Source organism: Cohnella sp. GCM10020058, from assembly GCF_042683485.1.
In the GTDB taxonomy this organism is placed as follows: domain Bacteria; phylum Bacillota; class Bacilli; order Paenibacillales; family Paenibacillaceae; genus Cohnella.
The window spans coordinates 1-48,863 of sequence record NZ_JBHUJV010000022.1; the positions used below are offsets into that span (position 1 = coordinate 1).

At 50.6% G+C, this 48,863-nt stretch carries 29 protein-coding genes and 1 rRNA gene; 25 read left to right on the top strand and 5 right to left on the bottom strand.

Features of this window, described 5'->3' with window-relative positions; all coding sequences use genetic code 11:
* The first annotated feature begins 201 nt into the window (after positions 1–201).
* Both rrf and ACFSR7_RS33065 read left to right on the top strand, forming a co-directional pair.
* Positions 202–318, top strand: a 5S ribosomal RNA gene (gene rrf, locus ACFSR7_RS33060).
* A gap of 112 nt (positions 319–430) precedes the next feature.
* Positions 431–721 (top strand): hypothetical protein, encoded by a 291-nt coding sequence (locus ACFSR7_RS33065; RefSeq protein ID WP_378168913.1) that lies wholly within the window; start codon positions 431–433, stop codon positions 719–721.
* A 303-nt stretch (positions 722–1,024) separates the two neighbouring features.
* On the opposite strand, the gene ACFSR7_RS33070 is transcribed toward ACFSR7_RS33065, so the two are convergent.
* Positions 1,025–1,531, bottom strand: coding sequence for a discoidin domain-containing protein (locus tag ACFSR7_RS33070; RefSeq protein ID WP_378168914.1), 507 nt, complete (start codon positions 1,529–1,531; stop codon positions 1,025–1,027).
* Positions 1,532–1,989: 458 nt separating this feature from the next.
* Here ACFSR7_RS33070 and ACFSR7_RS33075 point away from each other — a divergent pair, with 458 nt between their 5' ends.
* Positions 1,990–2,814 carry a hypothetical protein gene (locus tag ACFSR7_RS33075; protein WP_378168915.1) on the top strand — a complete coding sequence of 275 codons (825 nt, stop codon included), beginning with the start codon at positions 1,990–1,992 and terminating at the stop codon, positions 2,812–2,814.
* Between the two features lie 414 nt (positions 2,815–3,228).
* On the top strand, positions 3,229–3,390 hold the full coding sequence (locus ACFSR7_RS33080) for a hypothetical protein (RefSeq protein WP_378168916.1): 162 nt from the start codon (positions 3,229–3,231) through the stop codon (positions 3,388–3,390).
* Between the two features lie 104 nt (positions 3,391–3,494).
* Here ACFSR7_RS33080 and ACFSR7_RS33085 read toward each other — a convergent pair whose 3' ends face one another.
* The gene (locus ACFSR7_RS33085) at positions 3,495–5,285 is read right to left on the bottom strand and encodes a sensor histidine kinase (RefSeq protein ID WP_378168917.1); all 1,791 of its coding nucleotides are present in this window, start codon (positions 5,283–5,285) and stop codon (positions 3,495–3,497) included.
* Complete coding sequence (locus tag ACFSR7_RS33090) at positions 5,278–6,828, bottom strand: response regulator (RefSeq protein WP_378168918.1); 1,551 nt, start codon at positions 6,826–6,828, stop codon at positions 5,278–5,280. Before ACFSR7_RS33090 ends, ACFSR7_RS33085 begins: the two co-directional genes overlap by 8 nt.
* 175 nt (positions 6,829–7,003) lie before the next feature.
* Here ACFSR7_RS33090 and ACFSR7_RS33095 point away from each other — a divergent pair, with 175 nt between their 5' ends.
* The 21 genes from ACFSR7_RS33095 to ACFSR7_RS33195 all read left to right on the top strand — a co-directional run bounded on the left by ACFSR7_RS33095 (position 7,004) and on the right by ACFSR7_RS33195 (position 44,959).
* The gene (locus tag ACFSR7_RS33095; protein WP_378168919.1) at positions 7,004–7,921 is read left to right on the top strand and encodes an ABC transporter permease; all 918 of its coding nucleotides are present in this window, start codon (positions 7,004–7,006) and stop codon (positions 7,919–7,921) included.
* A 119-nt stretch (positions 7,922–8,040) separates the two neighbouring features.
* Complete coding sequence (locus ACFSR7_RS33100; protein ID WP_378168920.1) at positions 8,041–8,895, top strand: carbohydrate ABC transporter permease; 855 nt, start codon at positions 8,041–8,043, stop codon at positions 8,893–8,895.
* A 55-nt stretch (positions 8,896–8,950) separates the two neighbouring features.
* Positions 8,951–10,585: an ABC transporter substrate-binding protein gene (locus tag ACFSR7_RS33105; protein ID WP_378168921.1), complete on the top strand. Its 1,635-nt coding sequence runs from the start codon at positions 8,951–8,953 to the stop codon at positions 10,583–10,585.
* A gap of 162 nt (positions 10,586–10,747) precedes the next feature.
* Positions 10,748–16,414, top strand: a complete 5,667-nt coding sequence (locus tag ACFSR7_RS33110; RefSeq protein WP_378168922.1) for a DUF4962 domain-containing protein — start codon at positions 10,748–10,750, stop codon at positions 16,412–16,414.
* 233 nt (positions 16,415–16,647) lie between these two features.
* Positions 16,648–17,133, top strand: a complete 486-nt coding sequence (locus tag ACFSR7_RS33115; protein WP_378168923.1) for a nucleoside deaminase — start codon at positions 16,648–16,650, stop codon at positions 17,131–17,133.
* Between the two features lie 732 nt (positions 17,134–17,865).
* A complete protein-coding gene (locus tag ACFSR7_RS33120; protein WP_378168924.1) occupies positions 17,866–19,368 on the top strand; it encodes an alpha/beta hydrolase in 1,503 nt (500 codons plus the stop codon).
* A gap of 87 nt (positions 19,369–19,455) precedes the next feature.
* Positions 19,456–20,484: a type I glyceraldehyde-3-phosphate dehydrogenase gene (gene gap / locus ACFSR7_RS33125; protein WP_378168925.1), complete on the top strand. Its 1,029-nt coding sequence runs from the start codon at positions 19,456–19,458 to the stop codon at positions 20,482–20,484.
* Positions 20,485–20,917: 433 nt separating this feature from the next.
* Entirely contained in the window at positions 20,918–23,368 is a 2,451-nt protein-coding gene (locus tag ACFSR7_RS33130) for a glycoside hydrolase family 27 protein (RefSeq protein ID WP_378168926.1), read from the top strand.
* A gap of 151 nt (positions 23,369–23,519) precedes the next feature.
* Positions 23,520–24,101 (top strand): LURP-one-related family protein, encoded by a 582-nt coding sequence (locus ACFSR7_RS33135; protein WP_378168927.1) that lies wholly within the window; start codon positions 23,520–23,522, stop codon positions 24,099–24,101.
* 555 nt (positions 24,102–24,656) lie between these two features.
* The gene (locus ACFSR7_RS33140; RefSeq protein ID WP_378168928.1) at positions 24,657–26,258 is read left to right on the top strand and encodes a hypothetical protein; all 1,602 of its coding nucleotides are present in this window, start codon (positions 24,657–24,659) and stop codon (positions 26,256–26,258) included.
* A 269-nt stretch (positions 26,259–26,527) separates the two neighbouring features.
* Complete coding sequence (locus tag ACFSR7_RS33145; RefSeq protein WP_378168929.1) at positions 26,528–27,268, top strand: SGNH/GDSL hydrolase family protein; 741 nt, start codon at positions 26,528–26,530, stop codon at positions 27,266–27,268.
* Positions 27,269–27,514: 246 nt separating this feature from the next.
* On the top strand, positions 27,515–27,958 hold the full coding sequence (locus ACFSR7_RS33150) for an ASCH domain-containing protein (protein ID WP_378168930.1): 444 nt from the start codon (positions 27,515–27,517) through the stop codon (positions 27,956–27,958).
* A 200-nt stretch (positions 27,959–28,158) separates the two neighbouring features.
* Positions 28,159–31,278 (top strand): apiosidase-like domain-containing protein, encoded by a 3,120-nt coding sequence (locus ACFSR7_RS33155; protein WP_378168931.1) that lies wholly within the window; start codon positions 28,159–28,161, stop codon positions 31,276–31,278.
* Between the two features lie 63 nt (positions 31,279–31,341).
* Complete coding sequence (locus tag ACFSR7_RS33160; protein ID WP_378168932.1) at positions 31,342–33,816, top strand: apiosidase-like domain-containing protein; 2,475 nt, start codon at positions 31,342–31,344, stop codon at positions 33,814–33,816.
* A gap of 285 nt (positions 33,817–34,101) precedes the next feature.
* Complete coding sequence (locus tag ACFSR7_RS33165; RefSeq protein WP_378168933.1) at positions 34,102–35,712, top strand: sensor histidine kinase; 1,611 nt, start codon at positions 34,102–34,104, stop codon at positions 35,710–35,712.
* The gene (locus ACFSR7_RS33170) at positions 35,709–37,256 is read left to right on the top strand and encodes a response regulator transcription factor (protein WP_378168934.1); all 1,548 of its coding nucleotides are present in this window, start codon (positions 35,709–35,711) and stop codon (positions 37,254–37,256) included. The genes ACFSR7_RS33165 and ACFSR7_RS33170 overlap by 4 nt, the downstream gene beginning before the upstream one ends.
* A gap of 132 nt (positions 37,257–37,388) precedes the next feature.
* Positions 37,389–38,756 (top strand): ABC transporter substrate-binding protein, encoded by a 1,368-nt coding sequence (locus tag ACFSR7_RS33175; protein ID WP_378168935.1) that lies wholly within the window; start codon positions 37,389–37,391, stop codon positions 38,754–38,756.
* Between the two features lie 68 nt (positions 38,757–38,824).
* Positions 38,825–39,706 (top strand): carbohydrate ABC transporter permease, encoded by an 882-nt coding sequence (locus ACFSR7_RS33180; RefSeq protein ID WP_378168936.1) that lies wholly within the window; start codon positions 38,825–38,827, stop codon positions 39,704–39,706.
* On the top strand, positions 39,706–40,548 hold the full coding sequence (locus ACFSR7_RS33185; RefSeq protein ID WP_378168937.1) for a carbohydrate ABC transporter permease: 843 nt from the start codon (positions 39,706–39,708) through the stop codon (positions 40,546–40,548). Before ACFSR7_RS33180 ends, ACFSR7_RS33185 begins: the two co-directional genes overlap by 1 nt.
* Positions 40,532–43,267, top strand: a complete 2,736-nt coding sequence (locus ACFSR7_RS33190; protein WP_378168938.1) for a family 78 glycoside hydrolase catalytic domain — start codon at positions 40,532–40,534, stop codon at positions 43,265–43,267. The genes ACFSR7_RS33185 and ACFSR7_RS33190 overlap by 17 nt, the downstream gene beginning before the upstream one ends.
* Positions 43,268–43,285: 18 nt before the next feature.
* A complete protein-coding gene (locus tag ACFSR7_RS33195) occupies positions 43,286–44,959 on the top strand; it encodes a right-handed parallel beta-helix repeat-containing protein (RefSeq protein ID WP_378168939.1) in 1,674 nt (557 codons plus the stop codon).
* A 705-nt stretch (positions 44,960–45,664) separates the two neighbouring features.
* Here ACFSR7_RS33195 and ACFSR7_RS33200 read toward each other — a convergent pair.
* Positions 45,665–47,938 (bottom strand): M56 family metallopeptidase, encoded by a 2,274-nt coding sequence (locus ACFSR7_RS33200; protein ID WP_378168940.1) that lies wholly within the window; start codon positions 47,936–47,938, stop codon positions 45,665–45,667.
* Complete coding sequence (locus ACFSR7_RS33205; protein WP_091171005.1) at positions 47,935–48,312, bottom strand: BlaI/MecI/CopY family transcriptional regulator; 378 nt, start codon at positions 48,310–48,312, stop codon at positions 47,935–47,937. The genes ACFSR7_RS33200 and ACFSR7_RS33205 overlap by 4 nt, the downstream gene beginning before the upstream one ends.
* Between the last annotated feature and the right edge of the window lie 551 nt (positions 48,313–48,863).

Here is a 48,863-nt window from a genome sequence, read left to right on the forward strand (position 1 = left end):
ATAGGCTCGGGGTGGAAGCGCAGCAATGCGTGCAGCTGACGAGTACTAATCGGTCGAGGGCTTATCCTACTGTTCCTTACGGGGAACAAACGGCAAGCCGCACAGGCAAGAGCATTTCTAGCGCATATTCGTTTCGCATCCGGTTTTCAGGGCGCAAGCTCTGTAAGCTGCAAAGCTGTATGGCAACAGCCAAACAGTAGGTCTGGTGGTAATGGCGGAGGGGTCCCACGCGTACCCATCTCGAACACGACCGTTAAGCCCTCCAGCGCCAATGGTACTTGGACCGCAGGGTCCTGGGAGAGTAGGACGTCGCCAGGCCGGATGCATGCCCGAGCAGTCGAATTCTCAGGCTAACAAAGTCTGGGATCGACGATCAGGGCTAAGAGCAGCAAGAGAGAACCACCTTCTTCGGAAGGTGGTTTTTTTGTGCATGCAAAATGCACGATCGGATGGTGATGGTGGGGCAGGTAAGCGCAAATACGACGTGCTGGCGCTTTTCGATGGTTTGGCGGGTCAAAATTCCTGCATTTGTACAGGTATTTTCTGCCAATGCGCGAAGCCTGATAAAATGCCTGCAAATATGCAGGTAAATTTAAAGCTCAAGCCGGAAATGGGGCTGGAGAAGGAAAAAAGATGTATATTTGCATCTTTTCAGCCTAGAAAGGCCGACATCGGCATAAAAAGATGTATATTTGCAGGCTTTGCGTTGAAAGAGCGATAGATAAGAAACTGCACGGATAGGGGGGATCTTTATGGCAACTTCCAATCAGCGAACTGATGCACGGCATTTCGTTTCTCAACAGAATAGCGCCCAATAACGATGAGGTCAAATAACTGATAAATGCACTGCGTACCTCGAAAGCGGATAGGTTATTCAAACACGAGGCGAAGTGGTTGGACGAAAAGATGAAAGGCTGGCCAAAGCAAAGAAGAGCAGCTTGCGGGCTGCTCTTCTTTGTCTAGACAACTATGCGGTTACGTCTGGTCCCTGTCATCAGGAGCGCTTCACGCGGGCGGTTTCGGGTCAAGGTCCGTAAATTTCAAGCTCGCCGATCATCGTCGCGGTGCTGACCGGCGCCACGTTTACGCGAACGTATCGCGTGCTAACGGTACTCGGCAGATTAATCGTGACCGTATAATTGTTGGCGGAATAGAAGGCTTGCGTACTTGTCGATTGGGTCGCAAAGCTGCTGTCGTCAGTCGAATTGCTGGTCTGGATCGTGAACGCTTCGACGAAGTGACCATACGTCGGCGTCTTCAGGACAATCTGGTTAACGGACTGGACGCTGCCAAGATCGACCGTAATCCAGCCCGCCGCGCCAAAATTCGGCTGCCAGAAGGTGCTTTGTCCGCCGTCCACCGCATTTGACGGATTGGCTCCGCTGCTTGCCCATACATACCGGGTCAAAGCCAGGTTATACGAAGCGGATGCGCTGCTCAGATTAAACGACAATTGCGCAACGGCAATCAGCAGCGTGAGCAGAAGAGCGATCGTTGACCTCTTTTTTACGACTTGAATACGAGTGGACATGAGTGGCCTCCTTGGCACAAAAAAGATAAGTATCAAAATGCGCAAGATCTAACCTGCGATGCCAGCCTTGCTGTTGCATTTCCGGTAAGCGCTGGTTTCCGAGCGTCGATCACCTCCGATTTGTTACCCGTTTTACGCGTTTCTCCGGCCGGGCTCGCCCCTCGCCCGAATCTCCGAGAGAGCGCCGACCATACACCGCGCATTTTTCAATTTCAGCTATACAATACCAACTATGGTTAACAATAAGAATGTCTATAATTATTGTAATTTTACACATACCTAAAAAAAACCTCGTATTATTAAGCAAAGGGAGCGGTAAAGTCAGGCGCATTTCAATGGAAAATATGCGTGATATTACATATCTAGGTGAAATTGGTTGATTAGGCGGGAAGGTGCATGTTAGATTATCGTTGCTTCCATCCAATATCATCTCATACCAAAACGAGAGGACGTGTATGATGAAAATTCGCAAATGGTTAGTGGGTGCCTTGATCCTGGCATCGACGCTGCCGGCAACGACAGCCAGCGCCGCAGTAGGCGCATCGGTCACCAATATCACGGCTAATTCTCTGCAATTGAACTGGACGCTTCAGCCGGGCGAAGGGGTCGTGACGGTCTATCAGAACGGCAGCTATCTGACGGCCTATGCAGGCAACGGGATGATTGTAAACGGGCTGTCACCGTGCACCGCTTATACATTTACCGTTGTCGGCGGGAGCGGCTACGCGACCACTTCGGCTGCTGCCACGACGCTAGGATGCGCCCCGGCCCCGAGTGCGCCTTCGGTTGCGTACACGAGCACTTATTCGTCCGTTAATTTGTCGTGGACCGCCACCAATGCCGTAAACTATGAAGTGTACAGGGACAATGTACTGCTCGGCACGACGAGCGGCACCTCCTATACGTTCAGCGGTACGCCGAGCCGGACTTATGCGGTGCGGGTGGTCGCGATTAACAGTACAGGTCAAACGGCATCCGCCTCCCTATTGGCGACGACCCAAGCTTTCTCGGGATCGTGGACGAGCGCTTTATCAGGAAATATCCGCGTCGGCGGCGCATGGACCAATACGAGTTCCGTTAACAGCACCGCGATGAACATGACGCTTTACCGCGTTACTTCAGCCGGAGATGTGTATGTCGGCAGCAACTCCGCTTACATCGGACCGGGCCAGACGATCGGCGGATGGTACAACCTCGCGAGCAATCAGCCTAGCGGCACCTACAAGGTCGTATTGACCTCCGACTATGCGATCACGTCTGGCGCCACGCTTGGCACTTATTAGAAACGAAGGTTTCCTCTTCTAGCTTCAGCACAGAATTTAAAAGAAAACAGGAGCCGGCCGCTTCTGCTTAGACTGTCGAGAAATGCTCGGCAGTCTTTTTCATGTTTAAACGGTCCGCTGCTGGAGCCGCAGGAGCTGTTACAATGAACTCTGAGTACGCGTTGAAGGAATGTCCAACCGTTACCTCGGGAACTCGTATGGAGAAGGTTACGGACATATTGAGACTTGGGAGCCTGCGTTTTCTCTTTAAAGGATAAAGAGAGGTTAAACAACGATGGAATAGTAATAAAATATCGTATGGCTCCTATGGGAAGCTACGATTCAATTACAAAGCCAGCCGGCAAGATCAGCCAAGCTGCCTATCTAACTGGCAGACAAGCGCAACTGAATGACGCGTGCTGGGATCACGCGCCGATGATGGAAAGGAATGTTTCCGAGGAGGTAACGAAGCTTACGACAGAAGGGAAGAACCTGCTCGTGAACGGCGGTCCCGGCCTCGGTTCGACCCTGGCGCAGCTGGACTTGGTGGACTTGGTGGACTTGGTGGATGAATATCACTTTCTCCACGCCCGCTAGCTAACCGATGCCGGACTATTTCAAATTTAAAGACAGAAAAAACCGGCAGGATTAACGTTATCGGCTGGTTTTTCCTTTATTCCTTGTCCTTCAAAGGTTGTCCGTCATAAGGAATCGGATTCCATAACTAGAGGGATATGTACTTCAACAATCATGCCATCTCCGGGTGAGCTGAAAAATTGCAGTCCGAATGTTTCGCCATAGTACAATTTAATTCGTTCCTGAACGTTACGTATGCCGTAGCCGCTCCCGGAGGAATTCATACTTCTGTTGCCAGACCGAAGCGTTTCCAGTTGTTTGTCGTCCATGCCGACCCCATCGTCGACGACAGAGAGGACGATCCGATCCGCTTGGCGTTCACAGGTTACCGTAATCGTTCCCTCTCGGTTTTCGCTCTTCAAAATTCCGTGCAGTATAGCGTTTTCGATGATCGGTTGAAGGGTTAACTTGGGAATGAGTCCTTGTTGAAATTCCTCATCGACCTGCAAGTTTAGCTCGATTTTTTGTTCGAATCGAATATTCTGAATTTCTACATAATAAGCGACCAGCTTTAACTCGTGTCCGATTGTAATGATGTCTTGTCCATCGCTCAGCGTGAGTTTATAATATCCGGCTAGCGAACGGACAAGGGCAGCTATCTCGTTGTTCATCCCGAATTGCGCCATCCAATTGATCTGATCCAGTATGTTATATAAGAAGTGGGGATTAATCTGGGATTGAAGCGCCTTTAATTCCGACTTGACGGCCTTCAGTTCTGCATCCTTTAACAATGCCAACCGTTGCGACAGATAATTATAGCTTTGGATGAGTTCCCCGACTTCGTCATCGCCGGACGGCTTTATGATGGGCTCAAGTATTCCGGCTTCCATTGCCTTCATCTTTTGACTTAAGTACGTAATTCGCCTTGTCATATGAAGGGAGATGAAATGGGCGAGTCCGATGGCCAGCAATCCGACGGCAAGCAAACTAAAAAGGAGCTCGTGTTGGAGGCGTGTGCTTCTGGATACGATCTCCTGATGTGGTATCACGGTAATCATGGTTAGGTCTGTATCCGGAATTTGCAGCTGGAGGAATTCTAATCTCCTGCCGCCAACGACCTGCGTATTACTGCTGCTCGAAGACAAGAGTAGCGGTGCTGTTGCGCCCTCGGCAGGAAGATACGCCTTAAGGAGCGTATCGTCCGAGGCGATCAGAACCAGGCCATCGCCGCTCTGCAAATAAGTTAAACTATTTTTAACCGTGTTCGCCCGGGAAACGATTTCTTTAAGCATGGTTTCGTCCATATCCAAGCGCAATATGCCGATCGTTTCGTTATAGTGGTCGGGATGTCGGATGAGACGTACCAGCGAAATGACTGGCGCAGAATCGGCGGCTTGGTCCGGATAATTGTGTGAAGAGAACCACATGAGTTTAGTATTCAAAGTTATTAATTTAGCATACCACGCCGTGTTCTGAGCATCTTCCAAACGGAACATGCTGCTGCCTTCATTGGCAAACAGGAACCCGTCCGGCAGAAACAATCGAATCGCACTTACATCCGTACCGTCACGGTAAGAAGAAAGAAACACACTTAGCTTGTTTCCGTCCTCCAACTGTTCGTGAATGCCGTAATCGGCCACGTTTTTTGTCAGTACGCGAGTCATCTGATTCTCATCCAAAGCGATCAGATCCGATACATCCGTAATGCGTTTCAATTTATAAGAGAGAAACGAATGCGTCTGTCGGAAGCTTTGATTAAGCGAAAAGCTTACCATCTCCTGAATGATGCCCGTCACCTTGCCGGATGCGTAAAACTGGAGGTAGAGAATAGGGAGCAGGATGAGCAGCAAATATGACAGCAGCAGCTTTTGCTTTAATCTCAGTTTAAGAAGAAAACGATTGATTACTTTAAACATCGGCGATCCTCTTCCTGAATTCCGAAGGCTGCAGATTCGTGATTTTTTTAAATATTTTACTGAAATATTCGCCATCCCCATAGCCAACCTGCAGGGCAATATCGAACAGCTTGAGCTCCTTGTTAGCCAACAGCTCTTTAGCCCGCTCAATCCGATATTCCGAAAGAAAATGCTTAATCGTCACGCCGGTACCTTCTTTAAAAACGGAACATAAGTGGGGGATCGTTACACCCACATCATTACTGATGTCCGATAAGGACAGCTGACGATTCCGGTAATTTCGTTCGATATAATTCGTCACCTGCCGAATGATGGAGTTACCTTTGCGCGAAGCCAGGTATTCAAAAAGAACATCGAGCTCCCCGTTTAACAGCATTTGCAGTTCCTCGAGCGTCTGGCAAGCATACAAACGCTCTACGTACGTCCCCAACGCCATCTCCTGCTTGAATGCGGGAATACCGCTTTCTTTACCGATTTGCCGGACGGTTTGGTAGAGCTGCAAATAAAGCCCTTTCGTATAACTGACAAGCGTATCCGGGCGCTTTCGGATGTCTGAAGTCAACGCAGCCAACCATGTTTTTGCCTGATACGATCCTTCTTGCTGAAGTGAAAGGGCGAAGGAACCGAACCGCTCATCGTCCATGAAGAATCCGTCCGCGGGAGGGATAGAGGTCTCCCATATAACGGAGTTAGGCGCCTGATAAAAGCCTCTCTGTAGATAGACGATTGCGGAAAGGTAGGACGAATACAGCTGATCCATACGATTGACTTTCGGGCCAACGGCCAGGTGGTAACCGGTTAGCTTAGATACACGGATTTTAACATCGTCAATCCAGCGTTCGAGTTGATCCTCGAACGGCATGTCTTTATCCGAACGGGTGAACAAATGGATAACGAGATGATGGTCATCCTTCAGTAGGCCGAAGCAATCCATATCGATCTTCTGAGCGGCATCTTCAAGCTCTTGCATAAGGGAATCAGGCTGAGCGACCGGTTGATGGAATTTGAGAACGGCGCATACGCAGGAGATCGAGTCTGGCAGCTTATAACCGAGTAAAGGGAGCAGCCGTGCAAGCTTATCGGACGGATATTCGGGAGAAAAGAGCAGACCGGCAATTTCTCGTTTAATTAGGGGTACGCTCGCTTCCTCTCCCATGTCGGCTCGCCGATCGTTCATGACCATTATAGAAGCGTTGCGGACCGCTTCATTGAGCTCATCGGGATGGATAGGTTTTTCTATGTAATGAACGGCCTGCAAGGAAATCGCGGATTTCAAATAGGCTTTGTCCGAGAAACCGCTCATGAAAATAATGCGCATTTTCGGACAAAACTTCCGTATGCAGCGAGCGGCTTCGATACCGTCCATCCAGGGCATTCGGATATCGGTAAGCAGGATGTCGGGCCGGAACTGCTCGGCGATCTGAACGGCATCGCGGCCATTTTCCGCATGCTTGACTTCCTCAATCCCGTATTGCTGCCAGTCGGTCTTCACCAGGATCCCTTTGCGAATCAAATGTTCGTCCTCCACGAGCAAGAGCTTCACGATGTTCCCCCCGATACGCATTCCTATTAGCTTCATTATAGTACGATTGCTGCGGCTTCCAAACGGAATCTTAATTTTAGACATAAAGTCGAAAGATTGATGGGGACCCAAATGATAACGGTTCCATTAGAATAACGGATATAGAGCGGTGATCAAAGACAGGAGGAGAAAAATAATGAAAACACCGTTCATTCGCGATTTGTTCAGTTACAGAACCATGCTGCTTATGCTTATCCCTTCCGTTCTGTTCGTGGCGTTATTCAGTTATGTTCCAATGCTGGGGTTGGTATTGGCATTCAAACATTATACGTACGGCAAGGGGATTCTAGGCAGCGACTGGAGCGGCTTCGACAACTTTCGATTTTTCTTTATCTCAGGGGATGCCTGGAGGGTGACTCGCAATACCGTGCTGTATAATGCAGTCTTCATCCTGATCAATCTTGTCTTGCAGGTGGGACTTGCCATCCTGATATCGGAGATTAAAGGCAGATGGTTTAAAAAGATCAGCCAATCCGTCATGTTCTTGCCCTACTTCTTTTCCTGGGTCGTGGTAGGAACGATCTCCTACAACTTGTTGAATTATGAACATGGCACGGTCAATACCTTATTGCGTACATTCGGTATGGAACCAGTCAGTTTCTACAGCACGACCGGTATTTGGCCATACTTGCTCGTATTCTTCTCCGCTTGGAAATCAGTCGGTTATGGCGTCGTTTTTTATCTGGCAGCCATCATGGGCATCGATCAGGAAATGTATGAGGCGGCCGAGACCGATGGAGCCAACGTTTTTCAGAAAGTCTGGCATATTACCGTTCCTTGTTTGAAGCCGACGATGATCATTCTGACGCTATTGTCGGTCGGTCATATTTTCCGGGGCGATTTCGGACTCTTCTACAATTTAATCGGAAACAACAGCTTGCTATTCGCTAACACGGACGTCATCGATACTTACGTTTACCGCTCATTAGTGCAAAGCAACGAAATCGGCATGTCGGCGGCCATCGGATTCATTCAATCCATCCTGTGCTTCGTCACGATCATGCTGATTAATGGAATCGTGCGTAAAGCGGATAAAGATTCGGCTTTGTTTTAGACGGAAAGGAGCTTAAATCTTCGATGAAATCGGCAATTAGACACCAAACGAAAATCGCGACGGGCGTCGCGGACTCCGGGAAGACGCGCGCCCCAAAGATCCATACAGACCAGTTCATCATGAACGTACTGGGCTATGGCTGCGTATCGTTCGTAGCGCTGGTTTGTATCATCCCCTTCCTGCTTATACTCAGCGGTTCCATCACGGAGGAGAAAGCAATCATCCTGGATGGATATAAACTTTTTCCTTCAAGCTTTTCCCTCGAGGCATACCAGTTGATCTTTAAGATTCCCGAGCAGATTATTCGCGCCTATGGCGTGACCGCATCCTTGACCGTTATCGGTACCTGTGCATCGCTGTTTCTGATTTCCATGAGCAGCTATGTGCTTCAACGTTCGGACTTTAAGTGGAGAAATATCTTCTCATTCTACTTTTATTTTACGACCTTGTTCAGCGGGGGACTTGTTCCCATGTATATCTTAGTCGTCAACTATTTGAAATTAAACAATACCTATTGGCTGCTGCTCGTGCTTCCGCTTATTAGCGTGTTTAATATTTTGGTTATGAAAAGCTTTATGCGGAGCATCCCTGCGGCGATCACGGAATCGGCTAAAATCGACGGTGCAGGCGACTTTACGATTTTTATCCGGCTTATTCTGCCGCTATGCAAGCCCGCGCTCGCCACGATTGGATTGTTTGTGGCGCTCGGATATTGGAACGATTGGTTTAACTCTCTTCTATTCATTAGCAATCCGAACCTCTATTCCTTGCAGTACTATTTATACAAAGTGATCGGCAATGTGGACTCTCTCAAGATCGTTACGGAGAAAAGCGGAATCAGCGTACCGGATTTACCGGGCGAAAGTCTTAAAATGGCTTTGACCGTGGTCGTAACCGGGCCGATTGTGTTCTTATATCCATTCATTCAACGTTATTTCGTCAAGGGACTTACGATTGGCGCAGTCAAAGGGTAATTCCGGAAACGCCGGTTTATCATAGCATGACCATTATATTAGGGGGGAAGCGCGCATGGAAGGAAGGAAGATCATGAAGCGTATGAAAAGCAGAGCTTGGATGGGAGTTGTGCCGCTCCTGCTGCTGAGTATGTTGGCAAGCGCATGCAGCGGAAACAATTCGGGTACGGCATCTCCGACCGCCTCGACGACATCCAAGCCGTCCGAGAGCGCGGCGACGACATCTGCGACAACGGCAACGACGGCGGCGACTGAAACGGCAATAGACACTTCAGAACCGGTCAAGCTCAAATTGGTGTTGCTTGGTGCCAAGCCGGCAGATATGGATGAAGTATATGCAGAGGTCAATAAAATTCTGAAGAAAAAAATCAACGCCGAATTAGAGGTCCGGTTTCTCGACTGGAACGAATACGGCGAGAAATATCCTTTATTGTTTGCCGCTAATGAAGATTTCGACATGATTTATACTGCCGACTGGGCGTTCTATAACCAAACGGCCAGTAAAGACGGGTTTCTGGCATTAACGGAAGATATGCTGAAAAAATATGCGCCAAACACGTGGGAAAAGGAAAATCCGATCGGTTGGGACCAAGCGAAAGTGAACGGCAACATTTACATGGTACCCCATGATTCTTTTGTGGTCGGCGAGACGGTAGCCTTGATCCGAGGCGACTTGAGAGAGAAATACAATTTGCCGGAAGTGAAATCGCAAAGCGATTTGGCCAACTACTTGACTACGATCGCCAAGAACGAGAAGGGCATGACCGCATTCAGCGGGCCGGGCACCAATTTAAGCGGTACGGGGCTTCCCATTTTCTTCAGCGATATGGAAATGCGCTTTGTCAATGGAAGCGTTCCATTGGTCTATGATATGAACAGTGAACATCCCACGCTTACCAATTATCTCGAAAACCCGAAAACGTTAGAGAAATTAAACATGTTTTACGATATGGCGCAACAAGGTGTATGGTCGAAGGATGCGATCGTGTCCAAGACGGATTGGCGCGCGGCATTCAAAGAAGGCAAGACGGCCGCCGATATGCATAACGTAACGACGATGGCTGCATCGATGGATAGCATTCTGAGAACGCATCCGGAGTGGAAGCCCGAGCTGATCGACGTTAATCCTACGGTACATAGGTTCCAAAGCGCGCTGATCAGCAACGGGATTGGCATTCACGCGACCTCTAAAAACCCGGAGCGGGCATTGATGGCGATTGATCTTCTCCGCTATGACCAAGAGCTGTTCGATTTAACCAACTACGGCATCAAAGGAAAGCATTGGGAACCGGTTGGCGATAACAAATACAAAAGTTTGCCGGCATCTACCGGCTATCCGCCCGAAGGCGCTTGTCCTTGGGGCTGGAAAACGCCGCTCGCCCGCCAGCTGGAAGGCGTAGCCGGCGATAAAATTACGGAAGTTTACGACAAATGGAAAGCGGAAAATATCATCCACAGTCCGTTTGAAACGTTTGCGCTTGACGATACCAATATCAAAAATGAGCTAGCCGCACTTAAAAATGTTCAACAAACGTATTTGCTGCCTATCTATTTCGGGTTGGTCGAACCGGCTAAAGGACTTCCCGAGGTGATGGAAAAGCTGAAGCAAGCAGGAATGGAGAAGGTTCGGGTAGAGATGCAAAAGCAAATGGATGCATTCATTGAAGCCAAAAATAAAGAAGCGAACTGAAAACAGATTGTAAGCAAATAAATAAACCGCCGTCAGTCGATTCGTCTAGCGGCGGTTTGTTTTATTCAATAGCGCGATAAAGGGGGTGAATGGAGAGCGCATTCATAGTGAGGTGGCATTCGTATTGAAAGGGAATTCCAAAAAAGTAGGAGGCGAATCAATTTGGTTCATCTTAATTGGCAACGCAAAACTTCTACGTTTGTTGTATTCGTACTGGGAATGAGCATGATTTTGAACTTGTTTACTTTTCAATTCGCAAGCGCTGCCGGAACGAACCCGGTGATGGGACCCGAGCTGGTCCCCAATCCCGGGTTCGAGCAGGTGTCCGGCAGCATGCCTTCCAGCTGGACGATCTTCGAAAATGCAACCGGCATAACCGTAGCGTCCGCTACCGACCAGGTTGCGGAAGGGACGCGCAGCGTGAAGCTTACGGACACTTCCACGACGGCAGGAGCGGGAGTCGTAAGTCAAAGGATGCCGTATTCCCCGGGAACCTCCTACCAGGCCAGCGCCAAAGTGAAGGTGTTGGAGGGCGGCGTTTCCATGCTCGTCCGTTATTTCGACGCGAACAATGCTTTTTTCGCGCAAAAGGTTGCCACCAAATTGCCCGCCGCGGACTGGCAGACGTTGGAGGTTAGCGATACGCCTCCAGCCAATACCGTGACGGTACAGCTGGTTCTCGTCGTTCCGAGCTTCTCCGTCACCGGTACTGCTTATGTGGACGACGCATCGTATAAGACAACCGAGCTGCTCCTCAATCCGAGCTTCGAAGCCACGTCGGGTTCAAGGCCAACGGAATGGACGGCGGTCGATCACGGGCTGTCATCCAGCATCGCTTCGGTCGCCGCCGCTGTCTATTTGGCTCACGGCAACAGATCGCTGCACATCGCCGATAACTCGGCAACGGACGCTTACAGCGTTAAAAGTCCGACGCTTCCTGTCGTCTCCAACAAAATGTATACGGCAGCCGTAAAAACCAATGTGCTGTCGGGCAAAGGAATTCTGACCTTGCACTTTGTGGGGGCTTCAGGCCAATCCGATATGGAAGCGCAATCATCGGCCGTCGGCAGCTGGGAAACGTTGACTGTATCGGCTGTGCCGCCTGCCGGGACGACCGCGGTGCAGGTGGAATTGTCTACGCCTGGCGCCGGGCAAGCCGACGTATATTTCGATCAGGCATCATTGACGGCAGCCGATGCCCCTCCGGCACCGACGCCGACAGCGACGCCAACAGCGACGCCAACAGCCACGCCAACAGCCACGCCGACAGCGACGCCAACAGCGACGCCAACGCCAGGGACGATTTTATGGCCAACCGGACTCGAGCCATCCGAAACAAGGCATTTTCAACCGGTCGATAACTTGGTAACGACCCAGAATCCGCCGGATTTCGGCTGGCCATTCATCGCAGGCGGGGATGTATACGAGCTGCAAGTGGCAAGCGACAACGCCTTTAGCAACATCGTCTATCAGAAGAACGATATCCCTACCAACTTCTACAATTTCCCGCAACCCTTCGTTGCAGGTCAGTCGTACTTCTGGAGAGTAAGGTTTCATAAAACGGCAGGCTGGTCGAATTGGAGCGATACTCGCAAATTCCGTATCGATGCGGATGCCGTACCGTTCCCGGTGCCCCCCGTATCGCAGCTGTTAAATGCCGTGTCGACTTCTCATCCGCGCATCCTGACGAGCGCGTCCGATCTGAGCGCATTCCGCGCCCGGAAGGACGGCGACGGCAAGGCGACCTACGATAAAATCTTCTCGAAGGTCAATTTGAACGACACGACCTTGCCGGCTGAACCGACGTCGACCGATATATTAACGGTACGTTCTGAAACGGGAGCGGCAACGGGCAAAATGATGGATGCCGCCTTCGTTTATTTAATCACCGGCAACACGGCTTACGGGGACTATGCGAAGGCGAGGCTGCTGAATCTCGCGACTTGGAGAACGACGACAGGATCGACTACCTATACGGCCAACGACCAGGCGCATCGGGAAATCGCATTAAAAAGCGCCATCGCCTACGACTGGATCTACGACCGCCTCAGCGCGCAGGAGAAAGTAACGGCTCTAACGATGATCATGGACAGATCCCAGACGATTGCCGACGATGTGCTGTACGATGCTTTGCCGATCTCTTCAAAGCCCTATGATTCGCATGGCTGGACCGTGTACGGTTACCTGGGTATTATCGCGACGGCTCTTTTGCATGACGACGTCAACATTGGCGGCACCGTCGTTTCGGCGAAAGCGCAGGAATGGTTCAACAAGATCGTTCCTACTTACATTAATCTGCTGCCGCCATGGGGCGGGGAAGACGGTGCCTGGGGCAACGGCATCGGCTATTGGCAATGGTCTACCCTCAGCAACAAGGCTTTCATGGACGTACTCTATGCGGCGACTAATTTTAATACGTATCAAAAGGCATTTTCGCGCAATGAGTCATGGTTTCCTCTATACATGTTGCCGGTCGGCCAGAAAAACGGCGAATTCGGCGACGATATCAACAACATCGCAACGAGCTTCTTTTCTGAAAGCGTGATGCGAAACGCACAGATGCTCCAAAATCCGGTCATGCAGTGGTATGCGCAGAAGAGCCCCTACAATAGCGAGGACTTTTTCAGCTACCTGTATGCCGACGGCAGCTTGACACCGCGCCCGCCCGTAGAGATGCCGACGGCCAAATACTTCGATACGATCGGTTTGGTGGCCATGCATTCCAGCCTATACGATCCCAAGCGAATATCGCTCTATTTCAAATCCAGTCCCTTTGGCAGCTATAATCATAGCCACGCCGATCAGAACGCGATTATTATCAACGCGTTTGGCGAGGAGCTTGCATTAGACGGCGGGTTTTATGACAACTTCGATTATCCGCATTATCAAAATTACGCCAAGCAAACCTTCGCCAAAAATGCGATTACGTACGACGGTAAAAAAGGACAAAAGGCTTGGGATATGAAAGCCTCGGGTCAAATCACGGGCTTCGCGACCAACAAGGATTTCGACGCTGCGGTAGGCGACGCCACGACGGCCTACAACATCGATCCGAACCATATCGGCCTGGACCAGGCACAGCGCAGCATCATTTACGTGAAGCCGGGCGCATTCGTGGTCATCGATAACTTGAAGGCCCGGGAGCCGGGCAGTTCGAGCTTCGAATACTGGCTGCACGCCGATAAGCAGATGACGCTGGACGCAGACCAGAGCGGCGCGACGATCGTCAAAAACAAGGCTGCGATGAAAGTGAGATTGTACTATCCGAATCTGACGGCATCGATCACGGATAAGTATCTCGGCTTTAACGGCGAAGAGTTGCCTCCGCAAGGTGCATTTGCGAATAACACGCGGCTTCATGCCGGGTTTAAGACGCCAAAAACGGATTACGCGACGATCGTCTCCACGTATGTACCTTACAGCGTGGATGCCGTGCCGGAGAATATCGCAAGCGAGGAATTCGGCACGTACCGGAAGCTGCATTTTAACGACGGGACGGACGTTTATGTTCGCAAGGCGCAAAGCGGTGTCGTCAATACCGGCAGCATTCAGTTCGATGGCATTGCGGCTACCGTAAAAGGAGATTCCATTCTGTTGGTTGGCGGGACCCAGCTGATCAAGAACGGAGCAACGCTGATCAGCAGCACGCAGCCGGCGACGATCGCGCTGTCGGTCGACGAGCTGTCCATCACCGGTACGCAGGCAACGCAAGTGAGCCTGCAAAAGTCCGGCGTCACAACGATGCTTGATGAATCCTACCGCAGCATTCCGCAAGGCGGCAGCGTGACGGCAGCCGTTTATGCGCGCGGCGTCCATTGGGTTACGTCCGCTAACCAATTAACGTTAAACGTTGAGCCCGGGCAGCATCAGCTTCGACTGAGCAATGTCCCGGCACCGGCTCCCGTGGCCAACGTAGCTTTGCCGGTCGAGATTAACGGTACGGCATCGTCGGTAACGTTGTCGGCCTACGGCAACGGAAAAGGGGGCGTTGCGGCATGGGGCGCATTGACCAATACGGCCGGCCTGTACGAAGTGCTTGAAGCGCCTAGCGGCCTTACCTTCGAGTCGATCGGCGGCGTGCAGCCGGTCATGTTCTTAGGCGCGAATGCCAAGATTATCGTGCCTAACCAAGGCGGCACGCTCAAGCTGCGCAGCGCCGGGTCGGGAGCCAAAACGGCCGCCGACGCTACGGCCGATTACGATACCGTGAAGAGCGATCTGGATGTTTTTGCGGAAGCCGAAAGCTTCAGCGATTCAGACGGCGGCGCGTTTTCCGTCTACAACACGCGTCCCTTTTTATCAGGGGGGAAAGGCGTCACCGGATGGACCAATCCCGGTCAGAGCATATCGTGGGCGCTGAACGTTCCCGAAGCCGGCAAATACGATATCGTGATGAAATACGTGGGCGGTTGGGACGTTACCAGCGGCCTTACGACGCGATTGATCAAGCTGGGCGCTCAATTTTATTCTGCGGAAGCGCCGACGACGACGGACTGGGGGACGCTGCCGGAATACTGGCGAGCGCTGACGATCCATTCCGGAACGGATCTGCCCGCGGGACCTGTCGAACTCAAAATGTGGGACGTCGTGGGGTCGATGAATTTGGACTGGGTTGGCTTGGTCAAATCCGAGTCGCCCGATCCTGCCTTTAATAACGACAAAATAGCGCCGGTCACGACAGCGAGTTTATCGCCTTTGCAGCCGGATGGACCGAACGGGACGTATGCAAGTCCAGTCACGGTTAACTTGAATGGCGCCGACGACGCATCGGGTGTAGCCAAAACCGAGTACAGCCTGGATAACGGGACGACATGGCAGCTGTATACGGCGCCGCTCACGTTTGATAAGCAAGGTCAGGTTAGCGTGCGTTTTAAATCGACGGATCAAGCAGGGAATGTCGAGACTACGCAAATGGTCGGTTTTACGCTGACGACGACAACGGTTAAGGTTCAACTCAAAGACAGCAGCGGAAATCCGCTCAGCGGCGGGATCGTCAGCTACTACGACGGAGGATGGAAGGATTTTGGCACAACGGATGCCACCGGATCCGTCAGTAAAGCATTGCCCGATAAAAGCTACACCTTCTCGATGAAATACGAAGGCACGATTAAGGAGAAGGTGCAGCATACGGGGACCGATGCCGTGGTCGGATTTCAGACGGTCAAAGTCAAGCTGCAGTTGAAGGATAGCCAAGGAAATCCGCTGGATGTCGGCAGCGCGAGCTATTATTCGGGGAGCTGGCGGGCGATCGGAGCGACAAGCGGCGGGGAGATCAGCAAGGAGCTGTTGCCTGGCTCCTATACGTTTAGCATGACTTATGAAGGAACGCAAAAGGAGAAGGTGCAGAATACGGAAACCGACGCCGTCATTGTGTTCCAGACCGTTAAAACCAGGCTGCAGTTGAAGGATAGTCAAGGAAATCCGCTGGATGTCGGCAGCGCGAGTTATTATGCAGGGAGCTGGAGGACGATTGGAACGACAAGCAGCGGCGAGATCAGTAAGGAGCTGTTGCCCGGCTCCTATACCTTTGACATGAATTACGAAGGGACGCACAACGAAAAGGCGCAAAATATCGGGACCGATCCTGTGATTGTGTTCCAGACGATTAACGTGAAGGTGCAGCTGAAGGACAGCCAAGGGAATCCGCAAGGCGGCGGCATCGTAAGCTATTATGCAGGAAGCTGGCGGCCCTTCGGAACGACGGACAATGGGGAGATTAACAAGGAGCTGCTGTCGGGTACTTATACGTTTCATGTAACCTATGGAGGAACAAGCAAGGACAGCGTAGTTAACCTTGCAACAAATCCAACGATCCTGTTTCAGCTATGAGTGTAGAATGCGTGCTTTAAACCCTTGAAACAAAGAGAGCCGTCAGCACGGAACTCGTGCGCGGCTCTTTGTGCTTTGCCCGGGGGAAGGGAGCATCTACGTCTCCAATTGGTAAAGATCGATAAAGTTCCGGGCTGCCTTCGATAGGAGACGTTGCGAAGGGCCACAATATTTTGCATATGAACCTCTTCGTGCTACCATGGTGGCATAAGAAACAACAGGGAGGAACAATCATGATTAATGAGATCGATCTGATGCATCTGCGACGTTGCGTCAAGCTGGCGGAGGACGCGTTGGATGACGGCGACGAGCCTTTCGGCTCCATCCTCGTAGCGGGTAACGGCAACATGCTGATGGAGGACCGCAATCGTGTGGCGGGCGGAGACCATACGCAGCATCCGGAATTCGCGATTGCCCGCTGGGCGGCTAATCATCTGACGCCCGAGCAGCGGCGGGAAGCGACCGTGTATACGTCCGGCGAGCATTGCCCGATGTGCGCAGCAGCCCATGGCTGGGTCGAACTGGGCCGCATCGTATATGCGAGCTCCTCCGCGCAGCTGGCCGATTGGCTTGACGAATGGGGGGTTCCTGCGCCTAAGGTACGCACTTTACGGATCCAGGACGTCATTCGGGAGACGGAAGTCGAAGGACCGGTTCCGGAATTGGCAGCGCAAGTGAAGGAGCTTCATCGCCGGATGCGGTCTGCTCCGCAACTATAAAAGGAAGAAGAGGGTGCAGCGCGAGGCGGGGATCCATCCGCGTTCAGTTTGCTGCTTAGCTTCGATTCGGTGTAATTCGCGTGTCCGACATTTAATTAATAGCATAAATTAAAGCAGCGCATTTTCGGCAAGCGGGAGCTTTTCGATGTTTGCGGATCAAAAACCTGCATTTGTACAGGTATTTTCAGCCGATCAACGACACTTGATGAAATACCTGCAAATGTGCAGGTAAATTCAAAACGCAAACCGGAAATCGGACAGATAGGATAAAAAAGATGTATATTCGCATCTTTTTACTAAAAATGGTATATATCGGAATAAAAAAGATGTATATATACAGGAATTGCGGCGGCAGAATGACGCTGAGGGCGGTAGAACGACGCAGCCGGCGGCAGAACGACATTGGCGGCGAGACGCCAGGCCTGTCTGAACGAATGTTCGCCCCCCATCGAAACGGGCGGATGAGCCGGCTGCAGGCGTTCCGCGCGACTCAAGTTTCAGAATTCCGCCAAAACTAAAAGGACCGTCAGGGCGATCTTCCCTGACGGTTTTCTTATTTTCTTTGACTGCTAAGCTAGAGCTTATTTCTTGCGGGCCGGCTTATTTTGCAAACAACTTGGATCGCCTTACAAAATTGCAAGGTACATGTAAGGAAAATCGATAGCTCGGGCTCGCCTCGCCGGATAAGATTGGGTCAAACGAAATCACAAATGGTGTAAAAGGAGAATCGGGATGAGGCTGTTTGAATGGTTGCTTTTTTTATCAAACATTGGCACGTTCGCATTATCGGTCCGATTAAAAAAGGGCCAGCGCAAAGTTCCGGTATTCGTTGCAAGCGGCGTCGCAGCGCTTTTCATGGTCATTCAATTGACAGTAGAAGGCTACAGAGTCCAGCTGATCTTTCCCTACTGCTTAACAGTCATTTATTTGGTCATTTCAGGTTATCGCTATTTTAAAAAAAGCCGCTCAAAAAACATCCCGCGATTCATATCGGGTTCCGCTAGTATTGCTGCAGCGATCATGCTGGTCATCACAACTGTTCTTTTATACGCCTTCCCAGTATTTAAGCTGCCAGAGCCGACAGGCGAGTATATGGTAGGAACGCATGCGTTTCATCTCGTGGATACAAGCAGAGACGAGATTTACGACAAAGCCGGCGATCGTAAGAGAGAGTTGATGGTTCAGGTATGGTATCCCGCTCAAGTCGGCAACGGCAAGCAAGCTCCCTTTATTCCGGATACCCGGACTTTAAGTTATATGGCCTCGAACTATGGTCTCCCCGGATTTACTTTGCAACACTTGAAGTACGTATCCAGTCATGCTTATTCGGGGGCCGAAGTCTCTACTGCACAGCCTATATACCCTCTGATCCTTGGGAATCCAGGCTTCGGCTCTTCCCGGTTCCTCCATACGACGCAAGCCGAAAATCTCGCGAGTCACGGCTATATCGTGGCAGTGATCGACCACACCTACAACACATTCGCGACCCAGTTCCCGGACGGCCGAATCACGACGAGCACGACAAACGGCTTATTCTCGTCCAATCATGATTATCGAACGGAAAGCGGCAATCGCGATCAGCTGGGAAAAGTGTTAACCGACGACGTGACATTTGTGCTAGATCAATTTGAACGCATCCAATCGGGTCAGATTCCCAGTCTCCTAAAAGGGAGAATCGATCTCGGTCATGTCGGGACGTTCGGTCATTCAATCGGCGGCGCGACGGCCTTTGACGCATCTTACGATCCGCGAATCGCGGTTGGCGTAGACTTGGACGGAGCGTTGTATCGACTGCGCGACAGGGAGGGGCTGCAAAAGCCGTTTTTGTTCATGAACTCGGAAAGCGAATTCGAAAGACTAAAGATGGCGATGGATAATCACGTCTATACGGACGCAGAGCTAAAACGCATGGGCAACTCGCGAGCGTGGATGGACCAAGTAACGGCAGACAAAAAGCTGGAGCTTGAGCGAATGCGCGATACGGTTGCTGCAGGGGGACAATTCCTTTACATCGATAAAACGGAGCATTTGAATTTTACCGACGTAGCGTTCATTTCTCCTGTATTCAAATGGCTGGGCGTTACAGGAAAGATCGACTCCGTACGAGCGAATGCCACTATCAATGCCTATATGCTCGATTTCTTCGATCTGTATCTCAAAAACCAAGGGGGGCGCTTGTTGAAGGGACCGAATAGCCACTATCCGGAGGTGAGGGTCGTAACCTCGTTACTTTAATTTATGAGTCATATTAAATAATTTAATGAGTCATATATAAAATATATGTTATATTTATGATGCATTATATATGAAGGGGGTTGTGAAATGAGGATTGGACTTAGCGGAACAGGCAGAATCGGCAGACTTGTTCTTCGAAGGTTGATAGAGCAATCTCCCAGGAATGTGGAGCTTGTTGCGATCAATTCCACCGGTACTTTAGAAGCCTTGGCACATTTGTTAAAGTATGATACCGTACACGGCACGTGGGATGCCGACATCCTCATTGGAGATGGCGAACTGTCGATCAATGGCCGGAAGATCGCGATCTTGTGCGAAAAGGATCCGGAAAAACTACCATGGCAAGCGTTGGGCGTAAGTCTGGCCATTGATGCGACAGGACGCTTTAATAACCGCGCCGATGCGTCCAAACATCTGACTGCCGGCGCCAAACGAGTCCTGTTGACGGCGCCGGCAGACCAAGCGGACTTCACTTTGCTAATGGGCGTCAATGAACGCAATTATGATCCCGAACGGCATCGCGTCTTGTCGGCTGCGTCTTGCACGACAAACTGTCTGGCGCCGGTCTTGCATGTGCTCGATCAAGCCTTCGGCATCGAAAAAGGTTGGATGTCCACGGTGCATGCGTATACGAACGACCAGAATCACCTGGATAATCCGCACAAGGATTTGCGTCGGGCGCGTTCTTGTACGAGTTCGATCATTCCTACAAGTACAGGCGTCGGCAAGGCATTAAGAAAAATTTTGCCGCATCTTGCCGACCGGATCCACGGCATATCCATTCGCGTTCCCGTGCAAGACGTATCGTTGCTGGACGTCGTGCTTCAGTTGCGGACAAAAGCAGAACCATCGGAAATACGTGATATTTTCGTTCGCGCAGCGGAAGGCAATCATCGCGGCATCATTGCGTACAACGATCTCCCGCTCGTGTCCGCCGATTACATTGGCAACGCGCATTCGGCGATCGTCGACGGATTGAGCTTGCAGACGCATGAAAATGAATTGAAGCTGCTTGTTTGGTACGACAACGAATGGGGGTATGCTTCTCGCGTTGTGGATACTGCCATTCTGATCGCAGCGGTAGAGAATAATGCTATGGCCGTGGCTCTCGAATAGCAGTGGGCGAGCTGCGAATATCATTCGCGTGAAAGACTTCATTGGAAGTTTTCGCCGAATAACGACCGCAAACCGCGTTCATCCGAACGTGGTTTTTTGTGGTATTTTCATGATGATTCTTTAAAATGAACACGATTTCTTTAGTTTATCTGTACTTGAAAGTGCCGATATCGGCACATCGGTACGCCGAACGACGCAATTGTACCTATTTTTATGGCCGGTAGCCATAGATAATGGATCTAGCTCATTGTGAAAGCGCTATCATTCATTGTATAGCACCTTAGCTACTTTCAAGAGCGAGTCTGCCCGGAAAAGGGGGGATGCGGCGGAGAACACGGTATGTAGCTGCAAAGCGGCCGCAGGGAAGTCAACGCACCCTTCAGCGGTCTGTTCGTGGCTTCACGATCCAAAACAATGGGAGATGATGATCGTAATGTTCAAACCTTTTATTAAGCTTCGCTTTCTCTTGTTGAGCTTTGTTATTCTCGCGGCACAAGCGGGAATCGCGATTCCGCAAGCGCAAGTCGCCAGCGCGGCCATCAACGGACTCGGTCAGAAGCCCTACATGGGCTGGAGCAGCTACAGCATGCAGGTGTATTCGGGCAGCACTCCTTTTATCACGGCAGCCCAAATCAAGGCGCAGTCGGATGCCATGCACGCCACGCTGCAGTCGCACGGCTACGAATATATCAACATCGACGCGGGCTGGAACGGAAGCATGGACGGGTACGGCCGGCCGATCCCGAGCACGACGCTATACCCGAACGGCTTCCAGGACGTCATCGACTACGTGCACAACAACGGGCAAAAAATCGGGATCTATCTGATTCCGGGACTGTCGAAGGACGCGTACAATGCCAACCTGCCGATTTACGGCACGACTTCCTGCCACATGCAGGATATCGCCGTATTGCCGCTTACGACGGCGGATTACTGGAACATCGGATACAAGATCAACTTCGCCAATCCTTGCGCTCAAAGCTACGTCAACTCTGTCGCCGATCTGATCGCGTCCTGGGGCATCGACTTCGTGAAGTTCGACAGCGTGACGCCGGGCTCCGGCCATAACGATACGTCGATCGACGCGCGCGACGACGTGAAGGCGTGGGCAACCGCGCTTGCTTCGCATGGGATCTGGTTCGAGCTCTCTTGGGCGCTTGATCATAACTACGTCGATTACTGGAAGCAATACGCCAACGGCTGGCGCGTCGATTGGGACGTCGAAGCGTATCAGCCAGGCGTGAAGCTGACCGAGTGGAACAACATCGCCCGCCTGTTTCCGGATGCGGAAGTGTGGTGGCGCGATGCGAGGCCGGGCGGTTGGAACGACTTCGACTCGCTGAACGTCGGCAACGGGGCAATGGACGGACTGACTCAAGACGAACGCCGCACGGCGATGACGTTGTGGTCGATGTCGTCGGCGCAGCTCTATACGGGTAACGACTTGACCAATCTGGATAGCTTCGGCATCGGACTGTTGACGAATGACGAAGTGATCGCGGTCAATCAAGCAGGGCGACCGGCGCATCCGGTCTCGACCGCGACAAGCCAGCAGGTATGGTACGCGAACAACGGAGACGGCAGCTACACCGTCGCCCTGTTTAACCTGGGCAGCGCTGCGGCAACGGTGACGGCGAACTGGAGCGACATCGGCCTATACGGCTCCGCTACGGTCCGCGACCTGTGGACGCATACCGATCTCGGCAAGTTCGCGACGAGCTACAGCGCTGTAAGTCTCGCACCGCATGCGTCCCGGATGCTGCGAGTCGTTACGAACGGCGGCGCCAATGTCGTCAACGACGACGACACGGGCATCTCCTATACGGGAAGCTGGCAGCGGAGCTGGAATCGCGGGCTCGGCGATTTCAAGGACGACGTCCATTATACGCAGACGAACGGAGACTATTTTGAATTCAAGTTTAACGGCACCGGCATTGACCTGTATACCGAAAAGGATGCGTCGCAGGGGAATGTCGACATCTACGTCGACGGCGTGCTGAAGCAGACGGTCAACACGTACAATGCGACGCGACAGACACAGCAGAAGGTGTATAGCGTCTCCGGGCTCTCTAACGGCGTCCATACGTTGAAGGCGGTGAAAAAGACCGGTACGTATATGCTGCTCGACAAGCTATCGTTTAACGTAGCTGCGCCGATCGAAGTGAACGATACGGATGCAGGCTTTACGTATTCCGGATCCTGGACGACCAGCACTGCGCGCGGCTTCGGGGATTATAACGATGACGTCCACTATACGATGACGAACAACGATTATTTCCAATACGCCTTCAACGGTACGGGGGTCGATCTCGTTACCGAGAAGGATTCGTCGCAAGGAGACATCGACATCTATATCGACGGCGTCTTCAAGCAAACGGTAAGCACATACAACGCGACGCGGCTCGCGCAGCAGACCGTTTACAGCATCCGCGGCTTGACGAGCGGCTCCCATTCGATCAAAGCCGTGAAGAAGTCAGGCACGTACATGCTGCTCGACAAGCTGAACGTCCGCAGCAGCCGTATTCAGCTGAACAATACGGATTCCGGCATTACTTACTCCGGCACCTGGTCGGTGAACGCCGGCCGGGGCTATGGGGATTACAACGACGACGTGCACTTCACGGCTGTCAACAACGATTACATGCAATACACGTTTAACGGGACGGGGATCGAACTGCTTGGCGAGAAAGCGTCGGACCAGGGCAACGTCGACATTTATATCGACAACCTCCTGCAGACGACGGTAAACACATACAACGCGACACGCCTTGTCAATCAGTCGATCTACAGCACAAGCGGGTTGACCGCCGGCTCCCATACGATCAAGGTCGTCAAAAAGACGGGCTCGTATATGCTGGTGGATTCGCTGCGCGTGACGCCGTGATGCTTTAAGACATAGTTAACATACGTTAAATAAACGACGGCAGCCGGCCCAAAAGTGCGGCTGTCGTTTTTCATGCCCTCAGGAAGGGTTTTCCATCGCCTTGTCGAATTTTAAGATTTTATGATGGAATTCAAGTCAATGGAGGCTAACCATGAATCCTAAATTTATGCATACGCAATACCTCGTCAGAAAGCAAATTACGTCGCTTGTGGGAGCGAGCGTAGATATTTTCGATAGCAGCGGACAACCGGTGTTATTTTCGAAGATGAAGGCGTTTAAGCTGAAAGAAGATATTCGGCTGTTTGCCGACAACACGATGCAAGAGGAGCTCATTTCCATTCAGGCGCGCAGCATTATCGATTTCTCCGCGAGCTATGACGTCGTCGACTCGACAACGGGCGAAAATCTAGGTTCTTTTCGCCGTAAAGGCGTGAAGTCGACGCTCCTGAAGGACGAGTGGGCGATATTGGATCCCAGCGAGAGAGAGATCGGGCTCATTAAGGAAGACAGCGCGATTTTTGCGCTGCTTAGAAGATATTTAACCAATTTGATTCCGCAAAAGTTCCATGTCGAGATGGACGGCGTGCCGATTGCGCTGTTCAAGCAGGACTTCAATCCTTTCGTCGGAAAACTGAAGCTGGACTTCTCGCACGATACGGACAACCGATTGGACCGCAGGTTAGGGCTGGCTGCCGCGGTACTGCTGATTGTCATTGAAGGGCAGCAAGGATAAAATCGGTCGGCGACGATTCATGGCCCGTTATGTGCGCGTTCAGCGTGCCGAAGCTTTTCGGATGTGATGCGAGACGAAATACCTGCATTTGTACAGGTATTTTCTGCCGACCAACGGCGCTTGATGAAATAACTGCAAATGTGCAGGTAAATTCAGAGCACAAGCCGCAAATCTGGCTGATAAAGGAAAATAAATGCGCATTTGCATCTTTTCTTCTCAAAAGGGGCGGTATCGACAAAATTAGATGTATATTTGCAGGCTTTAAGCGTGAATCAATTTTCGGATGTCTACCAAACCTATAAGGACCGTTAGGGTGATCTTTGATCCTCCCTGGCAGTCTTTTTTAGTTTATGGGGATCTAGTTCTTAACCTTGCACAAGGGCCTTGTGAGAGTGTTCATCCATTCCGCTAGACGTTACCGTTATTTCGATTACTTTCAATAAAATTGTCCCAGTTAAAGCCGCTTTTATCGCGGCTTTTTTTGGAATAAATTGAGGTAGAATAAGGAATCGAGAGATCCGCAACGCCAAACGAAAATGGGTAGGGTGATCCAAGATGAAGATGCATTATAGCATGGCCCATGAGCCATTGCTGGAATTATCCTCACGGGATGGATTGGTTGCAAATATGAAAAAGGCCGGAATCGAGAAAATTTGGATTGCCGGTTTTTTCTCCGGCGACATGGTCGATCTCGAAGCGCTTAAGCAGGCGAAGGCCTATGCGGAACAAAACGGGCTTGAAGTCGGCGCACTGACGATCCCTGTCGGTCATCCGGGCAATTCGCTTAACCCGGACGATCCCGATTCAAAGCTTAAAATTCCCGAGCATTGGCATTATCGGATCGATAAAAGAGGGGAAAACGCCTATTATTGTGGGGCGATCGATACTTGTCTGATCGAAGACAACGGGAAAGCGGCCGAGCTGCTCCGCGATGCAGGCTTTAAAGAAGTGTTTCTTGACGACGATCTGCGCGTCGGCAACTTAAATGAGAATATTGAGGGATGCTATTGCGATGCATGCGTGGCGGAATTCAATGCGATTTATCGTCGTCAAGAGACAAGAGAAACTTTGAGGATGCAAATTGCCGACAGACTGGACGCGGCTCTAATGAAGGATTGGGTTGCCTTTCAATGCGACAAAATTACGGCTGTCATGAAGGCGACGGATATTGAAGGCGTGCAGCCCGGGATCATGGTCATGCACTTTGGCGACGAACGGCACGGAATCGATATTTCTGCGATTCGGGAGCGGATTCCGAACACGCTGTTCCGAGTAGGGGAACATCAATTCAATGATGGGAAATTTGCCAATCCGCACGCAAAAGGCGAAGAAATGCTAGGCATCGCGTACCACCTGAACTTTATCGAAAAGCCATTCGCGTTTAGCGAGACGACGATTTTTCCTCCCCGGTCTTTAAAGGCGCTTAATTTGGTCTATAAAGCGAAGCTGGCGATTGCAGCCGGGCTCGAGAACATCCTCTTTATGAGCGGCACATGGGCGATGGATGACAGCTATTGGAAAGCGATAGCAGATGCGCTTCCGGTGTTGCGAGCGTTCGACAAAGACTGCGCGGACGGGGAAAGAAGTTATCCGGTTCATCTCGCTTACGGGACGCATGGCGCTTATGCAGAGCCCATCATCCCGACCAGTTTGCCGGTGTTGGCGGGCTTGCCGGTCAAACCTTTGCGCGCGGACCAATGTGATGATGACGGGGAGTTACTCTTGTTTTTCGGAGATTATGAAATAACGCCGGAATGGCAAGCGAAACTGTCTCACTATAAACAAGTGATTTTTGACCAAAAGGCCGCGTTGAAAAATAAAGCGCTTATCGAAGCGTTAAAGTCTACGGCTTCCAATCTGGTTTCCTGGGATCCTGCAGCGACGTCAAAGCCTGATGCTGCGGAAGTATCGCTGCTCCAAGCGCGCATCGGTCAAGATTCGTGGGCGTTCCCGCACATCGTCGAGGGAAGCCATATCGGGCTGGTATGGCTCAAGAATAGCGAGAAGGTCATTTTATATAACCTGTTGGAAACCGAAAATCAGGGCGTTGTCGAAACATGGGGCAGCAAGCATCCTGTTCGCTTGGGGCCGCTGTCCTTCGCGGTTCTGGCCGCATCGGGCGCTATAACGCAATACGATACGGCAATTGAGCTTTAAGGGAGATCACTTGAGCGACAATTGAAAGGTTAGCGCTTTAAGAGATCGGCGAGAGTACCATTCTGCGGAAAAATATGAAGATTGCAGGGAAATCCACAATCGTTGCTTCTATGAAAGAAGAGGACGGCTTCGTTCTGGAGATGCGTTGGAACGGATGCCAAGAAAGAATTCCGAACGCACTTACAATTACCATTAATATGTAATATACTCCGGGCTTCGACGGCTATATCGGCGGCTTCGGGGCGCAAGCCTACATCGGGACGACGCGTATGAGCACCGCGGCGACGGAGATTTGCCATCCGCTGTTCGAGCGGCTGGCGGCGCTGCCGCGCGAGGTGACAATCAATCTCCCGCTCTATCAGGGCGTGCGGGAAATATGGATCGGTATTGCTCCGGAGGCTGTGATTGAACCGCCGATGCCGTATGAAGATAGCCGCAAAATTATCGTATACGGCACGTCGATTACACAGGGCGGCTGTGCCTCCCGGCCTGGCATGGCGTATACGAACGTTCTGAGCCGCAGATTCCCGTACGAGTTCGTTAATGAAGGGTTCTCGGGAAACGGCAAGGGCGAGCCGGAGGTGGCGCGTATTCTGGCCGAGATCGACAATCCCGGACTGCTCGTGCTCGATTATGTTGCCAATGTGACGCCCGAGCGCTACCAGGAGACGCTGCCGACATTCATCGGCTTGTACCGAGAAGCGCATCCCGACGTGCCTATTCTCGTAGTGTCCAAGATTCGCTACGCAAGGGAAGCCTTCGACGAAGCTGCCTTACAGGGACGGCTTGATACCCGGGCGTTCGGCAAGGAAACGGTCGAGCGACTGAGGCAGGAAGGGGATGCGAATATTTACTTTCAGGATGGCGACGAGCTGCTTGGCGACCGCTTCGACGAATGCACGGTGGACGGCGTTCACCCAACCGATCTCGGCTTCCTTCGTATGGCGGACGGCTTGATGCCGGTGCTGTCGATCATCCTGGGATCGCCCGCGTCTACAAAAATAGATTAGTACAATGTCACCTATGCGCTGACCCGGAATTCAAGCGGCGCTACGAACTTGACGGGCAAATATGCCGAAGATGTCGGAAGTCAAAGACATTGTCCCATTAAAAAGCCGCAGCATTCGCGGCTTTTTTGTGTTTTATGGGATCAATTTCTTGTTATTGGCCGTTGCGTCTTTTTTATGCGGGAATGGAAAGTCTCGAGATGTTTGGGGAATCGTATTTCATTATGAACAGGAATGGAGTGTGGAGGAATGAAAATATTATCCATGATTCAACCATGGGCGACTCTGCTTGTCCAGGGAGAGACTCTCTATGAAACAAGATCCTGGACGACCCGGTATCGCGGACCGTTGGCCATTCATGCAAGCCAGAAAGTCGATAAGCAAGCCTGCAAACATGAACCCATACGTTCTTTACTCGCCAAGAATGGCTATACGGAACAAAACCTCCCTACGGGGGTTATACTTGCAACTTGCGAGCTTACAAATTGTTATCAAGTCATTGACGCTAATGATACGTCAGCCATTCTGGATGTCGGGAAGGTTGTGACTGGGGAGGACTTCCTGTTAGGCGATTACAGCCCAGGTTATTTTGCGTGGGAAATAGCGGGTTTCCGTCTGCTGAAGCCCTATATTCCAGCGAAGGGTAAACTTGGGCTTTGGGAATATCCGATAGACGAAGCGTCGATGATATGACCTAGCGGGCAGCTTTATTACGGTAAAGGGCAAATAGGCATGGCAAGTACGCATTGTAGAGTAAAATATAGAATAGGTAATGCAAATTTCACACATGTAAACGATGAGGTCGTTCCCTTAAGATATTTTTGAAAGCGCTTAATTATCGGAAAAGAAGATCATCTCATCTAAAGTACTCTTGAGGAGGACGGGATCCGCAAATGAAAAGCCGAATTATGCTGTTGATGACTTCGATGGTCGTATTTATTTCGCTTGTAGCAGGCCAGTTGTCTATTTCAGTTCCGAGAGCGCATGCCGCCTATGCTGCCGAACTGTGGAAAGCGGTAGACATCACCTTGCATAGCTCGAAAAGCTACTCCAACCCTTATTTGGATGTAGATATCAGCGCCACGTTTACCGGACCCGGCGGCATTAGCTTAACAATTCCAGGCTTTTGGGATGGGGGAGATACATGGAAAATTCGTTTTGCGCCTACCGTAACAGGCACTTGGACCTTTATGACTACGGCTTCAGATCCGACGGATACGGGATTACACGGACAAACCGGAACTGTAGTGAGCCAACCTTATTCGGGCTCTTTGAGCATCTATAAACATGGCTTCTTAAAATCCGATTCTTCGAATCGCTACCTGACCTTTAACGATGGAACGCCTTTCTATTGGTTGGCGGACACCCATTGGATGGGACTGTCTTTTCGGGAAAGATGGTCTGCTTCGAATGATTCGAGATGGTCATCTCAGTATAAGGCAATGGTGGATCAACGGGTCAAACAAGGATATTCGGTCTATCAGATGAACTTTTTTGCTTTCGAGCAGGGCGATGTGAGTTCGAGCGGGACCTACAATGAGGGCGGTCATGTTTGGAATTACAATCGGTATGACGCGAATGCATCGAGTTTTATTACGTCGAGCAGCCTATACGATAGTTACGTGGCCCACCCTAGCAAAGCGCTGGACAATCGAGAAGGGACGATGTGGAAGGCCGCCACAAACGTTTATCCCCAATGGTTTTCCATCGATCTTAAATCCAATACGACGCTTGGTAAAATCGACACTTTATTCGGAGCGAACGACACGTGGCGTTACAAAATCGAAGGTTCTGCCGATAATGTCGCTTACACGACGCTGGTAGACCGATCGGCAGGCGTTTCCGGAGATCGCTTCTCCGATCCCGTAACGGCGACGGCTAGATACTTCAGGATTTCGATCACGGGAGCAGCTGGAGGCAGTATTCCTTCCATTCGGGAATTTAAGGTATACAGCGCAACGAATTCTCTTTTGAATTGGAACGGATTCGCTTCTGACTTGAACCCCGGTTTCTGGCAAAACTGCGATCTTCGCATTCAATATGCGGTTGAAAATGGACTGGTCGCAGCGTTGGGCATCGACTGGGGAAGGCTGCTGGACAGCGGCAACGAAGATGATTACAAAAGAATGGCCAAGTATATTGTGGCCAGGTACGGTGCTTATCCAACGGTGTGGACAGGCGGAGGGGAGTATGGTCAAGGTAGTGCGGCCAGTTGGAAAAACGTACTCGATTACACCTACGCTATAGATGTATATAAACGGGCGAATACGCTTCACAATGATTACACGAATACGATTGCATTTCGCAATGACAATGCGTATCATATCGATTTTCTGCAGGGAGGGCATGGCGCTTTACTGGACAAAAGTTACTGGTTGAATCATTACAATGCGACGCCGAACAAAGTTGTAATTGAAGCCGAGGCCAATTATGAGAATATTAACGGTATACCATCTTCTTATACGAGGGAAACAGCCTGGAATGCGAATATGGCTGGCAGTGCAGGGTTCTCCTATGGCGCTGAAGGATTATGGCAAGCAACTTGGGACAGCAATGACACTTGGCAAGTGTGGGGAGGTGCCCCGACTCCCTGGTACAATGCCATCGATAAGCCGGCCGGAGAACAAATGCGTTATATGAAAGACTTCTTCGAGGCTGTGATTTGGTGGTCGTTGAAACCCGATGCTTCCGTTATTTCCTGGATCGGGGCTCCCTCGGGAACGCAAAGACCGGCTGCCAAAACAAACGTCGATCGGTCAACGATTGTGGCGTATTTGCCTTCAACGACAACGACCTATAGCGGTACGCTGAATGGCTTGAATGCTTCAGAAACCTATATGGCAAGCTGGTTTAATCCGCGTACCGGAAAATATTCGACGATAAACCCAGGATTTTCTCCGAACGCATCAGGGCAATGGAGTATTCCCACCCAACCTTCTACGGAAGATTGGACATTATGGGTTACCAAGATCACGAATACGGTGAATCCTCCAACAATGAGCATCGGTGGAGGGACATACGACTCCATGCAGGGCGTAGCGATTACTTCAACCACTACTGGTGCAACGATTTATTACACAACCGACGGAACGACGCCGACGACGGCAAGTCCAGTATACACCGGTCCTTTGCTGGTTACATCGCCTTACCCCGAGACCATTGTCCTGAAAGCCATTGCCGTAAAGAGCGGGATGGCGATTAGTCCGCAATCCATTGCGTATTACAAGCTCTTGACTCAGAATTTGGCGCTTAATCGAACTTACAGCAGTTCCTCGCAATACGATGCCAGCCAAACTGCCGCAAAGGCGTTCGATGGTTCCGCTTCGAACTGGCAAGCCACATCGGGGCATTATGCGAATGAATGGATACAAGTCGATTTCGGCAGCAATTTAACCTTTAATACCGCCGTGATAAGCGAATATGGCCATCGTACGACGGGATTCCAGGTTCAATACTGGAACGGCTCGGGGTGGGCTGCGGCTTATACGGGAACGACCATTGGCGATTATGGCTCACCGCTCACGGTTACATTTCCAACCGTCACTGCGAGTAAGGCTCGACTATTTTTTACGGGCGGTACAGGCTTTCAACCTATTATCTACGAGTTTGAACTCCTGAATCGAAATCATGCCCTAAATAAACCCATATCCAATTACAGCAGTTCTTCACAGTACGATGCCGGTCAATCCGCCTATCAGGCGTTTGACGGGTTGCTCGCGACCAACTGGCAAGCCGGCAATCAAATGTTCTCCGGGCAATGGCTATCGGTTGATTTCGGACAATCTGTAACTTTCAGCAAAGCGATAATCACGGAATACGGAAACCGCACGACAGGCTACAGAATTGAATACTGGAACGGTTCTTCATGGGCCACGGCGTACACGGGAACGACGATTGGCGATGCGAGCACGCCAAGAACCGTTACTTTTCCTGCAGTCAGTGGAAGCAAAGCGCGGCTCTATTTTACTTCCGGAGCCATGCAACCTGTCATCTATGAATTTGCAATCTACTGAGGGAAACGCTTGGGAAGAATGATTGATCTGAAATCATGCAGGATATGAAGGAGGACGCGTACGATGTATCGAAAACGGGGACTTGTAGCCAGATTGATGGTTTGTTTGCTTGTGCTTGGACTGTGGGCCGGATCGAACGCCCCGGAGGGGTCCGCAAACCATGCTTCTCCCATCGTCAAAGTCGAGCAGTGGAAAGTCGCGGAAATTACATTGAAAAGTACAAAGGTGTATTCAGATCCGTTCAACGACGTCCAAATTACGGCGACGTTCTCCGGTCCGGGTCAAACGATCATTACTCGACCCGGCTATTGGGATGGCGGAAACACATGGAAAATCCGGTTCGCACCGACCAAACCGGGGATGTGGAGCTATCGGGTCTCCGCTTCTGATCCGTCCGATACAGGGCTTCACAAGCAAGCCGGCCAAGTTTTGAGTCAGAAGTACAAAGGCGACCTGGATATTTACAAGCACGGATTTCTGAAGGTGAGCGACAGTGGCAAGCACTTGAGTTATGCGGACGGAACGCCGTTCTTTTACTTGGGAGATACGCATTGGATCCTGCCGCATGAGCGGTTCTCCACGTCTAATGCGCCCGGCGTCGCTTCGCAGTTCAAGTACATGGTCGACAAACGAAAGGACCAAGGGTTCACCGTATATCAATCGGAGCCGATCTGGCAGCCGCATGGCGGAACGCATACCGGAGCGGATGAAGAAAAAACGGCGAATTTGAGCGACGGCTTTACGGCAGACGATCTGGAAGGCTTCCGCAATCTGGATCGGAAGTTCAAATATATCGCCGATAGCGGTCTAGTTCATGCAAATGCGCAAGTGACATGGGCGCTTGACCCGGCCCAATATCCGGTATATTCGGAAGCGTATATGGCACGAATCGCGAAATATTGGGTGGCCCGCTTCGGCGCATATCCGGTCATCTGGACGATCGCGCAAGAAATCGACAAAAATATGTATGGCAACTACAACGATGAAACGATGGGCAAGTGGTATGCCGTGGGGCAAAGCCTGACCGACAACGACGCGTACAAACACCCGATCATGCCGCATATGGAAAGTACGAATTCGACGCTGCCTGCGAGCTCCAGTTGGGCGGACAAACCGTATCATGACGGTTGGGCGGTTCAGTGGCAGGGCAATCTTTCCGGCATGAGGGTAGCCAAATCCTTCTGGAATGCTTCTCCATCCAAACCCGACGTGTTGTACGAAAGCGGTTACGAACAATTTTGGACCGATAACAGAGGCGCATTGGGCGCGGCATATAAAGCGTTTCAGTATGGAATGTACGGGTACGGGTATGGGGCAGCGGGCGTGTGGAACGATATTTATTCGAAAAAGGGAGAACCGGACGACTTCGGAACGGCTTCCGAGATGCCTGGCCGGTACTACTGGTGGTTTGACGGCGCGAATTTGAAAACGGGAGATCAATTGACCGATTTCAAAAGATTTTATAGCGCGCTGAAATGGTGGGCGCTCGTTCCTCGATTTAACGACGGATCCTGGGCTTCATTTAAGGACACTACCCGATCGCTGCTGTCATCGGACGGTAACAACACCTATGTCGTCTTTTTTTACAACGACGATGCAGCTACCGGAACATTGAAGAAGATGGACAACACCGCAATATATAATGCTTACTGGTTCGACCCGCGTCAAGGGGTGTACTACAGTATTCCGGAGACGGTCAAGGCAAAAACTTCTAGCTGGTGCATTCCCGCCAAGCCGAACAACGAAGATTGGGTGCTGCTGCTCGAGAAGCAGAAGAAAGGGAAGCCAGACAATAAGAATAAGAAAAATGCCGTTCTCGATCCGGTGATTCAGCAAAAGATCGCCGACACTTTGCAAGCGGAATCGCGTTGCTTCGTTCAGCCCGGCCAGGAGGGGGAACTACCCGTGCCGGTATCGACATGGAAATTCGACGAAAAGACGGGCAATACGTCTGTGGAATCTTCCGGATCCGGTTCGCCGGCCCAGTTGAAGAACGGAGCGGGGATCATACCCGGCGGCGTCGCAGGCAACGCGCTCTCGCTGGATGGCGTAGACGATTATGCCGAAATCGATAGCAGCGCATTGGATGGCAAGGATCAATTTACCATCTCCCTATGGGTGAACATGGCGAGGCTCCCGAAGCTCAATTATTCCTTGATCGGCAAGGAAGGCGGAGATACGGACAATGCGTTCAGATTGACGATATTGCCAAGCGGAGCGGGACATTTCGTCATGAGTACGCCGGAAACGCGCTGGTACAGTACGGTTGCGGCATTTGATTGGCCCTTGCAGCCCAATCAATGGCATCAGGTCACCGTTACTTATGACGGGAAAAATGCGCGTGTATACGTGGACGGCGAGGAAGAGGGCATGAGAGGAGAGATAAGAGGAGGACTGATGACCGTAGCGAATCCCATTCGTCTCGGCTATCAATCTGCCTCGAATATCGATTACGCGCAAGCCGACATGGACGAATTGCGATTATATGACCGGGCGCTGACGGGCGACCAAGTTGCAAAGCTCTTCTCGCTGCGATAAGAGAACGAGGCCCAAAATGACGATGGAGCTCCTACCGGACTTACCGGAAAGGAGCTCTTATCTTTGTCAAATACAGAATGGATAAAGCAAAACAACGCATTGACGGTTGCCGCCGCCTTCTGGGAGGATAAAGAGGATACATGCATTCGAATACGGTCGATGACAAGGAGAGGTTCACCAGTGAGAGTCGTTCGGTTCATTCGATCGAAATTGCACTACAAAATGATGTTTATCTATTCTCTCTTAACGCTGGTACCGTTAATCATTGTAAGCGCAACCTTCTACGTGACATCGAAAAGAATTATTGAAAATAATGTCGACCAGTCTTTCAAGCAAACGATGGCCGAGACCTCGGATAAAATCGACGGCGTTTTTAAAGCATTCGCAAGGGAGGCTGCCGGCATCGGCGACAATCGGTTCGTCAACGTTCTCCTTCGCAACGCTTCGGCGCCGGACAAGTATCCGCTGGCGCCATCCGAACGAGCGGCGTTGGAGGAAAGGGTGCAAGAAATGCTGCAAATCGAGCTGGACGACATGGGCAAGAACATTGGCGATCTCGCCGACTCTATTCATCTCTTCGACGTTCATGGTAAACAATATTATGCTGGTGCCGGCTCCGACATTCAATATTACGATGCGATCGTCATCATGCCGTTCGAGAAGCAAGGCGTTCCGGAGTGGGCGTTTTTCGTCGATCATCGTCGGCTGATCTGCAATTTGCAACTTGTCGATCCGGAAATGGGAACGGTTCTCGGAAATTTGGTCGTCCTGCTGGATCCGATCAAAGTGACTTCTTTATACGACTCCTACGACACGGGTTCTTTTTTCATTACGAGCGCAAGCAATGTCGTGTTATCCTCCGACCTTCAGCGTTCGATCGGCGAGCTCCTTCCCTCGCCGGCGACGGGAGACACGATAACAACGGAAAGAGAATCGAAATGGACGGGCTTTAAATATGTAAGCCGCATTCCCGTTTCCGAAGCGAGCGCGGGAATCCGAAGGCTGGCCGTCTTCTCGGTCGCGGTCGCGCTTGCGTCCTGGATCGCGGTCATCGTCATTACCTATTACGTGCTGCGAAAAATCACCAGCCCCTTGGCTACATTAAGCAAACTCATGCGCAAAGCGCAGAAAGAAAACTACCAGTTAATCGAAAACTTCGGGTCCCACGATGAGATCGCGCAGCTCTGTCATAGCTTTAATCGGATGATTCTGGAAACGAAGGAATTGATCCAGAAGGTCTATAAAGCAGAGATTGAGCAGAAGGAGGCCCAATTGGCTGCGATCAGGACTTATTTCAACCCCCATTTTTTGCACAACACCCTGGAATACGTGAGCATTCTGGCCAAATCCAAAGAAAATATCGAACGGATCCCTTACGTCGTGAAAAGCTTGTCCAGCATTATCCGTTTTTCGATTTCGCCGGGGGAAGCTTTCGTTTCTCTGGACGTCGAGATGAAATTCGCGAAAACCTATATGCAAATCCATCAATATCGTTTCGAGGACCGATTCGAGTACAGTATTGACTTGCCCGAACACTTGAAACGGCTCGAGGTTCCGAAGCTTATTCTTCAACCGATCATCGAAAATGCGTTCATTCACGGAATCGATCATATTCGCGGGATAGGCCGAATCGATATCAGAGCTTATGAGAGCCAGTTTAATCTTGCGATCGAGATCGAGGACAACGGCGGTTCGGCACAAACGCATCCCCGCGTGTCCAAAGGGATGGGATCCGGCTTGAAAGGAATCGAATCCCGGATTAAGCTGCATTTCGGCGATCGTTATGGCATGGAGAAGCGGCAAGGCGAACGAGGGATGATCGTAACGCTGCTTTTGCCGATCATATTAAACGAGTCAACGGATTTTTTATCGGAAAAGGGGATCCAAGCACCATGAAGCTATTTATTGTAGATGATGAAAAAGCCGTCAGAGATTATATCGTCTCCCTCCCGGCCTGGAATCGTCTTGGCTGCAAGATCGTCGGACAAGCGGCCGACGGTTGGGAAGCCTACGAAACGTTAAGCAGAACGAACGCTGACGCGCCGGATGTGTTAATAACCGACATTCGAATGCCTTACATGGATGGCATCGAGTTGACCAGACAAGTTCTCGAAGACTTCCCCGATGTGAAAGTGATCTTTCTGACCGCGCATGGCGAATTCGAATATGCCAAACAGGCCGTCAAGCTAGGCGCCGTAGACTTTATTACGAAACCGTTCAACGAAGACGAGCTCGTGGAACGCGTGAAGTGGATCAGAGATCATCGGTTGAATCGCCGGAGACCGGAATGGGTTCAACAGGAAGAATGGATCCGGATGCTGTTGTCCCCCGCGACGCCGGACCGGGAAAAGACCGGTCTGCCTGCAGAGCTCGAAACGATGAATCAATCGGCGGTTTTCCTCTCCGTCGAAATCGACAATGCGGGTATTCTGGCCGATACGGGAAAACCGTTTTCGAACCTTGCGATACGCGAATTCATCGCCGACGTCATGACCTTGCACCCGCATCCTTACTGGTCGTCCCTGTCGCAAAGCGGCGTTTATTTGGTTTTGTTCATGCCCCCGGCCGTTCCGAAGGAACAATCGGCGCACGAAGCGATGGAGGTTGCCCGGCATATTCTGGATGCGATCCAAGGGTCGTTCGGTTACAGCGTTTCGATCGGCATCAGCGATCTTTTGCCCTCCGCGGCAGCGCTTCGGAAGGGGCTTGAACAAGCCCAAAGCTGCTTGGATTACCGGATGCTGATCGGACGGAATTCGATCGTTGCTTACTCCGCCTTGCTCTCGATGCGGGAACAGAAGCGGGAGCAATCGGAGATGAACCGTTCCGAACTGACCGAGCTGTTGCGCAAAGGAGATGAAGCGCCAATCTCCGATTATTTAAAAAACCTGAATCGAACGTTCATGTTGGAAGGAATAAGCAAGACGCGCATTCAGGAGGCCTGTATGGAAATGGTGGAGACGGCGGGCCAAGCCCTGCATTCCTTCGGCATTCAACCAAGCCCGGAGGAGACGATCGCCGTTCGCAAAAGCGTTCTGTCCTTTACGATTCTTTCGGATTTGATGATCTATATGGAACAGTTTCTGAAGAAAACCGCAACGCTCGTAAGTTCTGCCAGACAAAGCGCTTCTGCTCATTACATCGATACCGCCATGAAGTTCATTGAAAGCCGCTATATGGAGGACATCACGCTGCAAATGCTGGCGGACAAACTTTTCGTTAATTATTCGTATTTAAGCAGGCTCATCAAGAAAGAAACGGGGCGTAATTTTAGGGATTTATTATGGGAGCATCGGATCGGCATCGCCAAGGAGAAGCTTTCAACGACCAACTTGAAGCACTATGAAGTGGCCTATGCGGTGGGATTTAAGGACGCCGCCCATTTCAGCCAGCTGTTTAAGAAAATGACCGGGAAAACGCCCGGCGAATATAAGGCTTAAAGACAAATACAGAACAGTTCAAGACAAATAGACACATGTCGATCCGCGGATCGATTGTATAAGCTTATGAATAGGGAGGCGCCGTCGCCGGGCGACGCCGAACCGAACTCGACAATCAGGAGGTCAAATCTAGTGAAAAGAAAAAGAATGCTTCTCGCATCGCTGACCCTCGTGCTGGCCACGCTGATCTCGGCATGCGGAGCAAACAAAGCAAACGATGCCCAAACTTCGAAAGCCCCGGACTCGGCCGCTTCCGAAGCAAGCGCAACCTCTGCCGGCTCGGTCGGTGGAACCGACGATTCCTTTACGATCCGGATCGGAGCCTGGTTCATCGACGACCGGCCCTTCATGCAAGAATTCAAGGCAAACGTCGAGAAGGCTTACAAAGAAAAATATCCGAAAGCCTCCATTCAATGGGATATTACGCTTGGGGATACGTATGCGGATAAGCTGAAGGCAGAGCTGGCCTCGGATACGGCGCCGGACGTTTTTTTCCATCAGGGTAAAACCGCTGCGTTCGGAGAAGTCGGATATTTGGCGGATTTGTCAGGCGAGACGTGGGCGGCTAAGCTGAATCCGGGAACGAAAAGCGCGTATTCGTCCAAAGATACGGTATACGCGCTGCCTATGGGCATCGCATCGAGCGGGATTTGGTACAACAAAAAAATATTTGCCGACCTCGGGATCGAAGTGCCGAAATCCTGGGCGGAGATGGAAAGCGCATTCGCGAAAATCAAAGCGGCGGGCATTACGCCGGTTGCCGCCGGATTTAAGGATGCTTGGACCGCAAGCATGACCTTTAACCTGTGGATGCAGCCCTACGGCAACGAGAGCAGCCCGACTTTCGGCAAAGATCTTTACGAAGGCAAGAAGAGACTGGACGGTCCGGAAGTTCAAGCGGTCATGACGCATCTGCAAGAAATGGTTGAGAAGGGCTACTTGAACAAGACGGCGCTTAGCATCGATTGGCCGCAATCCGCGGAGCTGTTCACCTCGGGGAAAGCGGCCATGATCGTTCAAGGTCCTTGGATGCCCGGCACCGCGCAGGAGAATTTCCAAACGAAAGGCCATACCGCATTCGATCTCGGCTACTTCCCGTTCCGAACGGACAAGGGGTACGCCAAGCTGTCATTAGGCATTGACCAATCTCTTTCGGTGAACGCCAAAACCAAGCACCTGCAGCAAGCGAAAGACTTGGTCGGCGTCATCGCGAGCCCGGAAGTGTATGGACCGTTTAACGTAGGCAGCGGAACGGTACCGGCCATTCAGGGTATGCAGCTCGACTATCCGAACGCCGCGTTAAACGATTTATTGAAGGTTGTCGACGAGACGGAATCCGGCATGGGATATGAAATTTATGTGCCCGCTTCCGCTATGACGTCGCTCGTGGAAACGTTCACGAAAGTAGCTTCGGGCATCAAGTTCGATCCGAAGGATTTGACGGAAGCCCAGAAAAAGCTGGAGAAAGACAAAGGAACGGTCATTCTTCCTGCAGAGTAATCAAAAACTATTCCAATTCGACCGGCCGGCGCTTAGCGCGGCCGGTCGAATAGTAAACGGGTGAGATCATGTTAAAAGCCAGTACCCGGGAGTGGTGGACCGGTTTTTGGTTCATTCTTCCGGCAACCGTGTTGTTCGTCGCGTTCGTCTATTACCCTTTCGCATCAAGCGTGTATTATTCGTTTACGGAATGGGATTCCATTCGTCCCGCCAAGTTTATAGGTTGGGACAACTACGCATTTTTGCTCGAAGATTCCAAAATGCTTCAGGCGGCCAAGAACACGATCTTGATCACCCTCTTCGGCATCGTCGTTCAGAACCCCTTGTCCTTACTGCTGGCGATCTTGCTGAACCGCTCTTTCCGTACGAAGGTTTTGCTCAGAGTCGCGTTTTATTTGCCCGTTGTCGTAAGTCTTGTGGTTACCTCTATCGTTTGGGGTCAAATTTTGCAATACGACGGCTTGCTTAATCATTTTCTGGAAAAATTGGGCCTGAATCCCTGGGAACGCGATTGGCTGGGAGATACGCGATCCGTGTTCCCGACCATTATCGCCCTGACGCAGTGGCAAGGGCTTGGGTATTGCGCGGTGATTTACTTGGCCGGTCTGCAAGCCATTCCCCAGGATTTGTATGAAGCCGCGAAAATGGACGGCGCCAAGGCGGTCAACCGGTTTGTGCACGTTACGCTTCCGATGCTCATGCCCGCGACAACGATCGTCGTGTTCTTGACCATCGTAGGCGGCCTGAAAATGTTCGATATTCCCTATATCATGACGGGAGGCGGTCCCGGTTCGGCTTCCTACACCCTTACGCTTGCCATCTATAATGCCGCATTCCGGGAAAATACGTACGGCTATGCGATCGCAGGCGGGATCGTTCTGATGATCTTCATTATGGCCGTTACGCTTCTTCAATTGAGGGTCATGCGGCGCAAAGAGGTGGAGATGTGATGAGCAAGCGCTCCGCCAAGCGGAATGACCGTACGAGCCTAACGTTGGAGATTTTATTGTTATTGATCGCATTGCTGTTTTTGTATCCGATTTTTTATCTCATACTGACGAGTTTTAAATCTCCCGATCAACTGTATCAGCCCTTGGCGATGCCAGATTCATTCTATTGGGGCCATTACGAGAAAGCCATCGAAAAGGTGAACGTTTTGCGCGGTTTTTTCAATACGTTTGCAATTAGTGCCGGATCGATCGCGCTGATGGTCATTGTCTCTTCCATGGCGGGGTATGTCATTGCGCGCATTCCGCGCAAGTTCTTTCAATTTCTCTTCTATTTCTTCATCTCCGGCATGGTGATTCCGCTGCAAACGGGAATGATTCCAATCTTCAAAATGGGGGTTGCCTTGCATCTGATCGATACGCGCACCTTCATGATCTTGTTGTACGCGGCGGGCGCGCTCCCTATGGCGACGTTCATGTACGCAGGATTTACGAAATCCGTCCCTAGGGAAATCGAAGAATCGGCTGCCATCGACGGGTATGGAAAGCTTCGCGCGTTCTGGATGATTATTTTTCCGCTCCTGCTCCCGGCGACGGGGACGCTCATCATGTTGAACATTTATGGAATCTGGAACGATCTTTTCGGTCCGCTGCTTTATTTGAAGGATCCCGCGAAAATGACGCTGATGGCACAAGTCGTCCAATTCAAAGCGAATACCCAATCGATCGATTACGGTCCGATTTTCGCGCTGTGCGTCATGGCGACTTTGCCGCTGATCGTTCTGTTTTTCTTCACGCAAAAATATATGATGAAAGGACTCGTTGCCGGTGCGGTTAAAGGCTGATCCCTTCATAATCGAGAATATTCAGAGGCCCGGAACGATCGATTTCGGCATTACGGATCTACGCATCGAATACAGGAGAAATCCGATCGGCATCGGCGTGCGCGTCCCACGGTTCAGCTGGAAACTTATCGGAACAGGAAGGGGAATCCGACAAGGCGCGTATCGGATTCAAGTATCCGAGAACGATCCGCAATTCCGCAATCCGATCTGGGATACCGGCGAGGTGGACTCGGATCAATCGGTGCACATCGCGTATGAAGGGTGTCCGCTTGCGTCTCGTCAAGTCTACCACTTACGCGTGCGTGCTTGGGACGCCAAAGGCCGGGAAAGCGACTGGCAGACCGCCTTCTTCGAGACGGGGATATTGGAATACAGCGAGTGGACGGCACAATGGATCACGCTCGATCCGGGGAAGCATGATCGTGCTGCGGAAGCTTTGCCCCTTTTCCGCAAAACGTTTGAAACGAAATCCCCCGTGCGCTCCGCCCGAATTTATGCGACCGCTCTCGGACTGTACGAATTGGAGCTTAACGGCAATCGCTTGAACGATCAACTGTTCGCGCCGGGGTGGACAAGTTACCACAAACGGCTTCAAACGCAAACCTACGATGTGACGGCGAATATCCGTATGGGCGATAATGCGATCGGAATAACCGTTGCGGACGGTTGGTACAAAGGCAGAATCGGGGGCCATCCCCGTGATTTTTACGGCAATCGCCGGGCTGCGCTGCTTGAACTTCATCTCGCCTACGAAGACGGCAGTGAGCAAACCGTCGTTACGGACGGTTCCTGGCGAGCGGAGACCGGTCCGATCGTCATGGCTTCCCTTTATGACGGAGAAAGCTATGACGCCAGGCTCGAGAAGGACGGCTGGAGTCTGCCGGCGTACGACGATCGAAATTGGCTGCCCGTCGAAACGATGAAACGCGGCAACCATATGCTGCTTCCGCAAGAAAACGTACCGACGGCAGTCGTAAAAGAGCTTCAACCCGAGCGGGTCTTGCGGTCGCCGAGCGGAGAGACGATCTTGGATTTCGGCCAGAATCTGACCGGATGGGTGTCTTACTCGGTGACGGGGGAAGCGGGTAGGCTTATTGAACTGGCTCATGCCGAAGTATTGGATTCGAACGGCAATCTATACGTCGATAATTTGCGTTCGGCTAAGCAGATGACCCGTTATATATGCAAAGGGACGGGGAACGAACGCTATGAGCCGAGGTTTTCGTTTCAAGGCTTTCGCTATACGAAAGTGAGCGGATATCCGGGTGACGTAATTCCCGATTATTTTACCGCGCATGTCATTAGCTCCGACTTGGAAGAGACGGGTACATTCGAATGTTCGGATCCGCTGGTCAATAAATTGCAAAGCAACATCGTCTGGGGACAGCGCGGGAACTTCCTGGACGTACCGACGGATTGCCCGCAGCGCGACGAAAGATTGGGATACACGGGCGACGCTCAGGTTTTCATCCGGACGGCAGCCCATAATATGAATGTTGCCGTTTTCTTTACCAAGTGGTTAAGAGACTTGAAGGCGGATCAATTGCCGAATGGCGGCGTGCCCAATACGGTTCCCGACACGCTGCCGGGTTGGGAGATGCATTCGGCGGCAGGATGGGGGGATGCGGCGGTCATCTGTCCATGGACGATGTATGCGTGCTACGGGGATCTGCGATTGTTGGAAGAACAATACGACAGCATTAAAGCATGGGTTGCGTTCTTGAGAAATTCGGGGGAACAGGAGTATCTCCGAAACGATGGTTTTCAGTTCGGGGATTGGCTGGCACTCGATGCTCCTGCGGGGAGCTTTACGGGCGCGACGCCGAAAGACTTTATCGCAACCGCGTTTTACGCACATTCGACGAATTTGCTCGCCAAATCCGCGCGGGCGTTAGGAAAAAGAGAGGAAGCGGCAAAGTACGAGGCGCTGTTCGTGAACATTCGCGACTGCTTCAATAGAGAGTTCGTTACGCGCACGGGAAGACTATCATCCCCGACGCAAACAGCGCATGTATTAGCGCTTCAATTCGGCTTAGTCGAAGGTCCGGTTCGCAAGAGAGTGGAGGAAAGCTTCATTCGGCTCATCGAGGAATCGGCGTATAAGCTGACTAGCGGATTTCTTGGGACCCCCTATATTTGCCCTACACTGTCGGACATCGGCAGAAATGATTTGGCCTATCGGTTGGCGTTATCCCGCAACTATCCGTCTTGGCTGTATTCCGTCGAACAAGGGGCTACGACCATCTGGGAACATTGGGATGGCAGAAAAGCGGACGGTTCGTTCTGGAGCGCGGATATGAACTCCTTCAATCATTATGCATTCGGCGCGATCGGAGAGTGGTTTTATCGCTACGTGGCTGGAATTGACACGGTTGAAGCCGAGCCGGGATTCAAAAATATTGTGATTCGGCCTCTTCCGGGCGAAGGGTTAAATTACGCCAAAGCGACTTACCAATCCATGTACGGCGAGGTCGTGTCCGGATGGAAGCTGGAGAACGGGGAGATGAACATGGAAGTGAAGATTCCACCGAATACGACGGCTACGCTGGAATTGCCGAACGCTTTGCAGGATCGGGTGACGGAGCACGGCATCCGACTAGGCGAAGCGGAAGGGGTTCGGATCGTAGCGCTCCACGACAATCGCGTTACGCTGGAATTAGAGTCGGGGACTTACCGGTTTCAATATGAATGGCGTACCTCCTCGGAGGTAAAAAATTGATCATCCGAATGGAGCAGTTTGGCGCAAAACCGGAACAAGGGTTTGGATTCCTGCAAGGAACTTGAAGGCGCCGTACTTGTATTTCCGCGTGGAAACTATCATTTTTGGCCTGACAAGGCGGTAGAAAGGCAACTGTTCATCTCGAATCACGATCAAAAAGGATGGCGGCGAATCGCTTTCCACTTGGCGGATCGGAGCGGGTTAACGGTCGACGGACAAGGATCGGAGTTTATTTTTCATGGTCCGATGATTCCATTCGTCATTGAAAACTGCTCCAAAGTGCTTGTTTGGAATCTTGTCATCGATTGGAAGGAACCGATGTTTGCGCAGGGCACGGTTTCTCGCGCAGACCATGAATCGTTTGATATTCAAATACCGGAGGGAACCGAATATAAAGTCGAAGATCATGCGGTATGGTTCACATTCGGCGGGAAACCCGAAAAAGTATGGGGATTGAACGAATTCGACAAACAGACGAAAGCGCCTGCCTATCAAAGCGGAGATCAATTAAGCTGGGGGAACTACAGTAAAGTCCGCATCGAACAATCGCGCTCGGGCGTCATTACTTTTCAAGGGGATAACATGAAGCTCCCGCGGATCGGTAATGTCATCGTCATGCGGTTCGGCAGAAGAGAAAATTCGGCTTTTTTCATCAACGGCGGGGAAAACGTCAGCGTGGCATCCGTGAACGTGCACCATGCACCGGGCATGGGACTCATTGCGCAATGGTGTACGAATATCCACTTGCACCAAATCAATGTGATGCGGAGACCCGGCTCGGACCGTATCGTAACCGCCACCGCGGATGCCACACACTTCGTATTTTGTCGCGGCAAGGTGACGCTTGACCATTGTCTATTTGAAAACCAATTGGACGATCCATGCAACGTGCACGGCATTTATGCCAGAATAACCGAAAGGCTCGGCGATGATAGGCTGCTGGTTGAACTCGCGCACGACATGGCGAAGGGAATCAAAATCGCCGATCCCGGCGATCGGCTTGAATTCGTGCGACGCGACTCGCTGTTGACTTATGCGAACTTAACGGTCAAAAACTTGAAAGTGCTAAATAAGGATTATGTGGAGCTGGAATTTGAACAGCCGCTGCCGGAAGAAATGGAAATTGATGACGGTGTCGGAAATACGTTATGGCAACCCGATTTAACCGTTACGAATACGACGGTCAGGTCAAACCGTGCCCGCGGTTTTTTGATCACCACTTCAGGCAACGTGCTGCTGGAGCATAACAAGATCAGCGCCCCGGGGGCGGGCATTAAAATATCCGGAGACGTCAATTACTGGTTCGAGTCTGGAGCCGTGAGACAGGTCATCATTCGCCATAATGAATTCACGGATTGTAATTATTGCTGTCCGGAGTGGGGAAAGGCCGTTATCGACATCGATCCCGAGATTGAGTGGCCGAAGGCGAACGAGGAATGCTATCATCGCCATATTTCGATTGAGAAAAATCGCTTCGTAACGTTCGATACCGGTATCCTTTACGGTCATTCTGTCGATGGAATCCGCTTTGTCGACAACGTCATTGAAAAAAGCGATTCCTATCCGCCGCATCATGTCATGTCATATCCCATTCAGCTTAAGGCGTGCAAAAACGTCACGATATCGGGCAATCAATGGCCGAATGGACCGCAAACCGTCGCATTGGTCGATGATGAAGAGAGGCAGGTTTGAGGATAGGAGACAATCCTTACTGGAGTTACAGCGCTAAATCAGCTCCGTTGACCTTCTTTACTGGCGACGGAGCTTAATCATCCCATAAATTTGTGCTTTATTCAGGTAGAACAGCATGGTGCAAATGCATCGAAATAGATTTCGGTTAAGTAAGCCACAGGAGGAGCAGGCGTTATATGAAGCTTTCAAAGTCAGAGCTCGTGGAGTTGTTAATCCGATCAGAGCAATACATCGCGCAGAATAATAAGCTCTGGTTGAAAAAAGAATTTGAAAGGCACCAGTAAACTTTGGAATGGAAGCAACCGGACACTATAGCGAGAGCCGGATGCAATTGGCATCCGGCTCTCGCCATCAGGCGATGGTGTGGGTCTTCTTGCGATGGGGAAATGACGCCAGGCATACTTCGGACGCCTGGCGCTTCAGGAGCTTTGCCTGATCCGCACCGCTATTGAAAAAGCGGTCGTCCCTCCAAATCCGGAGTAACGTCTCCATTGCTGCTTCATGAGCCATTTCCTCGCTGCGGAGCTGTGTGTAGCATAGCCGGTAACAGAACACCTCCATTTCTCTCAGACAGTTAATGCGCTGCGCTTTGTCCAACTCCTCATCACCCCGTTCCAAAACTCATATTTTGACGTAATGACCGACGTGACGAACTGGTCCTCTTTATGTGCTACTGATTCTCATGATAACGAACTTATTTCCCGGTCATTGGGCAGGAGTAAGCACTAGGGATTTCAGGTTTTCTTCCTGATGTTTGTCCACCCCAATGAAAGAGGCCGTGTAATAAATGCCATCTTGCTGCCACATGTAATACGTTTGTGTTTTGAACTTCAACTTATTGTTATCAGAATGAATAGGCTCCCAATAGATATGATCGTTATCTGCATATGCGGAAATTTCAATGCCATCGATCTCAAATTTCCGTAGGAGCGACAACTTATTCGCATCTACGACGGGTGCTTTGCTCTGATATAAACTGACACTGTCATTCATTTCATAAATAGTGGAATTGTAAGGAACGCCATAAGAATTCAGCAAGGTGTCCGAGACCGGTCTAATGGGAAATCTGGTGTTCTTATCGTCGGCTCTCAACATAAGCGAATCGGAAAGTTCAAGACCAAAATCTGAAATGTCGAACGGGAACTTCACGGGAAATCCAAGAATAGTCTTCGCCGCTCGCAAATCCGTCTCGTCGTATAAAGGGTATGAATTGCCCTCACCCTTATAGTCTACATTTTGAACTTGGTTAGGCAAGGCAAATGACCGCACGATTGGCACCAGTTCGTCCTGAGAAAGATCATTGCTAAAGTAATTAATCGAATACGTTACATCGTTATCCTGCCATACGAAACTTTTGGCCATAGCTGGTTTTTGCTTGTACCTGGGCATTTTACCCGTGTACAAAACACCTTTAACATCGCCTACGATCAGGTCTTCCTGCTTGTAGGAAAGCACGCGACCCGGCTCTTGTGTATTTTGAAAATGAGAAGAAGAAGCGCCCCATAACAAATTATGCTCCAGTAAGGTGCCCTTTCCTTTAGAAGCGTACACCACGATATTCTGCTCGTCTGTATGGCCAAAGTTCGATACGAAAGTGATCGTTACGAATTCAATCAAGTCTGCTTTATGCGCACTGCTGAAATTTTCATTCAATTCCACATCTTGCAGGTGATAACCTTCGGGCAGATAGTCAGGTACTTTAAAGTCAAACTTTGAAAAAGCGAGCGCCCGGTTCAGATTATTAAACCATTTGAACGAGGGTATGAGCCTGTCGATCTGAAAAGAGGAAACCGTATTTTTCGGCTTGGAATACGTTGCCTGGGAGGCATTCGATTCGGCATTCGCGTTGGTCAGCACAACTGCGCCTAAGACTAGAATCACTAAAATAGCGACCGCAGACAGCCGGTATGAACCTTGTTTAAACTTCGTGATCATGGTAATTCTCCGTTTCGTCTCATTCTTGTTGTTGAAGAAATAGGAAAGATAAATCCGTGAAGATGAACTCCGCGAAAATAAACGCGACAGCATAAGAAGTGTCAAGCCGTACGACGAAGATTCCCGCTCTCCCAGCGCCTCAAGCACAACCGCATCGCAGGCGATTTCCCTATCGGAAGCCATTTTTTGCCGAGCCAGCCAAACCAAAGGATTAAACCAATGCAGCCAAACAGCTAACGTCCAAAATGAATTGAACCATAAATCTTTACGTTTAAAATGTGCTAGCTCGTGCAGTAGAATATGTGTCAACTGCCGGGAATCAGCAATTATAACGATATCCTCGGGCAAATAAATTCTCGGCATTGTCATTCCGTAGATGCAAGGGCTGTGAAAACAACTTGTTTCATAAACGGGAATGGTTCGTTTAATGCCCAGTTTATTACTGCACGCTTTAAGAACAGAAAGCACCTCTTCGTTGTTGATCAGGCGGGAGAACCTGGCTTGTTTTCTGAATCTTAGTGTCACAATCAGGTAGTAAATAGCGAGTAATGCTAATCCTGCAAGCCAGATAAATAAGCCGATTGTAAGTGCATTTGACAAGCCCCGTTTTACCTCGCCGGTATAAGAGAGAGGAGTTTCTTTATCCGAAATAGTAACCAGCCTGGATGCGGATAAATCGGGAGGCGGGCTTTCTTTTGCTTTTTGTTGTAAGGTTGTCTTCGTTTCGTAGCCGGATTCGAAATTGACAGGGGAAAGGGGGTGGTTATCCTCTCCCTGTTCCACGGAATTATCAGCAGGATGGCTGAAATCAGTTGTCCATTTATCTGTTATCGTTTGCGGCACCAAATTAAACAAACTGATGGAGCTCGACGGACCAATAGGTACAAGCAATTTAATTAATACAAGGAACCATAAGACATGAATGAGTCTAGGTGTAAGCTGCAGATGGAACAACTTCCGAATGAAGAGCAGTAGCAAAATGATTGCCGCCGACGCCAACGATGCATTCAAAATAAGGGAGAACATCGAACTCATGAATATCATGATTTCTTCTTCTTTTCCAGCAGTTGTTGAAGCTCCTCGATAGCTTTCTCCGATAGAGTTTCTTCCTCAAGAAATTTCGTAAAAAGCATGCCTACGGCCCCGTTATAAACTCTGTCTAGAAAGGATCGGTTCTCGGTTTTCAAGTATTCTTCTTGTGAAACCAACGAAAAATAGAGATAATTCCTGCCGGCCTTTTCGAAACGAATCGCATGCTTCTTGTGCAGGCGGTTAAGGAAGGTTTTGATCGTCTGGTCCGTCCAGCTCATCTGATCCGACAACTTCGAAATGATCTCACTAGCAGACAAAGGTTCCTTCTGCCATAGAAGCTTCATTACTTCGCTTTCAGCTTCGGTTATGTGGGGAGAGTTGCTCATCTTAGTCACCTTTTTCTACGTACTATGTTTACGGGTGTAAACGATATTTCTAGTTTACACTTGTAAACAAAGTGAGTCAAGAGGACGGTATTGCTCGGTTTATTGGGGCAATTTAGGTGGGGTTAACGGGGAGTCTTGTTGGCGTGTGTAAACAAAACATCGGAATAATAATCAAGGCATTCATTATGTGTCGACGAGTAGTAAGAGTAAGCTCATCATTTCCACGTGGCTCGATCTGGCTCGGCTTTGTTCCATGGCAACCAGAAGACGAGTCAGCTTTCCGCAAAGCTTCATTATCAGGCACATAAAGAAAGACAACTTAGTATTTTAAGCGAGGAGAACTACTCATAAAGAGAGTTATATAATGTGGCACATCATAATAATAATAAGAAAGTCTTGATACAAAGGGCTTTGAGCCATAATGCATACATATGTACAAAATACAGGTTTTGTGTTTATGTACATATTTCGAGCAGCGGCAAGGCGTTTTTGCTCGAATATTTTTTCCAGTTCCGGAGGTTTAAATTGGACTCATACCGTCATCACGCCGA

What these genes read in the sequence shown, in the direction of transcription:
- ACFSR7_RS33065 (WP_378168913.1), top strand. Translation starts at nt 431, where the DNA reads ATGCAAAATGCACGATCGGATGGTGATGGTGGGGCAGGTAAGCGCAAA.
- ACFSR7_RS33070 (WP_378168914.1), bottom strand. Translation starts at nt 1,531, where the DNA reads ATGTCCACTCGTATTCAAGTCGTAAAAAAGAGGTCAACGATCGCTCTT.
- ACFSR7_RS33075 (WP_378168915.1), top strand. Translation starts at nt 1,990, where the DNA reads ATGAAAATTCGCAAATGGTTAGTGGGTGCCTTGATCCTGGCATCGACG.
- ACFSR7_RS33080 (WP_378168916.1), top strand. Translation starts at nt 3,229, where the DNA reads ATGATGGAAAGGAATGTTTCCGAGGAGGTAACGAAGCTTACGACAGAA.
- ACFSR7_RS33085 (WP_378168917.1), bottom strand. Translation starts at nt 5,285, where the DNA reads ATGTTTAAAGTAATCAATCGTTTTCTTCTTAAACTGAGATTAAAGCAA.
- ACFSR7_RS33095 (WP_378168919.1), top strand. Translation starts at nt 7,004, where the DNA reads ATGAAAACACCGTTCATTCGCGATTTGTTCAGTTACAGAACCATGCTG.
- ACFSR7_RS33100 (WP_378168920.1), top strand. Translation starts at nt 8,041, where the DNA reads ATGAACGTACTGGGCTATGGCTGCGTATCGTTCGTAGCGCTGGTTTGT.
- ACFSR7_RS33105 (WP_378168921.1), top strand. Translation starts at nt 8,951, where the DNA reads ATGGAAGGAAGGAAGATCATGAAGCGTATGAAAAGCAGAGCTTGGATG.
- ACFSR7_RS33115 (WP_378168923.1), top strand. Translation starts at nt 16,648, where the DNA reads ATGATTAATGAGATCGATCTGATGCATCTGCGACGTTGCGTCAAGCTG.
- ACFSR7_RS33120 (WP_378168924.1), top strand. Translation starts at nt 17,866, where the DNA reads ATGAGGCTGTTTGAATGGTTGCTTTTTTTATCAAACATTGGCACGTTC.
- gap (WP_378168925.1), top strand. Translation starts at nt 19,456, where the DNA reads ATGAGGATTGGACTTAGCGGAACAGGCAGAATCGGCAGACTTGTTCTT.
- ACFSR7_RS33130 (WP_378168926.1), top strand. Translation starts at nt 20,918, where the DNA reads ATGTTCAAACCTTTTATTAAGCTTCGCTTTCTCTTGTTGAGCTTTGTT.
- ACFSR7_RS33135 (WP_378168927.1), top strand. Translation starts at nt 23,520, where the DNA reads ATGAATCCTAAATTTATGCATACGCAATACCTCGTCAGAAAGCAAATT.
- ACFSR7_RS33140 (WP_378168928.1), top strand. Translation starts at nt 24,657, where the DNA reads ATGAAGATGCATTATAGCATGGCCCATGAGCCATTGCTGGAATTATCC.
- ACFSR7_RS33145 (WP_378168929.1), top strand. Translation starts at nt 26,528, where the DNA reads ATGAGCACCGCGGCGACGGAGATTTGCCATCCGCTGTTCGAGCGGCTG.
- ACFSR7_RS33150 (WP_378168930.1), top strand. Translation starts at nt 27,515, where the DNA reads ATGAAAATATTATCCATGATTCAACCATGGGCGACTCTGCTTGTCCAG.
- ACFSR7_RS33155 (WP_378168931.1), top strand. Translation starts at nt 28,159, where the DNA reads ATGAAAAGCCGAATTATGCTGTTGATGACTTCGATGGTCGTATTTATT.
- ACFSR7_RS33160 (WP_378168932.1), top strand. Translation starts at nt 31,342, where the DNA reads ATGTATCGAAAACGGGGACTTGTAGCCAGATTGATGGTTTGTTTGCTT.
- ACFSR7_RS33170 (WP_378168934.1), top strand. Translation starts at nt 35,709, where the DNA reads ATGAAGCTATTTATTGTAGATGATGAAAAAGCCGTCAGAGATTATATC.
- ACFSR7_RS33180 (WP_378168936.1), top strand. Translation starts at nt 38,825, where the DNA reads ATGTTAAAAGCCAGTACCCGGGAGTGGTGGACCGGTTTTTGGTTCATT.
- ACFSR7_RS33185 (WP_378168937.1), top strand. Translation starts at nt 39,706, where the DNA reads ATGAGCAAGCGCTCCGCCAAGCGGAATGACCGTACGAGCCTAACGTTG.
- ACFSR7_RS33200 (WP_378168940.1), bottom strand. Translation starts at nt 47,938, where the DNA reads ATGATATTCATGAGTTCGATGTTCTCCCTTATTTTGAATGCATCGTTG.
- ACFSR7_RS33205 (WP_091171005.1), bottom strand. Translation starts at nt 48,312, where the DNA reads ATGAGCAACTCTCCCCACATAACCGAAGCTGAAAGCGAAGTAATGAAG.